Origin of the sequence: Micromonospora hortensis (genome assembly GCF_022230935.1) — a bacterium.
Lineage (GTDB): Bacteria > Actinomycetota > Actinomycetes > Mycobacteriales > Micromonosporaceae > Micromonospora > Micromonospora hortensis.
The window spans coordinates 1-56,123 of sequence record NZ_JAKKFE010000019.1 but is presented as its reverse complement, the minus strand read 5'-3'; the positions used below and the strand labels follow the sequence as shown (position 1 = coordinate 56,123).

Annotated in this window: 55 protein-coding genes, 2 tRNA genes and 1 other RNA gene (1 of these 58 running past the window's edge); 34 read left to right on the top strand and 24 right to left on the bottom strand. The window is 71.1% G+C overall.

The annotated features are described in order from the left end of the window. Positions 1-454: the 5' portion of a glycosyltransferase family 4 protein gene (locus NIE111_RS14430; RefSeq protein ID WP_238684877.1), read on the bottom strand. 725 nt of this gene lie to the left of the window's left edge; 454 of the gene's 1,179 nt are visible here — the first part of the coding sequence; its start codon is at positions 452-454; its stop codon lies beyond the left edge, outside the window. 109 nt (positions 455-563) lie between these two features. Continuing rightward, on the bottom strand, positions 564-1,829 hold the full coding sequence (locus tag NIE111_RS14425) for an acyltransferase family protein (RefSeq protein ID WP_238684867.1): 1,266 nt from the start codon (positions 1,827-1,829) through the stop codon (positions 564-566). A gap of 111 nt (positions 1,830-1,940) precedes the next feature. Between NIE111_RS14425 and pgfA the strand changes: the two genes are divergently transcribed. The 3 genes from pgfA to NIE111_RS14410 all read left to right on the top strand — a co-directional run bounded on the left by pgfA (position 1,941) and on the right by NIE111_RS14410 (position 5,730). Continuing rightward, positions 1,941-3,137, top strand: a complete 1,197-nt coding sequence (pgfA, locus tag NIE111_RS14420; protein WP_238684866.1) for a cell envelope lipid trafficking protein PgfA — start codon at positions 1,941-1,943, stop codon at positions 3,135-3,137. 395 nt (positions 3,138-3,532) lie between these two features. Further along, positions 3,533-4,156, top strand: coding sequence for a DUF6230 family protein (locus NIE111_RS14415; protein WP_112700053.1), 624 nt, complete (start codon positions 3,533-3,535; stop codon positions 4,154-4,156). A gap of 92 nt (positions 4,157-4,248) precedes the next feature. Further along, the gene (locus NIE111_RS14410; RefSeq protein ID WP_238684865.1) at positions 4,249-5,730 is read left to right on the top strand and encodes a DUF6114 domain-containing protein; all 1,482 of its coding nucleotides are present in this window, start codon (positions 4,249-4,251) and stop codon (positions 5,728-5,730) included. Between the two features lie 120 nt (positions 5,731-5,850). Here NIE111_RS14410 and NIE111_RS14405 read toward each other — a convergent pair whose 3' ends face one another. Next, positions 5,851-7,521: a DUF885 domain-containing protein gene (locus NIE111_RS14405; RefSeq protein ID WP_238684864.1), complete on the bottom strand. Its 1,671-nt coding sequence runs from the start codon at positions 7,519-7,521 to the stop codon at positions 5,851-5,853. A 130-nt stretch (positions 7,522-7,651) separates the two neighbouring features. Here NIE111_RS14405 and NIE111_RS14400 point away from each other — a divergent pair, with 130 nt between their 5' ends. Continuing rightward, entirely contained in the window at positions 7,652-8,632 is a 981-nt protein-coding gene (locus NIE111_RS14400) for a DMT family transporter (protein WP_238684863.1), read from the top strand. 30 nt (positions 8,633-8,662) lie between these two features. On the opposite strand, the gene NIE111_RS14395 is transcribed toward NIE111_RS14400, so the two are convergent. Continuing rightward, positions 8,663-9,736, bottom strand: coding sequence for a PHP domain-containing protein (locus tag NIE111_RS14395; RefSeq protein WP_238684862.1), 1,074 nt, complete (start codon positions 9,734-9,736; stop codon positions 8,663-8,665). A 1-nt stretch (position 9,737) separates the two neighbouring features. Continuing rightward, complete coding sequence (locus NIE111_RS14390; protein ID WP_238684861.1) at positions 9,738-10,499, bottom strand: M23 family metallopeptidase; 762 nt, start codon at positions 10,497-10,499, stop codon at positions 9,738-9,740. Between the two features lie 115 nt (positions 10,500-10,614). Between NIE111_RS14390 and NIE111_RS14385 the strand changes: the two genes are divergently transcribed. The 4 genes from NIE111_RS14385 to NIE111_RS14370 all read left to right on the top strand — a co-directional run bounded on the left by NIE111_RS14385 (position 10,615) and on the right by NIE111_RS14370 (position 12,466). After that, positions 10,615-10,953, top strand: coding sequence for a hypothetical protein (locus NIE111_RS14385; RefSeq protein ID WP_238684876.1), 339 nt, complete (start codon positions 10,615-10,617; stop codon positions 10,951-10,953). Positions 10,954-11,064: 111 nt separating this feature from the next. Continuing rightward, positions 11,065-11,232: a hypothetical protein gene (locus tag NIE111_RS14380; RefSeq protein ID WP_167362451.1), complete on the top strand. Its 168-nt coding sequence runs from the start codon at positions 11,065-11,067 to the stop codon at positions 11,230-11,232. A gap of 117 nt (positions 11,233-11,349) precedes the next feature. Further along, positions 11,350-11,877 carry a tRNA adenosine deaminase-associated protein gene (locus NIE111_RS14375; RefSeq protein WP_238684860.1) on the top strand — a complete coding sequence of 176 codons (528 nt, stop codon included), beginning with the start codon at positions 11,350-11,352 and terminating at the stop codon, positions 11,875-11,877. Between the two features lie 145 nt (positions 11,878-12,022). Then, entirely contained in the window at positions 12,023-12,466 is a 444-nt protein-coding gene (locus tag NIE111_RS14370) for a nucleoside deaminase (RefSeq protein WP_238684875.1), read from the top strand. A 14-nt stretch (positions 12,467-12,480) separates the two neighbouring features. On the opposite strand, the gene NIE111_RS14365 is transcribed toward NIE111_RS14370, so the two are convergent. Together NIE111_RS14365 and NIE111_RS14360 are read right to left on the bottom strand one after the other, a co-directional pair. Then, positions 12,481-13,635: a sensor histidine kinase gene (locus NIE111_RS14365; protein ID WP_238684859.1), complete on the bottom strand. Its 1,155-nt coding sequence runs from the start codon at positions 13,633-13,635 to the stop codon at positions 12,481-12,483. Further along, on the bottom strand, positions 13,632-14,288 hold the full coding sequence (locus NIE111_RS14360) for a response regulator transcription factor (protein WP_238684858.1): 657 nt from the start codon (positions 14,286-14,288) through the stop codon (positions 13,632-13,634). Before NIE111_RS14360 ends, NIE111_RS14365 begins: the two co-directional genes overlap by 4 nt. Before the next feature lie 141 nt (positions 14,289-14,429). Between NIE111_RS14360 and NIE111_RS14355 the strand changes: the two genes are divergently transcribed. Genes NIE111_RS14355 through NIE111_RS14340 form a run of 4 tightly spaced genes read left to right on the top strand, consistent with a single transcriptional unit; the run spans position 14,430 to position 17,921 of the window. Beyond that, complete coding sequence (locus tag NIE111_RS14355) at positions 14,430-14,942, top strand: hypothetical protein (RefSeq protein WP_238684857.1); 513 nt, start codon at positions 14,430-14,432, stop codon at positions 14,940-14,942. Beyond that, complete coding sequence (locus NIE111_RS14350; protein ID WP_238684856.1) at positions 14,939-16,030, top strand: peptidoglycan-binding protein; 1,092 nt, start codon at positions 14,939-14,941, stop codon at positions 16,028-16,030. The genes NIE111_RS14355 and NIE111_RS14350 overlap by 4 nt, the downstream gene beginning before the upstream one ends. Before the next feature lie 8 nt (positions 16,031-16,038). Beyond that, positions 16,039-16,722, top strand: a complete 684-nt coding sequence (locus NIE111_RS14345; protein ID WP_211326764.1) for an ABC transporter ATP-binding protein — start codon at positions 16,039-16,041, stop codon at positions 16,720-16,722. After that, a complete protein-coding gene (locus NIE111_RS14340) occupies positions 16,722-17,921 on the top strand; it encodes an ABC transporter permease (RefSeq protein ID WP_238684855.1) in 1,200 nt (399 codons plus the stop codon). Before NIE111_RS14345 ends, NIE111_RS14340 begins: the two co-directional genes overlap by 1 nt. Before the next feature lie 137 nt (positions 17,922-18,058). On the opposite strand, the gene deoD is transcribed toward NIE111_RS14340, so the two are convergent. Beyond that, positions 18,059-18,766 carry a purine-nucleoside phosphorylase gene (gene deoD, locus NIE111_RS14335; RefSeq protein ID WP_238684854.1) on the bottom strand — a complete coding sequence of 236 codons (708 nt, stop codon included), beginning with the start codon at positions 18,764-18,766 and terminating at the stop codon, positions 18,059-18,061. A gap of 75 nt (positions 18,767-18,841) precedes the next feature. On the opposite strand from deoD, the gene NIE111_RS14330 reads away from it, so the two are divergent. Further along, a tRNA-Ser gene (locus NIE111_RS14330) sits at positions 18,842-18,928 on the top strand. A gap of 56 nt (positions 18,929-18,984) precedes the next feature. On the opposite strand, the gene NIE111_RS14325 is transcribed toward NIE111_RS14330, so the two are convergent. Further along, positions 18,985-19,734: an SDR family oxidoreductase gene (locus NIE111_RS14325; protein ID WP_238684853.1), complete on the bottom strand. Its 750-nt coding sequence runs from the start codon at positions 19,732-19,734 to the stop codon at positions 18,985-18,987. A 167-nt stretch (positions 19,735-19,901) separates the two neighbouring features. On the opposite strand from NIE111_RS14325, the gene NIE111_RS14320 reads away from it, so the two are divergent. After that, complete coding sequence (locus NIE111_RS14320) at positions 19,902-20,534, top strand: TetR/AcrR family transcriptional regulator (protein WP_238684852.1); 633 nt, start codon at positions 19,902-19,904, stop codon at positions 20,532-20,534. Positions 20,535-20,538: 4 nt separating this feature from the next. On the opposite strand, the gene NIE111_RS14315 is transcribed toward NIE111_RS14320, so the two are convergent. Beyond that, positions 20,539-21,474 carry a TetR/AcrR family transcriptional regulator C-terminal domain-containing protein gene (locus tag NIE111_RS14315; protein ID WP_238684851.1) on the bottom strand — a complete coding sequence of 312 codons (936 nt, stop codon included), beginning with the start codon at positions 21,472-21,474 and terminating at the stop codon, positions 20,539-20,541. 172 nt (positions 21,475-21,646) lie between these two features. Here NIE111_RS14315 and NIE111_RS14310 point away from each other — a divergent pair, with 172 nt between their 5' ends. Beyond that, on the top strand, positions 21,647-23,260 hold the full coding sequence (locus NIE111_RS14310) for a carboxylesterase/lipase family protein (RefSeq protein WP_238684850.1): 1,614 nt from the start codon (positions 21,647-21,649) through the stop codon (positions 23,258-23,260). A 79-nt stretch (positions 23,261-23,339) separates the two neighbouring features. Here NIE111_RS14310 and NIE111_RS14305 read toward each other — a convergent pair whose 3' ends face one another. Both NIE111_RS14305 and NIE111_RS14300 read right to left on the bottom strand, forming a co-directional pair. Further along, positions 23,340-23,834 (bottom strand): thioredoxin domain-containing protein, encoded by a 495-nt coding sequence (locus NIE111_RS14305; RefSeq protein WP_238684849.1) that lies wholly within the window; start codon positions 23,832-23,834, stop codon positions 23,340-23,342. A gap of 92 nt (positions 23,835-23,926) precedes the next feature. Next, positions 23,927-24,481 carry a hypothetical protein gene (locus NIE111_RS14300; RefSeq protein WP_238684848.1) on the bottom strand — a complete coding sequence of 185 codons (555 nt, stop codon included), beginning with the start codon at positions 24,479-24,481 and terminating at the stop codon, positions 23,927-23,929. Between the two features lie 157 nt (positions 24,482-24,638). On the opposite strand from NIE111_RS14300, the gene NIE111_RS14295 reads away from it, so the two are divergent. Then, positions 24,639-25,286, top strand: coding sequence for a DUF1349 domain-containing protein (locus tag NIE111_RS14295; protein ID WP_238684847.1), 648 nt, complete (start codon positions 24,639-24,641; stop codon positions 25,284-25,286). 24 nt (positions 25,287-25,310) lie between these two features. Here NIE111_RS14295 and NIE111_RS14290 read toward each other — a convergent pair whose 3' ends face one another. Beyond that, a complete protein-coding gene (locus NIE111_RS14290; RefSeq protein ID WP_238684846.1) occupies positions 25,311-25,502 on the bottom strand; it encodes a DUF397 domain-containing protein in 192 nt (63 codons plus the stop codon). Then, complete coding sequence (locus tag NIE111_RS14285; RefSeq protein WP_238684845.1) at positions 25,493-26,260, bottom strand: helix-turn-helix domain-containing protein; 768 nt, start codon at positions 26,258-26,260, stop codon at positions 25,493-25,495. Before NIE111_RS14285 ends, NIE111_RS14290 begins: the two co-directional genes overlap by 10 nt. Before the next feature lie 197 nt (positions 26,261-26,457). Between NIE111_RS14285 and NIE111_RS14280 the strand changes: the two genes are divergently transcribed. Then, positions 26,458-26,700: a flavin reductase gene (locus tag NIE111_RS14280; RefSeq protein ID WP_238684844.1), complete on the top strand. Its 243-nt coding sequence runs from the start codon at positions 26,458-26,460 to the stop codon at positions 26,698-26,700. 153 nt (positions 26,701-26,853) lie between these two features. Here the strand turns inward: NIE111_RS14280 and NIE111_RS14275 are convergent. Next, positions 26,854-26,938: transfer RNA gene (locus NIE111_RS14275), tRNA-Ser, on the bottom strand. 82 nt (positions 26,939-27,020) lie between these two features. Between NIE111_RS14275 and ffs the strand changes: the two genes are divergently transcribed. Both ffs and NIE111_RS14265 read left to right on the top strand, forming a co-directional pair. After that, an RNA gene (ffs, locus tag NIE111_RS14270) (signal recognition particle sRNA small type) lies at positions 27,021-27,110 on the top strand. Between the two features lie 202 nt (positions 27,111-27,312). Then, positions 27,313-30,384 (top strand): DNA polymerase III subunit gamma and tau, encoded by a 3,072-nt coding sequence (locus NIE111_RS14265; RefSeq protein WP_238684843.1) that lies wholly within the window; start codon positions 27,313-27,315, stop codon positions 30,382-30,384. 58 nt (positions 30,385-30,442) lie between these two features. Here NIE111_RS14265 and NIE111_RS14260 read toward each other — a convergent pair whose 3' ends face one another. Beyond that, on the bottom strand, positions 30,443-31,114 hold the full coding sequence (locus tag NIE111_RS14260; RefSeq protein WP_238684842.1) for a DUF998 domain-containing protein: 672 nt from the start codon (positions 31,112-31,114) through the stop codon (positions 30,443-30,445). 201 nt (positions 31,115-31,315) lie between these two features. On the opposite strand from NIE111_RS14260, the gene NIE111_RS14255 reads away from it, so the two are divergent. From NIE111_RS14255 to NIE111_RS14225, 7 genes are all read left to right on the top strand, one after another. Then, positions 31,316-31,624, top strand: a complete 309-nt coding sequence (locus NIE111_RS14255; RefSeq protein ID WP_007466279.1) for a YbaB/EbfC family nucleoid-associated protein — start codon at positions 31,316-31,318, stop codon at positions 31,622-31,624. An 8-nt stretch (positions 31,625-31,632) separates the two neighbouring features. Continuing rightward, complete coding sequence (gene recR, locus NIE111_RS14250) at positions 31,633-32,226, top strand: recombination mediator RecR (RefSeq protein WP_238684841.1); 594 nt, start codon at positions 31,633-31,635, stop codon at positions 32,224-32,226. Between the two features lie 313 nt (positions 32,227-32,539). Then, positions 32,540-34,201, top strand: coding sequence for an ABC transporter substrate-binding protein (locus NIE111_RS14245; protein ID WP_238684840.1), 1,662 nt, complete (start codon positions 32,540-32,542; stop codon positions 34,199-34,201). 85 nt (positions 34,202-34,286) lie between these two features. After that, positions 34,287-35,291 (top strand): ABC transporter permease, encoded by a 1,005-nt coding sequence (locus tag NIE111_RS14240; RefSeq protein ID WP_238684839.1) that lies wholly within the window; start codon positions 34,287-34,289, stop codon positions 35,289-35,291. Then, positions 35,288-36,250 carry an ABC transporter permease gene (locus NIE111_RS14235; protein ID WP_238684838.1) on the top strand — a complete coding sequence of 321 codons (963 nt, stop codon included), beginning with the start codon at positions 35,288-35,290 and terminating at the stop codon, positions 36,248-36,250. The genes NIE111_RS14240 and NIE111_RS14235 overlap by 4 nt, the downstream gene beginning before the upstream one ends. A gap of 66 nt (positions 36,251-36,316) precedes the next feature. Continuing rightward, positions 36,317-37,330: an ABC transporter ATP-binding protein gene (locus NIE111_RS14230; protein WP_238684837.1), complete on the top strand. Its 1,014-nt coding sequence runs from the start codon at positions 36,317-36,319 to the stop codon at positions 37,328-37,330. Next, positions 37,327-38,430 (top strand): ABC transporter ATP-binding protein, encoded by a 1,104-nt coding sequence (locus tag NIE111_RS14225; RefSeq protein ID WP_238684836.1) that lies wholly within the window; start codon positions 37,327-37,329, stop codon positions 38,428-38,430. Before NIE111_RS14230 ends, NIE111_RS14225 begins: the two co-directional genes overlap by 4 nt. A 24-nt stretch (positions 38,431-38,454) precedes the next feature. Here the strand turns inward: NIE111_RS14225 and NIE111_RS14220 are convergent, their stop codons facing one another. Together NIE111_RS14220 and NIE111_RS14215 are read right to left on the bottom strand one after the other, a co-directional pair. Further along, positions 38,455-38,844: a hypothetical protein gene (locus NIE111_RS14220; RefSeq protein ID WP_238684874.1), complete on the bottom strand. Its 390-nt coding sequence runs from the start codon at positions 38,842-38,844 to the stop codon at positions 38,455-38,457. After that, positions 38,820-39,476 carry an HNH endonuclease family protein gene (locus NIE111_RS14215; RefSeq protein WP_210780751.1) on the bottom strand — a complete coding sequence of 219 codons (657 nt, stop codon included), beginning with the start codon at positions 39,474-39,476 and terminating at the stop codon, positions 38,820-38,822. Before NIE111_RS14215 ends, NIE111_RS14220 begins: the two co-directional genes overlap by 25 nt. Positions 39,477-39,583: 107 nt before the next feature. Here NIE111_RS14215 and NIE111_RS14210 point away from each other — a divergent pair, with 107 nt between their 5' ends. Further along, positions 39,584-41,077 carry an MFS transporter gene (locus NIE111_RS14210; protein ID WP_238684835.1) on the top strand — a complete coding sequence of 498 codons (1,494 nt, stop codon included), beginning with the start codon at positions 39,584-39,586 and terminating at the stop codon, positions 41,075-41,077. A gap of 29 nt (positions 41,078-41,106) precedes the next feature. Here the strand turns inward: NIE111_RS14210 and leuA are convergent, their stop codons facing one another. Next, a complete protein-coding gene (gene leuA, locus NIE111_RS14205; protein WP_238684834.1) occupies positions 41,107-42,858 on the bottom strand; it encodes a 2-isopropylmalate synthase in 1,752 nt (583 codons plus the stop codon). Between the two features lie 237 nt (positions 42,859-43,095). Then, positions 43,096-44,367 (bottom strand): MFS transporter, encoded by a 1,272-nt coding sequence (locus NIE111_RS14200; protein ID WP_238684833.1) that lies wholly within the window; start codon positions 44,365-44,367, stop codon positions 43,096-43,098. A 77-nt stretch (positions 44,368-44,444) separates the two neighbouring features. On the opposite strand from NIE111_RS14200, the gene NIE111_RS14195 reads away from it, so the two are divergent. Further along, a complete protein-coding gene (locus NIE111_RS14195; protein ID WP_238684832.1) occupies positions 44,445-45,431 on the top strand; it encodes an ArsR/SmtB family transcription factor in 987 nt (328 codons plus the stop codon). A gap of 13 nt (positions 45,432-45,444) precedes the next feature. Here NIE111_RS14195 and NIE111_RS14190 read toward each other — a convergent pair whose 3' ends face one another. After that, positions 45,445-45,975 (bottom strand): nitroreductase family protein, encoded by a 531-nt coding sequence (locus NIE111_RS14190; protein ID WP_238684831.1) that lies wholly within the window; start codon positions 45,973-45,975, stop codon positions 45,445-45,447. A gap of 84 nt (positions 45,976-46,059) precedes the next feature. Next, on the bottom strand, positions 46,060-46,848 hold the full coding sequence (locus tag NIE111_RS14185) for a hypothetical protein (protein ID WP_238684830.1): 789 nt from the start codon (positions 46,846-46,848) through the stop codon (positions 46,060-46,062). Positions 46,849-47,108: 260 nt separating this feature from the next. Here NIE111_RS14185 and NIE111_RS14180 point away from each other — a divergent pair, with 260 nt between their 5' ends. Together NIE111_RS14180 and NIE111_RS14175 are read left to right on the top strand one after the other, a co-directional pair. Next, positions 47,109-48,374 (top strand): aspartate kinase, encoded by a 1,266-nt coding sequence (locus tag NIE111_RS14180; protein WP_030489892.1) that lies wholly within the window; start codon positions 47,109-47,111, stop codon positions 48,372-48,374. A gap of 5 nt (positions 48,375-48,379) precedes the next feature. Continuing rightward, positions 48,380-49,441: an aspartate-semialdehyde dehydrogenase gene (locus NIE111_RS14175; protein ID WP_238684829.1), complete on the top strand. Its 1,062-nt coding sequence runs from the start codon at positions 48,380-48,382 to the stop codon at positions 49,439-49,441. A 235-nt stretch (positions 49,442-49,676) separates the two neighbouring features. On the opposite strand, the gene NIE111_RS14170 is transcribed toward NIE111_RS14175, so the two are convergent. Beyond that, on the bottom strand, positions 49,677-51,041 hold the full coding sequence (locus tag NIE111_RS14170; RefSeq protein ID WP_274531123.1) for a diguanylate cyclase: 1,365 nt from the start codon (positions 51,039-51,041) through the stop codon (positions 49,677-49,679). A 243-nt stretch (positions 51,042-51,284) separates the two neighbouring features. Between NIE111_RS14170 and NIE111_RS14165 the strand changes: the two genes are divergently transcribed. Continuing rightward, on the top strand, positions 51,285-52,064 hold the full coding sequence (locus tag NIE111_RS14165) for a phosphodiesterase (protein ID WP_238684827.1): 780 nt from the start codon (positions 51,285-51,287) through the stop codon (positions 52,062-52,064). Positions 52,065-52,073: 9 nt separating this feature from the next. Further along, positions 52,074-52,724: a histone deacetylase gene (locus NIE111_RS14160; RefSeq protein ID WP_238684826.1), complete on the top strand. Its 651-nt coding sequence runs from the start codon at positions 52,074-52,076 to the stop codon at positions 52,722-52,724. Between the two features lie 35 nt (positions 52,725-52,759). Here NIE111_RS14160 and NIE111_RS14155 read toward each other — a convergent pair whose 3' ends face one another. Then, entirely contained in the window at positions 52,760-53,557 is a 798-nt protein-coding gene (locus tag NIE111_RS14155; protein WP_238684825.1) for an alpha/beta fold hydrolase, read from the bottom strand. A 279-nt stretch (positions 53,558-53,836) separates the two neighbouring features. Between NIE111_RS14155 and NIE111_RS14150 the strand changes: the two genes are divergently transcribed. Together NIE111_RS14150 and NIE111_RS14145 are read left to right on the top strand one after the other, a co-directional pair. Further along, the gene (locus NIE111_RS14150) at positions 53,837-55,543 is read left to right on the top strand and encodes a bifunctional metallophosphatase/5'-nucleotidase (RefSeq protein ID WP_238684824.1); all 1,707 of its coding nucleotides are present in this window, start codon (positions 53,837-53,839) and stop codon (positions 55,541-55,543) included. A gap of 393 nt (positions 55,544-55,936) precedes the next feature. After that, the coding region (locus tag NIE111_RS14145; RefSeq protein WP_238684823.1) for a hypothetical protein at positions 55,937-56,123 on the top strand (187 nt) is incomplete at its 3' end.

Below are 56,123 nucleotides of genomic sequence, written 5' to 3'. Positions count from 1 at the left end.
GTATGGCGAGCGACGACTCGATCCACCAGCCGAACCGGGCAGCCCACTTCGGAAGCACCACCGGCCACTGCTCGCGGTGCACGTGGTGGATCAGCTTGACCACCGGGCGTCGTGACCACAGCGGGGCGAGGAACGGCAACCCGTTGCAGACGTCGACCAGGACGTCGGGCCGGCCGCCGCGGCGGGCTGCCAGTGGGCCGATGCCCAGCGCGCCGACGACGTAACAGAGTGCCGCCCAGAGGTAGACGCTGTGCCGGCCGCCGCGCCGCACCAGCCGTACGCCGGCTTCGTTGACCTCGTCGGCGGGTGCCTGACTGTGGGCGGCGCAGAAGAGAGTGGCGCGGAATCCGCGCGCCACCAGCTCGGCGGCGATCCGTTCGACGTAGACCTCGGAACCGCCGCCCTCGGGGTTGCGGGTGTCTCGCCAGTTGAGGAACAACACGTGTCCGGGCATGCCGAAGCGACGCTCCACGCGAACCCTACTCTCAAGTAATTTAGCGACCCGCGTCACATTAGGGGCTGGTGTGCCGGCCGGCAATGCCCCGATGGGCCAGCGCTGGGCGCTACCCGCCGACCGTTGGCACCGGAGTGCCGGCCGCGACGGTCGGCGGCGTGGTGGCCGGTACGGCCACGTCGGTGGCGGGGGGCCCGGACGTCCGCCCACGCCCGGTGGGTCGGCGCCGACCCTGCGACCCGAGCATTTGCAGGGGCCGCTCGACGCCGTAGTAGCTGACCGCGGCGTACACCAGACCGAAGGCCATGGTGAGGGCGAAGGTGTTGAGCAGCCCGCCGGTGAACAGCTGTCGGTCGTCGACCAGATAGATGAGTTCGATGACCATGGGGTGCCACAGGAACAGCCCGTACGAGACCGTGCCGAGCCACCGGGCGGACGAGCTGCCGAAGATCTCCTTGGCCCGGCTCGGCCCGCCGAAGGCCACCGGGATCAGGATCAGCGCCGCGATCACGAGGTAGAGGGCCAGCTTGACGCCGAACTCGGCGGCCGTCGGCTCGGTGAGGTCGCGGGGACCGGCGACGGGTGTCGTCGCGATCGCCATCAGGCCGACGGCGGCGGCCCAGCAGGTGACCGGCGCCGAGGCCAGGTCGTCCAGGACCCGGAAGGCCGCGGGTGCGGTCCCGGTGCGTAGGGCGACGTGCGCCGCCGCCAGTGCCATGCCGGTGCCGAACCAGGCGGCGTATGAGGGGAACCACATGGTGTGCAGGGCGGCGTCGAGCCAGCCGAGCCCCATCAGGGTGAGCCATCCCGCTGTCAGCAGCGCGCTTCCGCTGACGATCAGGATGGTCCGGACCGGACGCCAGGACCGGCCGACGGCGAGCACGGCGACCAACGGCAGGATCAGGTAGAACACGACCTCGGTGGCGAGACTCCAGGTCTGGCTGAGCCCGGCGCGCAACTGCCCGGGTTGGTAGATCTGGCTGAAGGTGAGGTGCCGGATCCAGTCGCCGACGGACGCCTGCCCGTTCTGCGGCAGGACGACCAGGCAGACCGCGACCGCCAACCAGTAGGCGGGCAGGATGCGCAGAGCCCGCCGCCACAGGTAGCGCTTGGCGCGGGGTCGAGCCCGGCCCGTCGCGGCGTTGAGCGCCCACGGCCTGAACAGCAGGAACCCGGACAGTACGAAGAAGATGGCGACGCCGACGTCCAGTCGAGCCAGCCAGCCGCCCCAGGTGGTGTTCATGGTGACGGCGGTCTGGAACCCGACGTGGTGACCGACGACCGCCACCGCGCCGATTGCTCGCAGCGCGTCGAGGGCGGGAAGTCGGCCGGTTACCGAAGGCTCCGAAACTGTTGGCGCGGCGGCTGTGGACATCTGGACATCCAGGGGGTCGCTTTGAAGGTGACCGGGGAGTAACCTCCCGCCATGTTAAGGATCGGGTGCCCCGGACAACAGGTCGTAGGGCGGCAGGTTACAGGAGGATGAGTGAAGCTTCGCGTGGGCGCCGCGCTCTTCGGGCTTGGCGTCTTATTGCTGGTCTTCGCGGCCGGGCTGCCGTTTTATGTGGCCCCCGCCGTGACCAAGCTCCCCTACGATCTTGAGCCAACGACGTCCGTCGCCGAGGCGAAGAACGCCAGGTTCCTGAAGATCACGGCCACCGGCAGCTCGGTGAGCATCGAGGTTCCGCAGGGCGATCTGGTGTCCAACGTGGAGGTCATCCCACAGCCCGACGACACCAAGGATCGCCTGCCCGAGGACCTCAAGGGCGACGCGGTGATCTGGGACGTCTACCAGACGGTCCGGCGCACCGACAACCAGGACGTGGTCAGCCAGTACAGCACCGAACTCGCTCTCTACCGGATCTCCGGTGCGGCCGCCTCGTGGAAGGACCAGTGGCTCAATGAGACCGGGGCGGACGGGACTCCGGTCGGCAACGTGAAGTACACCGGCCAGATCTACAAGTTCCCGTTCGGCACCGCCAAGCGCGACTACCAGGTCTTCGACCGTGACCTCAAGCGGGCCGTCCCGGCCAAGTTCGTCGGCACCGAGAAGATCAAGGGCATCGAGGCGTACCGCTTCGAGCAGCGGATCGAGAACGAGGTGCTGGCAACCCCGGAGAGCAGCCTCCAGACGCTGGTCGGCAAGTTCGCACCGGGCGCCACCAGCGGCCAGGTCGTCTACAGCAACATCCGTACGCTCTGGGTGGACCCGGTCACCGGCTCCTACGTGAACGTGCGGGAGCAGCAGCACAAGGAGTTGCGCCCCAACACCGGCACCCCCACTGTGCTGTTGGACGCGGACTTCAACTACACCGACGACACTGTCAGCCGCAGTGTCGAGACGGTGAAGGAAAACCGCTTCAAGATCGGCCTGATCAGTTTCTGGGGCCCGATCGTCGCTGGTGTCCTCGGTCTGATCGCTGTCGTCTTCGGTGTGTGGCTGGTGACCCGACCCGAGGGTGGAACGGCCCGGCACCGCGCCGAGCCGGCGGTCGACGACCCGACGCCGACCCGGGTGGACCAGGAGCCGGTGCGCGACACGGACACCGTCGAGCAGCCCAGGCCGCAGCCGGTCGGCGGGCCACTGTCCGACGAGATTCCGCCGGCTTCGACCAACTGGAAGTCGGAGGACCCGACCGTGCCGACCCAGCGGCCGGCTCCGGGCGAGGTGGAGCAGCGCTGACGCGCGTACGACCGGACGTACGACCGAGGGGTGGGCCGCGACGCGGTCCGCCCCTCGGTCATGTGGCAACCCGTACGACCTGCGTACTTTACATTTGTTATTCGATTGTAATTAGTCTATGTGGAGTCACGTTGCGTTGATCAAACCACCGTCGTGCACCCGACTTGTGAACATAGAGGGGGATTGCCGGGACGAATTCGTTCACTTTCCGTGATGTCTTGCCTCCATGTGGTCGCCCGACTGTTACCGCCCGGTAATCAGGGGGTTGTGACCTGCGCCGCAACGGGTGCACCATCAAGCCCGATGGTTACCAGCCGGTAACAGAACGCGGGCTCGCAGCGCCGACCGCCCGCTCAACACCGGCCACTCGCGCGCATCGACCCGAGGAGGAACCCGTGCAGGATCGGTTGGACAGTCAGGGTCGTACCCGATGGTGGCGCTTCGCCGCCATGATGGTGCCCGCCACGGCGGCTGCCGGCGCCATCCTCTTCGGAATGTCGACAGGCGCGATCGCGTCCGACATCACGGTCTCCGGGCAGACGTTCAAGATCGGCGCCGACCGCCTGGAGGGCGACGGCTTCAAGCAGTACGGGGGCATCGTCCGCGAGAAGGGCAAGGACGGGAAGTCCGGTCAGGTCCACCCGATCGCCCTCTCCGAGATCAGCAGCGCCGAGTTGTACAGCCTCTGCCAGTCCGTCCGCGCCGACCTGCCGGGCCTGCCGGTGGTGCTCACCATCAACGCCGGCGAGGGCAAGGAACCCGCCCGCGCCAAGGACCTGCTGATCGCGATGGACTCCTTGAACGGCAACGCGACCTTCACCAACATCAGGATCGGTCGGGACGCCACCGACCTGAACCCGACTGCCCAGGCCGGCTCGTTCGGCCAGAACTCCGACCACGTCACCATCACCAACCTGCAACAGGTGTCCCGCTACACCACGGCGGCCACGTTCAACCTGGTCGGCCTCCGACTCAAGGTCAACGTGGGTGACGACGCCAAGGGCAAGGAGTGTTTCTGAGCTGAGCCCAGGCCCGCGGTGGTCAGCACCGCGGGCCGGGCCCAGGCCCCCGTTCCCGCTCGGTCCCGTCCCCGCTCGGCCAGGAGGAGTACGTGACAACCGCGAACCCGTCCCACGCCCGGCCCGGTGGTCCGGCTCAGGCGTGGCGGCTCTTCCGCCGCTGGCAGCGCAGCCGGCCGTTCTGGGGCGGATTGCTCATCGCCCTGGCCGGGCTGGAGATGTTCGCCTCCACCCGGATGACCCTCAACGGTCTCAGCTTCCACAGCGGCGCGACCGGTCTGCTCTCGCTGCTCATCCCGATCATCCTGGTGACCTGTGGCCTGCTGCTCTGGATCACCCCGGCGCAGCGGCTGTTCTACTCGGTCGTCGCGGCGGTCACCGCTGTGTACTCGCTGATCGGGCTCAACCTGGGCGGCTTCTTCGTCGGTCTGCTGCTCGGCATCGTCGGCAGCGCGCTCGCCTTCGCCTGGACCCCGATCCACCCCACACCACCCACCCCGCAACAGGCCGAGATCGAGCAGAACGGCGACGACCAGGGCGGCGCCGGCCTGGCCGGCGTCGGCCTGGCTGATGGTGACGCCGACGGATCCGACAGTGGCGGCGCCGAGCAGGACGGTGCCGTACGGGCCGATCATCCGGGGGGCGGAGCGTCCGACGAGGGCGCGCCGCCCGAGTGGCCGGGACGTTCCGCTGATCCGCGAGCCTTCGCCATCGCTCTCGTGGTCCTCGGCCTGGCGGCCGTCGGCCTGGCCAGCCAGCCCCGAGCGGTGCAGGCAGCACCGAACCGACCGGCCTCGACCGGCTGCCCCACCCCGCCCCGGGCCGTCACCCCGTCGCCCAGTCGCAGCGCGCCGATGCCGACGCCCACCCCGAGCCCGGCGCGGGGCGGCAACGTGATCACCGACATCCTGGACGGGATCGGCGATCTGCTCGGCATTGGAGACCGAGCGGACCCCGCGCCCTCGGTACGTCCCACCGCCACGCCGACAGCCCGGCCGACCAGCACGGCGACGCCCCGCCCCGGCCCCACCGACTGCCCGTCGCAGCCCCCGGGCAAGCCGACCCCGGGTAAACCCGGCACACCGGCACCCGGGAGGCCGGACACGGTGCAGCCGGGCAAGCTCCTGCCGCGGATCGCCGCCGATCCGGGCCTGCCGACGGTGGCCCAGACGCCGTCGAAGCTCAGCGGGTCGTCGGTGCGGATGACCGGGCTGCGGTTCGACGGGGTCACGGACCTGCACACCGTGAAGGGCGACCTCAAGGTGCTGAAGTTCAGCATGCGGGAGGCGGTGACCGCCGACTTCCTGCTGCGGGCCGACGGCCCCGCAGGGCGCAACCAGAGGTACGCGACCAGCCAGTTGACAGTGCGGGGAGACGTGGCCTTCTACGCGACCCGGTTCGTCGGCCGACTGCTCGGCATCAAGATCACGCTGACCCCGGATCTGCCGCTACCGGACGGCCTTCCGATCACCTCGCCCATCCCGATCACGTTCACCGACCCCGCCATCGACCTGGCGTACGTCACCAGCGACACGCTGACCGCCCGCCCGGCGTTGGCACTCACCCTCGGCTGAGCGCACAGCCGCAGGGCGGCCTCGGGGTGCGGCGTTCGTGGCGCGAGCAGCCTCGGCGCGGGCGTGGCCGCGCGCGGCGACGGACTCGTCGTACCGTCGGCGCGCGCAGCCACCGCGCGGTCAGAGTCGGGCCAGCGCCCGGCGCAGCGGGTCGAGACCCAGCGCACCCAGGTCCAACGCCTGCCTGTGGAACTCCCGCAGGTCGAAATCGGCGCCCTTGCGGGCCTTCGCGTCCTCGCGGGCCTGCAGCCAGATCCGCTCACCTACCTTGTACGACGGCGCCTGCCCCGGCCAACCCAGGTAGCGGTTCAGCTCGAAGCGCAGGTTCTCGTCCGGGACCCGGCAGTGCGCCCGCATGAACTCCCAGCCCAGTTCGGGCGTCCACCGTTCGCCCGGGTGGAAACCGAACGGATTGTCCTTCGGGATCTCCAGCTCCAGGTGCATGCCGATGTCCACGATCACCCGTGCCGCGCGCATCGCCTGGCCGTCGAGCATGCCCAGCTTGTCGCCCGGATCCTCCAGGTAGCCCAGTTCGTCCATCAGCCGCTCCGAGTAGAGCGCCCAGCCCTCACCGTGCCCGGAGACCCAGCAGAGCAGCCGCTGCCAACGGTTGAGCAGGTCGGCCCGGACGGCGGTCTGCGCCACCTGGAGATGGTGACCCGGCACGCCCTCGTGGTAGACCGTTGTCACCTCTCGCCAGGTGGAGAAGTCGCTGATGCCCTGCGGCACCGCCCACCACATGCGACCAGGGCGGGAGAAATCCTCACTCGGGCCGGTGTAGTAGATGGCCCCGTCGCTGGTCGGCGCGAGGCAGCACTCGATACGGCGGACCTGCTCCGGGATGTCGAAGTGGGTGCCGTGCAGCTCGGTGATCGCCTTGTCGGCCAGCGCCTGCATCCAGTCCCGGAATGCCTCCTTGCCCTGGATGGTCCGGGCCGGGTCGGCGTCCAGCTTGGTCACGGCCTCGTCGACTGTGGCACCGGAGCCGGCGATGCGCCCCGCCACGACCCGCATCTCCGCCTCCAGGCGGGCCAGCTCCGCGAAGCCCCAGGCGTACGTCTCGTCCAGGTCGACCTTGGCACCGAGGAAGTACTGCGAGGCGAGTTCGTAGCGCTCCCGGCCGGCGGCCTGCTTGTCCCGCCCGTGCGGGGCCAGCTCGGTACGCAGGAACTGGCCGAACTCGGCGGTCGCCGCGGTCGCCGCCGCCGCACCCCTACGCAGTTCCGAGCCGAGCGTGCCATCCGCCCCGAGCCGCTCGACCAGCCCGTGGAAGAAGTTGTCACCGGTCGGGTCGACCCAGATGTCGCACTGCTTGGCCACCTCGACCAGCTGCACCTTCGAGCTGACCTCACCGGCGGCGAGCGCCTCACGCAGCGTGGTCTTGTAGCCCTCCAGGGCGGCGCCGAAGCCGTTGAGCCGGGCGGCGATGTTGGCCTGGTCGTCGCTGGTGGCGGTGGGCATCAGGTCGAACACCATGCGGATCTCGTGCAGCCCGCTGGTGATCACGCTGACCTCGCTGGTCACCTCGCCGGCGTCGTACCGGGCGAGGTCCAAGCCGAGTCGTTCCTGCATGGCCTCCTTGGCGGTCCGTTCCGATTCGGTCTCCGGCTCCGTCACCTCCAGTTCGGCGAGGGTCCGGCGGGTGAGGTCCGCGCGCGCCCCGTAGCCGTCGGGCGAGAGGTCGTCGAGCTGGTCGTCATGGCCGGCGATGCCGACGAAGGTGGCGCCGGTGGGGCTCAACGGCGCCCACTCGGCCACGTAGCGGTTGGCGAGTTCATCAATTCGTCCCACGCTGCGACCCTACGTGACCACCCCACCCCCGTGTCGCCGACGTTTGTCGTGTTGGAGCTGCGGTTTCAGGTGCGGCGTGACGGCCGAAAGGTGCGCGACTTTGTCGCACGGTTGCGGCAGAGTGTCAGGGGTGACCACCGATACCACTCCTGACAAGGCACCGGTCCGCGCCTGGCTGCCCGGCTTTGTCGCCCTCGCCGCGATCTGGGGTTCCAGCTTCCTCTTCATCAAGGTCGGGGTGGCCGAGCTGCACCCGGTCCAACTCACCCTCTACCGGGTCGTCGCCGGCGCGTTGACACTTCTCGTGGTCCTTGCCGTGCTGCGCGACCGGCTGCCCCGCGAGCCCCGGGTCTGGGCGCACCTGACGGTCGTCGCCGCCTTCGGTGTGGCAGTGCCGTTCACCCTCTTCGGCTACGGCGAGCAGCGGGTCGAGTCGATGCTGGCCGGCATCTGGAACGCCACCACGCCGTTGATCGTGCTGCCGCTGGCGGTGCTGGTCTTCCGCACCGAGCGGCTCACAGTGCGCCGCGCGGTCGGGCTCGGGCTGGGCTTCGTCGGGGTGCTGGTGGTGCTCGGAGTCTGGGAGGGCATCGGCGGGGCGCACTTCACCGGGCAGCTCATGTGCTTCGGTGCGGCGGCCTGCTACGGCGTGTCCATTCCGTACCAGAAGCGGTTCGTCGCCGGCAGCGCGTACTCGGGTCTGTCGCTCTCCACAGCGCAACTGCTGCTCGCCGCCGCGCAGCTGGCCATCGTCACCCCCTTCGTCGCCGGCCTGCCGCCGCTGCCCAGCGAACTGTCGGCGGGGGTAGTGGCAAGTGTGCTGGCCCTCGGCGCGCTCGGCACCGGGCTCGCGTTCGTGATCAACATGCGCAACATCCGGCTGGCCGGCGCGAGCACCGCGTCCACGGTCACGTACGTGATTCCGATCTTCGCGGTGCTGATCGGTGCTCTGGCGCTCGACGAACGCCTCAACTGGCACCAACCGGTCGGCGCGCTGATCGTGTTGCTCGGGGTCGCGGTCTCGCAGGGGATGTTCGGTCGCCGCCGGAGCAGCCCGGTCGTCGGTGTCGGCGCTTCGGCCACACTCGCCGCCGAACTCGCCCGCCGCTGACAGACCGCCGCTCGATCAGCGCCGGGCTGGTCACGTGCGGTTGTGCGTCCAGGCCACCAGTTGCTCTGCCGACCAGGTGTTGATCACGCGGTCGGCGGGGACGCCGCACAGGGCGGCGCGTTCACAGCCGAATCGTTGCCAGTCGAGCTGGCCGGGCGCGTGCGCGTCGGTGTTGATCGCGAAACGGCAGCCAGCCTCCAGGGCGCGGCGGATCAGGCGCTTCGGCGGGTCCTGCCGCTCCGGCCGAGAGTTGATCTCGACGGCGGTGTCGTGCTCGGCGCAGGCGGCGAAGACGGCGTCCGCGTCGAAGTCGCTCTCCGCCCGGGTACGCGCGCGGTGCCCCCGATCGCCCGGACCGGTCACCCCGGCCGGGCGGGACGACACCATCCGGCCGGTGACGTGACCGAGGATGTCCAGGTGCGGGTTGGCGACCGCCTTCAGCATGCGCCGGGTCATCTTCGACCGCTCGTCCTTCAGGCCGCTGTGCACCGACCCGACCACCACGTCGAGCCGCGCCAACAGGTCGTCGTCCTGGTCCAGGGAGCCGTCGGCGAGGATGTCCACCTCGATCCCGGTGAGGATCCGGAAACCCTCGGGCAGCGCCGCGTTGACCTGCGCCACGTGGTCGAGCTGCCGGCGCAGCCGCTCCGCGGTCAGCCCTCGGGCCACCGTCAGCCGAGGCGAGTGGTCGGTCAGTACCAGGTACTCGTGGCCCAACTCCACAGCGGCCAGCGCCATCTCCTCGATGGGTGAGCCGCCGTCGGACCAGTCCGAGTGGGTGTGACAGTCGCCGCGCAGGGCGGCGCGGAGCGCCGTGGCCTCGGCGTCCAGGTCGCTGCCCTCGGTCGCCACCAGCCGGCGGAGGTAGACCGGTTCCTCACCGGCGAGGGACTCCGCCACGCAGCGGGCCGTGACGTCACCGACACCGGCGAGTTCGGTGAGCGTGCCGTTGCCGGCCCGTTCGGTCAGCTCGGCCGCAGGCAGGCCGGCCAGCGCCTTCGCCGCCGACCGGAACGCGCGCACCCGGTAGGTGGCCTCGTTCGCCCGTTCCAACAGGAACGCGATCCGGCGCAGGTCGGCGATGGGATCTCTCGCGTGAGCCACGTCAGGGCGCCTTCGGGCAGCCGTGCCTGCGTTGCCACGCGGTGACCTCGGCGGCTGGCTCCCGGTTGCCGCCGCGCCGCCAGGAGTCCAGGTAACGCGCCGGCCAGATCACCCCACGCCGGATCCACCAGCCGTCCTTGCCCGCGCACGGCGGCGAAATGCCGAAGTGCACATGACACACGTTGTTCGCGTTGCCGGTGCGGCCCACCTTGCCGAGCTGCTGCCCGGCGCGGACCCGCACCCCGGCGTCGACTCCGCTGGTCACCACACTCAGGTGCGAGCCGTAGTAGCGCACCCCGTCGTCGCCGAGCAGTGCTACCGACAGGCCGCCGTTGTTCGGGCCCTGCGGTCCACGCTTGCGGTACCGGTCCACGCGGCTCACCTCCAACACCGTCCCGTCGGTGACCGCCACGAACGGCTCGCCGCAGTCGGCGAAGAGATCCGTCCCCGGGTACGCCCCGTGCGTCGGGTGGTAGTCGACGTTGTCGGCGCGTACCGGAAAGACGTGCTTCAGCCCGGTGCGGGGTGCCGTCGCCGACGGCCTGGCCGACGACGGCGCCGGAGGGCTCGGGTCGGTCGCCGTCGGAGTGGGAGGCTGCGACGCCGGCTGGTCGGCGGTCGCCCAGACCGACGGTGGCGTCGGCGCGGCGCCGTCGGGCACCCCCGGCCGGGTGGTCGCACAGCCGGCGGCCAGCACCGGGGCGAGCAGCAGCAGGATCGGGTACACCGGACGAGCGCGGCGGCTGATCGTCGGCGAGGACATCCGGTCATCCTGGCAGAGCCGGTACCGTGGGCACGAGCGGCACGCGTGAAGGAGGGCAGCGACGGTGACCATTGCCCGACCCGACAGTGGCCCGGATTTCGGTGCCGTCCGCCCGATGCCGCGTACCCCGTCGGGTCTCTTCCCCTCCGGGCCGCCGACGCGGCCCACCTACCGCGAGCCGCACCCGGTCACCGGCGGTGGTGTCGCCACCGGTGGCGGCGCGGCGGCCGGTTGGCTGCTGCTGTTTGGCCTGCTCGGCACCGACGTGGCCAGCTACGCGCGGTGGACGGTGTTCGCCGGCCTGCTGGCCTGGGCCACCGCCCTGGTGCTGGTCCGCTTTGGCGACCGAGGGGTGGCCACCGGGGTCGCCATCGTCACGGCGGGTGGGTGGAGCATCGCCGCCGCCGTGGTGGCGGTCCGCTGGGCCACCAGTGGTGACTGGCCGCTGTGGTGACCGGCACGGACGGGCCCCGAAACGGCGCTCGGTGAATGCACCGTGTGCCCGGTTGGCTGCGTAGCGAACGTCGTCTTGACGTGGCCGTCGAGACTCGGCACGCTCGGGACCATGGCCTGGACCACTCCCCGGCAGGATCCCGATCGCAATCGCCGTCGACTGCAGTTGCTGGCCGAGTTGGCGGGCGCCCGGGCGGTCCGCCAGCGCAGCCGACCGCAGCGGCAGCGCACCGAGCGTCTGCGCCAGCTCATCGCCACCCGCCGTCGAGTCGTCGGCTGATCCGACTTTGTCAGGAATGACCCGCCCTTCGGGGCGTTGACGGGTCGCCTGCCGACCCGACCGGCTAACGTGCACGCGTAACGAGTCGACGCTGTGTCGAGGGCTATTGGGGGGACCGTGTCGTACTTCGCTGCGGCCGTGGTGCGCGACGACAGTGGCTGGACCGCCGCCGAGGTCAGCCTGCGTGGCGCCACCGACATCGACGAGGTTGCCGACCGGCTGCGTGACGTCGACCAGGAGGCCGACGTGTCGCTGCTCTTCGTCGAGGCCGATGACGCGTACCTGGTGATCCTGCGCCTCGACGAGGGCGAGGACCTGCGGGTGTTCGGTTCGGACTCCGCGTACGCCGAGGAGTCGCAGCTCGGGTCGCTGCTGGTCGGTGACCTGAAGACCTCGGTCACCGGGCTCGACGGTGACGACGAGCCACGCCCGGTGAGCACCGGCGACGAGGAGAGCGAGCAGCCCGTCGTCGACCCGGAGGCAGACCCGGTCGGTGACGCCGACCTGCTGGCCAACCTGGGCATCTCCGCGCAGAAGCTGCTGACCCTCTGCACCCACGAGGGGATGATGCCGGCGGACGTCACAGTCGAGATCTGCCAGGTGCTCGGCTGCGCCGACGAGGTCGAGGAGCTGCGTGAGGTCTGAGCCGGCCGACGCCACCGATCCGTCGCTGGAGTCGATCCGACCAGGCCAGCCGACCCCCGGAGCAGTGGGCCGCGCCGGGCCCGGCGCCCACGAGGGCCTGGCCGACCTGGGCGAGGTCGGCCGACGACAGCGGCACGAGCTGTGGATGCGCCGCGCCCTGGAGATCGCCGTCGCCGGTCCACAGGTCGACACGATCGGCACCGACGTCGACGACGTGCCGGTGGGTGCGGTGCTCTACGGGCCGGACGGCACCGAGTTGGCCACCGGACGCAACGAGCGGGAGCTGACCGGCGACCCCACCGCCCACGCCGAGGTGCTGGCCCTGCGCCGAGGTGCGGAGCGCACCGGCCGGTGGCGACTGGACGGCTGCACCCTGGTGGTCACCCTCGAACCGTGCACCATGTGCGCCGGGGCGCTGGTGCTGGCCCGGGTCTCCACAGTCGTGTTCGGCGCGTGGGAGCCCAAGACCGGCGCGGCCGGATCGCTCTGGGACGTGCTGCGGGACCGTCGGCTCAACCACCGCCCCGAGGTCTACGGCGGGGTGCTGGAGGCCGAGACCGCCACCGTCCTGCGCGCGTTCTTCCGCTGAGACCGGGCGGCCGGTCAGGCCGGCGGCACTGTGACGGTGACGATCAGACCGCCGTCCGGGCGGGGCTGCGCCTCGGCGGTGCCGCCGTGGGCCCGGGCCACCGCGCGGACGATGGACAACCCCAGCCCGAAGCCCCGCGCGCCGACGACCCGCTCCCGCGACAGCCGTCGGAAGGGCTGGAACATCGTCTCGACGTCGTAGCCGGGGATGACCGGGCCGGTGTTTGTCACGGTGAGGGTGGGCCGGCCGTCGACCAGCCCGGTGCGCACCTCCACCCAACCGTCGGCGGGCAGGTTGTGGCGCAACGCGTTCTCCACCAGGTTGAACGTGAGCCGCTCCAACAGCACCGGGTCGCCGCTGGTCGGCGCCGGAGCCAGGGCCCGCCGAACCCGCACGTCGGGCGCCTGCTTCCCGGCCTGGTCGGTCGTGTGCGCGCAGACTTCGGCCAGGTCGACAGGCGTACGCTCGGTCAGCTCGTTCTCCGAGTCGGCCAGGGTCAGTAGACCGTCGATCAGCCGCTCGTGGCGTTCGTTCACCGCCAGAAGCGACTCGCCCAGTCGCCGGGTCTCCTCCGAAGCGTCCGGGCGGGTGATCGCCAGCTCCACCAGGGCGCGGTTGAGCGCCAGCGGCGTACGCAGCTCGTGCGAGGCGTTCGCCACGAACCGGCGCTGCCCGTCGAAGGAACGGTCCAGCCGTTCCAGCATCTCGTCGAAGGTGTCGGCGAGTTCGCGTACCTCGTCGGGAGGGCCGGTGAGCGCGATCCGCTCGTGCAGACCACGACCGGCGGTGTCCGCGCCGGCGATCCGGCGGGCCGTGCCGGTGATCTGGAGCAGTGGCTGCAACGCCCGACCGGCGAGCAACCAGCCGAACGCGATCGCCACCGTCGACACCACGATCAACGCGATGCCGCCCTGGGTGAGCAGCGACTCCAACGCGTTGCGCTTCGCCTCGTCCTGCACCTCCTGCAACAGGGCGCGCAGGTTGTCGACGTTCTGCCCGCTGGGCGTCGTGGGGGCGGTCTTCGGCAGGTCGCGTAGTTTCACCCCGAACGGCTGCGCCATCCGCTGATCTACTAGCACGTACGTGACGGCGAGCAGGACCACGCCGGCCAACAGGAAGAGCCCACCGTAGATGAGGGTGAGCCGAGCGCGGATCGTGAGGCGTTTCATCGGATCTGGTACCCCGCACCGGGAACCGTCTCGATCACCGGTGGGTCGCCGAGTTTGCGGCGCAGCTTCATCACTGTCACCCGGACCACGTTGGTGAACGGGTCGATGTGCTCGTCCCAGGCGCGTTCCAGCAGGTCCTCGGCGGAGACCACAGCGCCGTCGGCGAGCAACAGCTCGGCCAGCACCGCGAACTCCTTGCGGGACAGCGCCACGTGCCGGTCGTCCCGGCGTACCTCGTGTCGGGCCGGGTCGAGCTGGATGCCGGCGCGACGCAGCGTCGGAGGCGCCGCCGGGCGGGACCGGCGGGTCAGCGCGTGCACCCGGGCCGACAGCTCGACCAGGGCGAACGGCTTGGTCAGGTAGTCGTCGGCACCGAGCGCCAACCCCGCCACCCGCTCCCGGACCGCCGCCGACGCTGTCAACATCAGCACCCGGGTCTCCCCGCCCGCGTCCACGATCGCCCGGCACACGTCGTCGCCGTGCACCACGGGCAGGTCCCGGTCCAGGACCACCACCGCGTACTCGTTGACGCCGAGCCGTTCCAACGCGGCGTCCCCGTCGTAGGCCACGTCGACGGCGAACGACTCCCGGCGCAGCCACTCGGCGATGGCGTCCGCCAGCACGTTCTCGTCCTCGACCACCAGCACTCTCACCCCTCCATGGTGCTCGGGGTGCGGTAACGCCGGCATAACCGCCGACGGTAACGCCGGGGATACGTCCACTGCCGTGCACTGGGTGTCACGTTCGGCGAACCGCGCCGGACCTGAGCGGAAGCGGACACCATGCGACGACAGATGCTTGCGATCCCCGTCCTGCTCGCCCTGGCGCTGTCCGGGTGCGGCGCGGGAGGTGACGGCGGCGGCGGGGTCGCGACCGCCGGTGGGGCGAAGGCCGAGGCCACGGCGAGCGGCACGCCGGTCAGCGACTCGGAGCGGCAACTCGCCTTCGCCCGGTGCATGCGGGAGAACGGGGTGGACATGCCCGACCCGGAGCCGGGTGGCCGTCCCGGCTTCCGGTTCGGTGCGGACGTGGATCAGCAGAAGGTCCAGGCGGCCATGGAGAAGTGCCAGGACAAGCTGCCCAACGGCGGACACGGGCCGCAGCTCGACCCCGAGCAGGCCGAGCAGATGCGGACGCTGGCCAAGTGCATGCGGGAGAACGGGGTGCCGGACTTCCCGGACCCGGACGCCGACGGGCGGGTCCGCATCGGGACGGGCGGCAACGCGATCAACATCGGCGACCCGGCCATGAAGGCCGCGCTGGAGAAGTGCCGGCAGCACGCGCCGCAGTTCGGGGCTGGCCGGTGACCGGCACCATCCGACGCTCGCGGCTGCGCGCCGCCGTCACCGGCGGCGTCGTCCTGCTTGTCGCCGCCGTGGGCGTGGTCGCCGCTGTGGGCTTCGGCGGCGGCGCTGACGGGGGCCGCGCCCAGGCCGGCAGCGCACCACCCGCCACCGCCACTGTCACCCGGCAGACCCTCGCCGACTCGGAGACCGCGGACGGCGAGCTGGGGTACGGCGCGACGCGTACCGCCACGGCGAAGCTCAACGGCACCGTCACCGCGCTGGTGGCCACCGGTTCGACGGTACGGCGGGGTAAGGCGCTCTACCTGGTCGACAACGAGGAGGTGGTGCTGCTCTACGGCGGGTTGCCCGCGTACCGGACCCTGGCCCCCGGGGTGGAGGGGCCGGACGTCGCGCAGTTCGAGCGGAACCTCGAGGCGCTGGGCTACACCGGCTTCACTGTCGACGACGAGTACACCGGCGCGACAGCGGACGCCGTGCGGGACTGGCAGGAGGACCTGGGCCTGACCGAGACCGGTCGGGTCGAGCCGGGGCGGGTCGTGTACGCGGATCGGGAGGTCCGGGTGGAGGGCCACCAGGTCGACGTCGGCGATCTCACCCAGCCTGGGCAGGCCGTGCTGACGTACACCGGCACCAGCCGGGTCGTCACCGTCGAGTTGGACGTGGACGACCAGCGGTTGGCCAAGCGCGACGCGAAGGTCACCGTGCGGTTGCCGGACGGCCGGTCGGTGGCGGGCACGATCAGCGCTGTCGAGACTGTCGTCCAGGCCGGTGCGACCGGCGCCAACGGGCAGGCCGGCGACGCCGAGACGAAGATCGAGGTGACAGTCGCGGTGACCGACCCGAAGGCCCTGACCGGCTTCGACAAGGCCAGCGCGGACGTCACGTTCACCGTCTCGGAGCGCCGCGACGTGCTCACCGTGCCGGTGGCGGCCCTGTTGGCGCTGGCCGAGGGCGGCTACGGCGTCCAGGTCGCCGAGGGCGACGCGAGCCGAGTCCTCGCGGTGACCACCGGGTTGTTCGCGGACGGTCGGGTGGAGGTCACCGGTACGGGCCTCACCGAGGGCACGACGGTGGTGGTGCCGACGTGAGCGGCGAGGTGATCGTGCTCGACCGGGTCAGCAAGCGGTACGCCGGCGGCGTCGTCGCGTTGGACGACGTGTCGCTGCGGATCGGTCACGGCGAGTTGGTCGCTATCGTCGGCCCATCCGGATCGGGTAAGTCGACGATGCTGCACCTGATCGGCACCCTGGACCGGCCGTCGTCGGGCAGCGTGCTCATCGACGGGTACGACGCGGCGAAGCTGACCGACCGGGAGCTGTCCGCGCTGCGGGCCACCCGGATCGGCTTCGTCTTCCAGCAGTTCCACCTCGCTCCGGGCGTCCCGGTAGTGGACAACGTGGCCGACGGCTTGCTCTACTCCGGCGTACCGCTGCGGCGGCGACGCGAACGGGCGGAGGCCGCGTTGGTCCGGGTCGGCCTGGGCCACCGGTTGGGGCACCGGCCGCACGAGCTGTCCGGCGGGGAACGGCAGCGGGTGGCCGTGGCCCGCGCGGTGGTCGGCGAGCCGGCGGTGCTGCTCGCCGACGAGCCGACCGGCAACCTGGACTCGCACTCCGGTGCCGGGGTGTTGGAGTTGCTGCACGATCTGCACCGGGCCGGAACCACGGTCGTGGTGATCACTCATGACCGGGAGATCGCGGGAAGCCTGCCCCGGCAGGTGCGGATGCGCGACGGCGCGGTGCGACACGACTCGGCCCTCGCGTCGGGCGGGGTCGGCTGATGGCGACGCTGACCCCGGCCCGACTGCGGCCGGCGGACGTCGTACGCGTCGGTGGGGTGGGGCTGCGGACCCGTCCGCTGCGGGCGTTCCTCTCCGCGTTGGGCATCGCGATCGGCATCGCCGCGATGATCGCGGTGGTCGGCATCTCGTCGTCGTCCCGGGCCGAGCTGGACCGGGCGCTCGACGCGCTCGGCACCAACCTGCTCACCGTCGCGCCGGGCAGCACCCTGTTCGGCGCCGACGCGCAACTGCCCGAGGAGTCGATCGCGATGATCGGGCGGATCGGCCCGGTGACCGAGGTGTCCGCGACCGGGCAGGTGCCCGACGCCAAGGTGTACCGCTCGGACCGGATCCCGGCGGCGGAGACCGGTGGCATCGCCACTCGGGCGGCCCGGCTGGACCTGCTCGGCACCGTGGGGGCGGAGGTGGCCACCGGCACCTGGCTCAACGAGGCGACCGCTCGCTACCCGGCGGTCGTGCTCGGCGCCACCGCCGCGCAGCGGCTCGGGATCACCTCGGCGGACCCGCAGGTGCAGGTGTGGTTGGGTGGGCGGCCGTTCACTGTGGTCGGCACCCTCGCCGCGGCACCGCTCGCTCCGGAGCTGGACACGTCGGCGCTTGTCGGCTGGGTGGCGGCGGCCGAATACCTGGGCTTCGACGGTCACCCGACCACCGTCTACACCCGGGCGCAGGAGTCGCAGGTCGAGGCGGTCCGGTCGGTGTTGGGCGCGACCACCAACCCGGAGGCGCCGAACGAGGTCGAGGTGTCCCGGCCCTCGGACGCGCTGGCCGCCGCCGAGGCCACCGACGACGCCTTCACCGGGCTGTTGCTGGGCCTGGGCGCGGTCGCCCTGCTGGTCGGTGGTGTCGGCGTGGCGAACACCATGGTGATCTCGGTGCTGGAACGCCGAGCCGAGATCGGTCTGCGCCGTTCGCTTGGCGCCACCCGCGGTCAGGTACGGGCCCAGTTCCTCACCGAGTCGCTGCTGCTCTCCGCGCTCGGCGGGATCGGTGGGGTGGTGTTGGGCATCCTGGTCACAGCGGGCTACGCGCTGTCGCAGGACTGGCCGACGGTGGTGCCGGCCTGGGCGATGCTCGGCGGGGTGGGCGCGACGCTGGTCATCGGCGGCTTCGCCGGCCTCTACCCGGCGGTGCGCGCCGCCCGACTCGCGCCGACGGAGGCGCTGGCCGCCGTGTGACCGGCGTGGCGCGGGCCGGTTGGCGTGGCTCGGTTGGGCCGGCGGGGGACGGCGTGATGCGAAAGAGCGTGATGACTGTGCGGCATATTGATGTCTCACAGTCATCACGCTCGTCGCGGTGACGCCGCCCGGACGGGTCAGGCGATGATCGTGTCGAGGGCGATCTCGACCATCTGGCTGAAGGTCTGCTCGCGCTCCTCCGAGGTGGTCTTCTCACCCGTCTTGATGTGGTCGCTGACTGTCAACACAGTCAGCGCGCGGGCCTTGAACCGAGCGGCGATCGTGTAGAGCGCCGCCGACTCCATCTCCACCGCCAGCACGCCGTAGTCGGCGAGGGTGTCGTACAGGTCCGGCCGGTCGGTGTAGAAGGCGTCCGCCGCCAGGATCGGCCCGACGTGCATGGTGATGCCGCGTCGCTCGGCCACCTCGACCGACGTACGCAGCAGCCCGAAGTCGGCCACCGGGGCGTAGTCGATCAGCCCGTCGAAGCGCATCCGGTTCATGTTCGAGTCGGTGGACGACCCGATCGCGGCCAGCACGTCCCGCAGTTGCAGGTCGGTGCTGAGGGCGCCACAGGAGCCGACCCGAATCAGCGTCTTCACGCCGTACTCGTTGATCAACTCGTGGGCGTAGATGGAGGCCGACGGCATGCCCATGCCGGAGCCCTGGACGGAAACCTCGACGCCGTTCCAGCGGCCGGTGAAGCCCAGCATGCCCCGAACCGTCGAGTAGCAGGTGGCGCCCTCGAGGTAGGTCTCCGCGATCCACTTGGCCCGCAGGGGGTCACCCGGCATCAGGACCCGCTCGGCGATCTCGCCCGGCTTCGCGCCGATGTGCGTACTCATGGCAAAGATCCTGCCAGGCCGGCCCGGGCGATACCGGTTCGGCGTCGGAACCGGCGGTCCTGTACCCTCGTCGGCGGTGGCGTGTCCGAGCGGCCTAAGGAGCACGCCTCGAAAGCGTGTGAGGGTTAACGCCCTCCGAGGGTTCAAATCCCTCCGCCACCGCTCTGTAGTGCAGAAACGCCCGGTCGATCCGCGAGGATCGACCGGGCGTTTTCGCGTCAGAGCTGCTGCTCGCCGCCGTCGACGAACAACTCGCCGCCGGTCATGAAGCTGCTCTGGTCGGAGGCGAGGAAGAGCGCGGCGTTGGCGATCTCGTCCGGGTGTGCCATGCGCTGCATGGGCACGCCCGAGGCGATGGTCTTCAGCAACCCGGGTGCTTCGGCGGCGCTGGGCGCGAGGCCGGCGAGCCCGGGGGTCTCGGTCGAGCCGGGGACCAGGGTGTTGACCCGGATCTTCCGGCCGATCAGCTCGGCGGCCCAGGTGCGGCCGAACGAGCGGATGGCCGCCTTGGACGCGGCGTAGACGCTGAACGCCGGGGTGCCGTTGCTGGCGGCTGTCGAGCCGGTGAGCACGATCGACGCGCCCTCGTTGAGCAGGGGTAGGGCCTTCTGCACCGTGAAGATGGTGCCGTAGATGTTGGTGTCGAAGGTGTTGGCCACGTGCTCGACCGTGATCGAGTCGAGCGAACGGAACTCGCCACCGCCGGCGTTGGCGAACACCACGTCCAGCCCAGCGCCCCGCTCCTCGATCGCCCGCATCACCCGGTCCAGGTCGTCGAGCTTGCTGACATCGCTGGCGATGCCTGTGACGTTCGCGCCGATGCTGGCGACGGCCTCGTCCACCGGGCCCTTGCGGCGGCCGGTGACGAAGACGTACGCGCCTTCGGCGGCGAAGCGGCGGGCGGCGGCCAGGCCGATGCCCGTGGTGCCCCCGGTGACGAGGGCGGTCTTGCCGTCGAGCTGTCCCACGATGGATCTCCTCTGTCGGGGTGGTCGTGTGCGGCCGGCCGGGCCTCAAGCAGGTTCTGTACCGAGCGGTACGTATCCGACCGTAGCAACCGCCGACCGGGTCCGCAAATTTCTGTACCGATCGGTTTTCGCTGTCGGTAGGATGGGTGGAGAAGGGGTGATGGGCTGTGCCGCAGCGAGGTCGACCACGGGGCTTCGACGCCGACGAGGCGCTGGAGCGCGCTGTGGAGGTGTTCTGGCGTCAGGGGTACGAAGGCGCCTCGGTGAACGACCTCGCCGAGGCCATGGGGATCAACAAGCCCAGCCTCTACGCCGCCTTCGGCGGCAAGGAGGAGTTGTTCCGCAAGGCCGTGGCCCGCTACGCCGAAAAGGACATGGAGTACGCGAGGGACGCCTTCGCCCAACCCACCGCGTACGAGGTGGTCGCCACCCTGCTGCGCGAGAACACGATCGCCGTGACCCGCGCCGACCGACCGGCCGGTTGCCTGTCGATCCAGGGCGGCACCAGTTGCTCTACCGAGAACGCGTCCATCGCCGGGTTCCTCGCCACCAGCCGCCTGGGCGGTGAGGGTGCCCTCGCCGACCGGCTCGCCAGTGCCGTCGCCGACGGCGACCTACCCGCGCACGCCGATCCGGTAGCGCTCGCCCGCTTCGTCATGATCGTTACTGAGGGGCAGGCGGTGCATGCCGCCGCCGGAGTCAGCCGGGAAGACCTGCGACAGGCCGCGGAGATCGCGCTCGCCGGTTTCGTGGCCGCGTCCGGGGCGCGCCTGCCCGAGCAGGCCACCGAGCCGGTCTGAGCGGTCACCGTTCGAGCAGCGCCGCCATCCCGTCGAGCAGTCGTTGCAGGCCGAAGTCGAAGAGGCTCTCGGCGTCGAGGTCGACCGCTGTCCGGCTGAGTCGGGCCAGATGGGGAAACTCGCCCGCCGCGAGCAATCCACCGAACACGTCGGCCTGGGCCTCCATCCACTCGTCGTCGGTCAGGCCGGTGTCCTGCTCCGCTTCAACTCCTCGCTCCAGGTTGATGGCGGTACCTCGAACGTGGTTGGCCAGTGCGGCCACCAGATGGAGCTGGGTGTGCTGGTCCAGGCCCTGCCGGGCGAGGGCGCGCAGCGCCCACTCGGTGTGCGCGACGGCGTTCGGTGCCATCAGCGGGCGGGTCAGCGAGACGACCTGGGCCAGCCAGGGATGCCGCCGGTAGATCGACCACTGAAGTCGGCTGAGCAACTCCAGTTGGGCTCGCCAACCGGGCGGAAACGTGCGCGGCAGCCGATTCGAGGCGAAGGCCGCGTCCGCCATCAGCACGAGAAGCTGCTCCTTGCCCCGAACCTGCCGGTACAGCGACATGGTGGGGACGTCCAACTCCGTCGCGATGCGCCGCATGCTCAGCGCCGGTAACCCCTCGGCGTCGGCGATCGTCATCGCGGTCCGCACCACCTGGTCGCGGGTCAACCCCTGGACGGGCAGCCGCCGACCTGCGGACGGGGCACCCCGGCTCGGCGTGGTCGGCGCCGCGCCGGTCACCACCATGCCCACGCCCGGCACCGCCCGGACCAGGTTCTCCTGGCGAAGCGCGGTGAGCGCCCGGCTGGCGGTGGCCATGGCGACGCCCCACTCCCGGACGATCTGCCGGGTCGACGGCACCCGGTCGCCGGGGCCCAACTCGCCTGCCGCGATGCGCCGTCGCAACTCCCCGACGATGCGCAGATAAGGGGGAGCGGTCTCGTCGAACTCCGTCACGATCGCCTCCCGCCGGCCTCGCGGTGACCGTAGCGCACTAGAGCACCGGCAGGCGTCCCCGTCCTTCCTGCCACGGCCGTACTAGAGCTCCCTGGCCCGACGGTCGCCAGCTCGACATGCTCGGCGCAGCCCGGTGCGTACGCCGTACCGGCGTCGACTGAATGGGGAGAGCATGAGACGAGTTTCGTACCCCCGATGGGCCGTCATGGTGGGCGCTGTCGTCCTCGTCGGCCCGGCGATGGCCGTCGGTCCGGCCGCGGCCAACGACGAGCGCCGGAGCGCGGCCGTCGTCCGGACCGACCAGGGCGCGGTGCGGGGGACCGTCGCGGCAGACCACCGCTCGTTCCAGGGCATTCCGTACGCGAGCCCGCCGCTGGGCGCGCTGCGCTGGGCCCCGCCGCAGCCCGGTCCGACCTGGACCGGAGTACGCGACGCGAGCCGGCCCGGTGCCGCCTGCGCGCAACTGCAAGGGCTGCCGATGGACACACCCTCCGAATCCGAGGACTGCCTCTACCTGAATGTCACCACCCCGCGTTCGGCCGCACGAACGCCTCTACCGGTGATGGTCTGGTTGCACGGCGGGGACTTCCGGTTCGGCAGCGGCGACGGGTACGGCGGGCAGCGGCTGGCCGCCGGAGGTGACGTCGTCGTCGTCACTGTGAACTACCGGCTCGGCGCGCTCGGCTTCCTGGCGCATCCGGCGCTGGCCGGTCGGGACGGGAGCATCGGCAACTTCGGGTTGCGGGACCAGCAGGCCGCGCTGCGCTGGGTGCGGCGCAACGCGGCGGCCTTCGGCGGCGACCCGGGCAACGTCACGGTGTTCGGCCAGTCCGCCGGGGCGACCAGCGTCTGCGCGCAGCTCGCCGCGCCGGGCTCCGCTGGTCTGTTCCACCGGGCGATCATGCAGAGCAACTCGTGCGCCAACCCGGTCCAGACCCGGGCCGAGGCGGTCGGGGCGGCCCAGGAGTTCGCGCGGAGGATCGGCTGCGCCGACCCGGCTGTGGTCGCCGCCTGCCTGCGCGGACGTTCCCCCGCCCGGCTGGTCGAGACGGTCGGCTATCCCGGCGCGGGTGTCGACCTGGGCCCGGTCGTCGACGGCCGCACGCTACCGGTGGACCCGGCGGACGCGCTGACCACCGGGAGGCTGCATCCGGTGCCGGTGTTGACCGGAATGAACCGGGACGAATCCCGGCTCGTGGTGTGGGGGATGGAACGGTTGGGACTCAACTGCCCGGAGCCGCCGAAGCCGGACCAGGAGCCGGAGTCGTGCCCGCTCACCGACGACCAGTACCGCGACCAGGTGCGCGCCATGTTCGGTGACCACGCGGGGGAGGTGCTGGCCCGCTATCCGCGCGACCCCGCACAACCCGCCAGCGCGACGTTGGGCGCCGTGCTGACCGATCACGACTACGCCGAGCCGATCTACTCCGCCGCGTTGGCATTCGCGCGGCGGGTGCCGACGTTCGCGTACGAGTTCGCCGACGAGGACGCGCCGTTCTTCACCGAGGGACCCGAACCGACGTTCGCCATCGGCGCGTACCACTGCGCCGAGCTGCCGTACCTGTTCGCTGTCGACTACGCCGAGGCGCTCACGCCGACCCAGCGGCGGCTCTCCGACGAGATGGTCAGCACCTGGAGCGACTTCGCCCGGACGGGTCGGGCTGGCTGGCCTCGACTGCGCCCTGAGGCCCCGTACGTGCGGATGTTCGCCGGTGGCGGCGGATCGGGCAGGACGGACTTCGCGGCGGCCCACTCGTACGACTTCTGGCTGTCGCTTCGCCGCTGAACGACGACTGACCCGTCGGGCCGGGCCGATCCATCGTGGAGCGAACCGGGCCCGACAGGTCAGTCGGTACGTTGTCGGGTCAGCACGGGCCCGCACCCTCGTCGAAGAGGCGGCGGGCCCAGTCCGCGTACCCGGCGATGGTTTTTCGGACAGTGCGCCCGTCGTGCAGGAACAGGTACGCGCGGTCGCCGCTGCGGGCGAGCAACCCGTCGAGCCGGTGTGTCCCCTGTGGAGCCCGTAGCCGGCTGACCTCCGGGTAGCGGTCCCAGACCTCGCCGACGGGCGAGCCCGCCGTTATGCCCTCCGGTGTCCGCATCGGGTCGCCTACCCAGAGCAGCACGAGTTTGTCCTCCACGAAGACCGGGCTGACCGTGTCGTGGCCGGCGAGCATCGGCCCACAGGCGTCCAGGCTGGTACGCAGGATGCCGCGTCGGGTCAGCTCGTCCTCGGTGGCACCGAACTCGATGTTGCGCAGGCCGTTCAGGTCGATGATCTCCACGTTGCCGGCGGGCCGGCCGTTCGGAATCGACCCGGTAGGCGGTACGCCGCTGCCCGCGATCGAGGCAGCCGTCATCAGCGTGGCGATAAACGCAAATTGTCGCAATTTCATGGAATCCCCCAGTCCCCAACGGAACGGGAGCGTTCAGGTTGCTGCCGCACGCCGGATTACTGGTTTTCCCACTGTTCGACCAGCTCGTCCCAGTAGTCGGCGCTGAGTCGACGCCGGCCGTGCGCCAGCCAACCCTCGGTGTTCCGCTCCAGGTGCAACCCCACTTCGGCGAACCTGTCGATCCAGGTGCCGGGCTCCACGCCGAGCTGACTCAGCGCACAGTTGATCGGCCACTGCTCGCGCGGCGCGTCGAACTCGTCGTCGAAGCACGGCCCCCAGGACAGCGCCCCGCCCAACCACACCGCTGCCGACTGGTGGCCGACGCCACCACCGAACTCCGCCTCCACATAGGCCACCGGCCCCGACTGTGACCAGCGGGTCAGCACCTCGACCAGCGCCGTCGACAACACCAGGCCGAACGGGCGCGCGGCACTCCGGTCGTCAGTGGCGAAATCCGGCAACGACCCGGTCAGCTCGATCACCAACTGCGGGGTGACCGGCAGCAAGGCGAAGTCCTGGCGCAGCTCGCCGAGGACCGCGTGATCCAGCTCGGCGGTCTGCTCGCGGAGCAGTTCGACGTCCGCGACCACCGCGCTGAGCTGGTAAGCCATCGAGCCCTCCGCCGTCCACAGCCTGTGGATAGAACATGTGTACGACGGATTCCCCGCCTTTCGTGCCTGCGACGGTACCGGCCGGAGGGTGGACGTGCCGGGCCCTGCTCGATGAGTGGGCATCGGCGGGCGGGGCGACGGTTGTACGGTCCTGGCCATGGCCAATCAACTGAGCGTTCCCGGTGTGCCGTTCCCGCTCGCGCCCTCGTCCGCCGAGCTGTGGCGGGTCGACGAGGCGGCCGGCACCGTGGCGGTCGAGGCGCAGCCGCACACTGACATCTTCATCGACCCCAGCACCGGCTCCGCCGAGGCGGCCGGGACCACCACTGTCAGTGCCGGGTCGACACTCAACGCGGCGACGCTGCTCGGGGATCTGCCGACGGGGGACTTCCAGTTCAGCGCCCGGGTCACGGTGGGCTTCGCCGCCACCTTCGACGCCGGGGTGCTCCTGCTGTGGCTCGACGAGCGGCGCTGGGCCAAGCTGTGCTTCGAGTTCTCCCCAGCAGGCGACCCGATGATCGTGTCGGTCATCTGCCGAGGCGTCGCCGACGACGCGAACGCCTTCGTCGTACCCGACCGGTCGGTGTGGTTGCGGGTCTCCCGGGTCGACGGGGTCTACGCCTACCACGCCTCGGTCGACGGTGAGACCTGGCAGTTGATCCGCGTCTTCCTCCTCGACCCCGCCACGTCTCGCGACCGGATCGGCTTTGCTGGCCAGTCCCCTACCGGTGCGGGGTGCGGTGTGACGTTCGACGAGATCACGTTCCGGGCGGAACGTCTGGGCGATCTCCGTGACGGCTCCTGACCTGCCGGTGTGACCGAGCGCCGGTCAGGTGCGCCGGGAAAGCTGGGTGACGAACGCGCGCCAGGCCGTGGGCGCGAAGGCGAGCGCCGGGCCGGTCGGGTCCTTTGAATCCCGTACGCCGATGACGCCGGGCAGGTTGTCGGCGACCTCGACGCAGGCTCCACCGTTGCCGCTGCTGCGGCTGCTCTTGCGCCACCGGGCGCCGTTCAGCTCCATGACTCCGCCACTTCCTGAATGAGTGCGACCGACTGCCAGTGGGACAACGCCTCGCCGCGCACGTTCTCCCATGCCGCCATCATGGCCGCGATGTCCTCGGGGTCGCTAGCGACTTGTCCCTGAAGTTGGTTGTCGAGGTAGCCGGCGACCCGGTGGTCGTGGCTGTGCGCGATCACGAAAGGTCCGTTGAGGCCGGCATAGGCGCCGACTGCGCTGGGCACGACGTGCACCCGGATGTGCGGCTCGACGCACGCCGCCGCCACGGCCAACAGTTGCTCGCGCATCGTCGACCGGCCGCCCACCGGACGGCGGATGACCGCCTCGTCCACGACCGCCGTGAACTGCGGTGGGTCGTCCCGCCTGAGGATGCCCTGCCGGCCGAGTCGGACCGTGAGATGCCGCTCGATCTCACCCCGGGGGATCAGGCCCGCGTCGCCCAGCACCGCGCGGGCGTACGCCTCGGTCTGGAGCAACCCCGGCAGAACTGTCGACTCGAACCAGCGAAGCGACACCGCCTCGCGCTCGATCTCCTGCCACGGACGAAACCAGATGGGGTCACGACGTCTTGAAGTGTCCGGCCAGATGTCCGACACGTCCTTGTGAAGCGCCTCCGCTGCCGCCAGCCGGTGGCGCGGATGCGGGATGCGGTCCTCCGTCAACCAGCGCCCCACGGTCTTCGGGTCGACGCCGACGGTCTCGGCGAGGGATTCGGTCGTGTGCCCGGTGTCGCTGAGCGCCACCCGAAGCGCGTCGTTCACGGCTCCTCCATCGGATGTCCTAGATATCTGAGAACCATATAGCTACGCGGTGTATCTGTCTCGTAACTCTCCCGAGGGTGGTCCACAGAAGACGGCGTGGCCGGTGGAGGCGCAGGAGCCCGGCGGTCGGCGTCAGTCCGGGGTCGCTCCGACGGGGAGGCGGGGCGGCCCCCGCCCACCGCGAAGGAGATCCGCCCATGCCCCGCCGCCGCTACCGGAACCACCTGCCGACCCGACCGACCTGGCGCTGCGCCGCGTGCGGCATCGCCTGGCCCTGCTCGGCGGCGAAGCTGCGGCTGCTCGGCGAATACCGGCACGACCGGCTCGCGTTGACCGTCTACCTGGCGACGCTGCAGACAGAGGCCGGCGAGCACCTCACCGACGTCGACCCGGCCCGGCTGACCGACCGCTTCCTCTCCTGGGCCCGCGTCCGCGCCTGACCAGCCTCGATTCGAGGGGGGCCAACCTCGGCGACGCCAACCTGACCAACGCCGAGTTGCAGCACGTCCAGGTGGTGGGCGGATGCCGCCGTGCAGACGACTCAGGGCCGGTCCCCGTGGGGCCGGCCCTGTCGTTGGTGCTGCTCAGGTGAGCGGAGGATACGAGATTCGAACTCGTGAGGGTGTAAACCCAACACGCTTTCCAAGCGTGCGCCCTAGGCCTCTAGGCGAATCCTCCGCGAGCCAGGATACAGGCCCGTCCCGGCCGGGCCACCCCACCACCCCCTGAAGATCGACCGGCGGTCGGGTAGGCTGGGCGGCACCTCCCGTGCGGCGGTATCTCGTGAACCTCCCCAGGGCCGGAAGGCAGCAAGGATAAGCGAGCTCTGCCGGGTGCACGGGAGGCCTTTTTGTCTGTGGGCCGGTTGATCCACTCGGCATCCCTGATGTCGCGGTGTCCCGGCCACGCGGACACCGCGGTTTCCAGGAAGCCGAGTCGATCAAGCCCGGCGGCGCGGTGGATCAAGCACGGCATCCGCGGTGCCCGGGGTGGTGGGTGGTCACCCGCGCCCGACCGGCGCAGAATGGCTCGGTCGAGAGGAGGCGGGACGAGTGACGCTGGCGCTCTACCGCAAGTACCGGCCGCGTACCTTCGCTGAGGTCATCGGCCAGGAGCACGTGACCGAACCGCTGTCGCAGGCGCTGCGCAGCGGACGGCTCAACCACGCCTACCTCTTCTCCGGCCCCCGTGGCTGCGGCAAGACCACCAGCGCCCGGATCATGGCCCGCTCGCTCAACTGTGAGCAGGGCCCCACTCCCGAGCCGTGCGGCAAGTGTGACTCCTGCCGCTCGCTGGCCGCCGACGGCGCCGGCTCGATCGACGTGATCGAGATCGACGCGGCCAGCCACGGCGGTGTCGACGACGCCCGCGAGCTGCGCGAGCGCGCCTTCTTCGCGCCGGCCAGCAGCCGCTTCAAGATCTACATCATCGACGAGGCGCACATGGTCTCGACCCAGGGCTTCAACGCCCTGCTCAAGCTGGTCGAGGAGCCCCCGGAGTACGTCAAGTTCATCTTCGCCACCACCGAGCCGGAAAAGGTCCTCGGCACGATCCGCTCGCGGACCCACCACTACCCGTTCCGGCTGTTCCCGCCGAAGGTGGTCCGCCCGTACCTGGAGCAGCTCACCCAGGCCGAGGGCGTCGCCGTCGAGCCGGCGGTCTTTCCGCTGGTGGTCCGCGCCGGTGGCGGCAGCATGCGGGACAGCCTCTCGGTGCTCGACCAGCTCATCGCCGGCGCCGGCGCGGAAGGGGTCAGCTACGCGCGGGCCGTCGCGCTGCTCGGGGTCACCGACTCGGCGCTGATCGACGAAATGTGCGACGCGCTCGCCGCCGGTGACGGCGCGGCCGCGTACGCCACCGTCGACCGGGTCGCCGAGGCCGGGCACGACATGCGCCGGTTCGCCTCCGACCTGCTGGAACGGCTACGCGACCTGATCGTCATCCAGCAGGTGCCGGACGCCGCCGCGAAGGGCCTGATCGACGCCCCGGCCGACCAGATCGAGCGGATGGCAGCCCAGGCTTCGCAGCTCGGCTCGGCAACGCTGTCCCGCTGCGCCGACATCGTGCACGACGGCCTGGTGGAGATGCGCGGCACCACAGCGCCCCGCCTGCTGCTGGAGCTGATCTGCGCCCGGATGCTGCTGCCCGGCGTGGACGACTCCACCGGCGGCCTGCTCCAGCGCCTGGAGCGGATGGAACGCCGGCTCACAGTGGGCGGCACCGACGCGCCGTCGGCCGCCGCCGGCTCCGCGCCAACCAACCACCAAGGGGTACGCCCACAGCAAGCCACCCCGGTCCCGGCTGCCGCCACCCCGACACCAGTGAACGCCCCGACCTCCGCACCGCCGTGGGCTGTCGACCCGGCGGCGTCCCCGGCCCAGGGCGCTCACGCCCCGGCTGCTTCGGTCACCGGGGCACACGCTCCGACCTCCGGTGCGCCAGCCTCGTACGCCTCGGCGGCCGACTCGCCGATCCCGGCCTCCCCCGGCGCGTCGACCGGGTCGGCAACCGCTGACCAGGCCGTACCCGTCTCGCCCGCCGGGCCGGCCCCCCGTCGCGTGGTGCCACCGTCGGCGGTGCTTCCCGACCCGGCCACGCCCGCGCCGCCCCGACCCGGAGCACCGGCCGCCGCACTGGACGCGGTGGCGGTCCGCCGCGTCTGGCCCGACGTGATCGGCAAGGTCAACCGGACCAACAAGCGGATCGCCGCCCTGATGCGCGACGCGGTCGTCCGCGAACTCGACGGCGACATGCTGGTGCTGACTGTGAAGTCCACGGTGTTGGCCAAGATGATGGCCGACCATGCGGCCGTGCTCACCGACGCGCTCTACGAGGAGTTGGGCGGGCGCTGGCAGATCCGGTGCGAAGTGGCCGGCGAGCGCGGTGGCGTGTCGCTGTCCGGCGCACCGCGCGCGCAGCAGACCGCACCGGCCCGACCCGCCGCCCCGCCAGTCACGTCGGACACGCCCGCCGCCGCGACGAACGCCGCGACCCCGACTGCCGCCGCCCCGACGAGCGCACCGCCAGCCGTGCCTGGCTCGAACCTCGCGCCTGGCTCGAACGGTGCGCCTGGCACGAACCTCGCGCCTGGCTCGAACTCGGCGTCTGGCACGAACCCCGCGCCTGGCTCGAACCCCGCCCAGGGGCCGAACGGCGGGCCTGGCTCCAACCCCGCGCAGGGCTCGAACGGTGCGCCCGGTTCGAACGCGTCTGGCTCGAACGCGCCTGGCTCGAACGCTGCGCCTGGCTCGAACGGTGCGCCACGTGCGAACTCCGCCGGGCCGGGGACTGTGGGACCCAACGCCCCGGCCGCCGCCGGTCCGACGAACGCCTCGCCGACCGCCGGGAACCTGAGCGGCGCTGCCGGCTCGGCTTTGCGCGACGGTGCCGGTGCGGGTTCCGCTGGTCACGGTGCTGGTGGGCGGGGCGCAGCGCCGTCCACCCCAGCGGCGGACGACGACGGCGACTGGCCGGAGGCGGCCCGCCCCGGCGGCGGCGCCCTCGCCGCCGAGGCTACGGATGACGAGGACTGGCCGGAGGCCGCCCGACCTGGCGGCGCGTCGGCCGGAAACGAGTCGAGCCCGTACTCCACCCCGGCGTCGACAGGCCCGAACGGCAGCACCGGGAACGGGAACGCCGGGAACGGCAGCGGCGCGAACGGCAGCGGCACCAACGGTGGTGGCGCGAACGGCACCGGGCCAGGGGGTTCGGGAGGTCCCGGGTCAGCGGCCGGTGGCGGTAAGCCAGGCGGGCGGGGTAACCCGACACCGGCGGCCCGGCAGCCGGCGGCAGCCGGTGGTGCGCCGGTGAGCAGCGCCATCGCCGCGGCTCGCGCGGCGGCGGCGGGGCGCGGTGCGCGTACCGGAGCGGCAGCCCGGCCCGTCGCGGACGCCGAATGGGCGGGTGAGCCGCCCTACGACCCGGACTTCGACGGCCCGGCGCGGGCCGGCCGACCCGGCGGCGCGGCGCCGGCCCCGGCCCTTGAGGGGTTCGACCCGGGCGACGAGCCGTTGGACGAGATCATCGACGAGAAGACCGCACGGGAGTCCAGCGAGGAGCAGGCGGTACGGCTGCTCCGGGAAACCTTCGGCGCCGAGAAGATCAACGAGATCGACGCCCGCTAACAAGCCCTCCGGCCCGGCGATCTTGCAGTTTCGGTCGTCGTCTTGCGCCAAATGCCCCTTATGTCGCAGCAGGAAGTGCAAGATCGCGCAGGGGTGGGGTCTCGGCTAGGAGGACAGCCAGGGCGCAGGCCCAGAGGGGGAACGGTAGGACTGCTACTCGTTCCATGCCGCCCACCCCGATGGCGAGGCCCTGTTGGGCGGCGAACAGTGTCGTTCCGGCCAGCGCGATCAGCCCGGCCGTGAGGGTGAGTCGTCGCCACCGGCCGAGCGTCGTGGTGCGTGGGGCGAAGCCGGCCAGGAGCAGGCCGATGTTGCCCATCCCCATGATCAGGACTGCGCCGAGGACGTGCAGGTTCTCGTCGATGTCGGCCGGGTAGAGGGCCGCGAGGGCGTAACCGCCGGTGGCCAGCAGCAGGAGTGTCTGGGCGGTGCGCACCACCGGGCCGCGGCCGAGGATTCGCCAGGTCAGCAGCAGTCCGGCGGCGAGCAGGACCGCGGTGGTCAGTGTCGCGGTGTTCATCAGTGGGTGCCACGGTGAGCAGACGTAGCGGGGGCGGGTGGTGTCCCAGACGCCGCAGTGGGCGTTGCCGAGGTCGCTGATGTTGTGGGTGGCCCAACTGTAGGCCGGCTCACGCCACCGCAGCCCGGTGATCAGGCTGGCGACGAGGAAGATGGGCGCGGCCGCGAGCCAGCACAGTGCGCCGACCCGGCCGGTGCGGTTGAGGTTCATGCCACGAGCAGACCAGTTTGACGGCTATGGGCGCACTACCAGCAGATGGCCGGTTCGGGGTAGGGGTAGCCGTACCCGGAGGCACGGCGTGGGCGGACGCACCGGGCGGGGCGAGGTCGGTCCCAGCGGATAGGCTGAGCGGCGGTCGAGCAGACGAGTGCGAGAAGGAGCCATCCCGTGCGCCCAGGTGGACAGCCGAACATGCAGCAGATGCTGAAGCAGGCGCAGAAGATGCAGCAGCAGATCGCCGCCGCCCAGGCCGAGCTGGCCGAGGCCGAGCTGACCGGCACCGCCGGCGGCGGGCTGGTCACCGCTACCGTCTCCGGTTCCGGTGAGCTCAAGGCCATCAAGATCGACCCGAAGGCCGTCGACCCGGACGACGTGGAGACGCTCGAGGATCTGGTCGTCGCGGCAGTGCACAACGCCGCCGAGGCGGCCCGGGAGCTGACCGAGCGCAAGATGGGCCCGGTCGCCGGCGGCATGGGCGGCCTCGGCCTGCCCGGTTTCTGAGCCGGCAGATGTACGAAGGTGCCATCCAGGATCTGATCGACGAGCTGGGTCGGCTGCCGGGCGTGGGTCCGAAGAGCGCTCAGCGGATCGCGTTCCACGTCCTCTCGGCGGATCCGGCCGACGTCAACCGGCTGGCCGGCGCGCTGCGCAAGGTCAAGGAGCTGGTGCGGTTCTGCACCACCTGCTACAACGTGGCCGAGTCCGAGCAGTGCCGGATCTGCCGCGACCAGCGTCGCACCGACGAGGTGCTGTGCGTGGTCGAGGAGCCCAAGGACGTGGTGGCCGTCGAGCGGACGGGTGAGTTCCGCGGTCGCTACCACGTGCTGGGTGGCGCGATCAATCCGCTGGAGGGGATCGGTCCGGACAATCTCCGCATCCGGGAGCTGATGATCCGGCTCGGTGGCGGCGGGGTGCGGGAGTTGATCCTCGCCACGGATCCGAACACCGAGGGCGAGGCGACCGCCACCTACCTGGCGTTGATGGTGAAGCCGATGGGCATCTCGGTGACCCGGCTGGCCAGCGGGCTGCCGGTCGGCGGCGATCTGGAGTACGCCGACGAGATCACTCTTGGTCGGGCCTTCGAGGGGCGCCGCGCGGTCTGATCCCCTGACGTACGGCCGGTGGCCGGCACCCGTGTGGGTGCCGGCCACCGCTGCGTCTGTGCCCGGAAATGATCTGACACCTGTGCCCTCATCGGGGCTGTTCGACGTAACAGTTTGGCATCGCGGGTGCTGATTGATCGGTTTTTCCCGCTGTTTGCCTAAGAATCGAATGTCAAGCGGCGGTTGAGGCACGATCCGATACCAACCGTCCACTCAGCGGTTTCCGGGTGGACGCATCGGGAGCTATGGTCACCGCCATCGGTGACCCCTGTCACCACGTTGTCCGTACCCCCAAGGACGAGGTGAAGCACACATGCGTGCACCCAGGCCGAAGGCCGCGATCGCGGCCATCGCGGTCGCGGCCCTCGCGGTAGCAGGCTGCGCCGAGAGCAACCGCGACGACAAATCCGGCGGTAGCAAGAAGGACACCCTCGTCTTCGGCGTCGCCGGAGACCCGAAGGTGCTCGACCCGAGCTTCGCCAGCGACGGTGAGTCGCTGCGCGTGGCGCGTCAGGTCTTCGAGACCCTGGTCCGACCGGAGGAGGGTGGCACGAAGGTCACCCCCGGCCTGGCCGAGTCCTGGACCCCGGACGCCGCCGGCACCACCTGGACCTTCAAGCTCCGCTCGGGCGTGAAGTTCCACGACGGCACCGACTTCAACGCCGAGGCCGTCTGCGTCAACTTCAACCGCTGGTACAACGCCAAGGGCCTCATGCAGAGCCCGGACGTGACCGCGTACTGGCAGGACGTCATGGGCGGCTTCGCCAAGAACGAGAACGCGGATCTCCCGCCGAGTCTCTTCAAGTCCTGCACCGCCAAGGACGCCACCACTGTGGACCTGGCCTTCACCCGGGTCTCCAGCAAGGTCCCGGCCGCGCTGATGCTCCCCTCGTTCTCCATCCACAGCCCGAAGGCGCTGCAGGAGTTCGACGCGAGCAACGTCGCGGGCACCGCCGAGGACATCAAGTACCCGTCGTACGCGACGGAGCACCCGACCGGCACCGGCCCGTTCAAGTTCAAGACCTGGGACGTGGCGAACAAGACGCTGACCCTGGAGCGCAACGAGGACTACTCGGGCGCCAAGGCCAAGCTGAAGACCCTCATCTTCAAGACGATCTCGGATGAGAACGCCCGCAAGCAGGCGCTGCGCTCCGGTGACATCCAGGGTTACGACCTGGTTGGCCCGGCCGACGTCGAGCCGCTGAAGAGCGAGGGCTTCAACATGCTCACGCGCCCGGCGTTCAACGTGCTCTACCTGGCGATGAACCAGAAGGGCAACCCGAAGCTCGCCGACATCCGCGTCCGGCAGGCCATCGCGTACGCCCTGAACCGTCAGCAGCTGGTCACCTCCAAGCTGCCGCCGGGTGCCAAGGTCGCCGACAACTTCATGCCGGACACCGTCGAGGGCTGGAACGGTGACGTCACCAAGTACACCTACGACCCGGCCAAGGCGAAGGCGCTGCTGGCCGAGGCCGGCGCGTCGAACCTGACGCTGAAGTTCCACTACCCGACCGAGGTCACCCGGCCGTACATGCCGAACCCGAAGGACATCTTCGAGTTGCTCTCGGCGGACCTGAAGGCCGTTGGCATCACCGTCGAGGCGATCCCGCTGAAGTGGAGCCCGGACTACCTGAACGCCACCACCTCGGGTAGCAAGCACGACATCCACTTCCTGGGCTGGACCGGCGACTACGGCGACGCCTACAACTTCATCGGCACCTTCTTCGACCGGCCGAAGGACGAGTGGGGCTTCAACAACAAGGCCCTGTTCGACCAGTTCAAGGACGCGGACGGCACCGCCGACATCGCGGCCCGGACCGAGAAGTACAAGGCCCTGAACAAGTCCGTGATGGAGTTCCTGCCCGGTGTGCCGATCTCGCACTCGCCGCCGGCGATCGTGTTCGGCAAGGACGTGACCGGCGTCAAGGCGAGCCCGCTCACCGACGAGCGGTACGCGACCGCCGAGTTCAAGTAAGTCCTGATCTGACGCAGCAAGGAACGCGGGCGGGCGCTGTCGCACAGCGCCCGCCCGCAACCCTCCGCACCCCTTCGAGGCCGCCGTGTTCCGGTTCATCGTCAGGCGCCTGCTTCAGCTGATACCCACGCTGTTCGGGCTCTCCCTCCTGCTCTTCATCTGGCTCCGCCGACTCCCCGGCGGCCCCGAGACCGCCATCCTCGGCGAGCGCGGCACCCCCGAGATGCGGGCCGCGATCCGCCGCAACATGGGGCTCGACGAGCCCATCCTGGTGCAGTACGGCCGTTTCGTACGGCGGATGATCAAGCTCGACCTGGGCACCTCGACCTCCACCAAGCGGGCGGTCACCACGGAGTTCATCGAGCGCTTCCCCGGCACCGTCGAGCTGACCGTCACCGCGATGATCATCGCGATCGGCGTCGGCATCCCGCTGGGCTACCTGGCCGCCCGTCGTCGCGGCCGTTTCCTGGACCACGCGTCAGTGGGCGGCTCGCTGATCGGCATCTGCATCCCGGTCTTCTTCCTGGGCTACGTGCTCAAAGCGATCTTCTCGGAGAACCTGCACTGGTTCCCGTCCAGCGGCCGGCAGGACCCGACACTCGGGGCGACCCGGGTCACCAACTTCTTCGTCCTCGACGGGTTGATGACCCGTGAGTGGGACGCCGCCGCCGACGCCCTCTGGCATCTGGTGTTGCCCAGCATCGCGTTGGCCAGCATCCCGCTGGCGATCATCGTCCGGATCACCCGGGCGAGTGTGCTGGAGGTGCTGAACGAGGACTTCGTACGGACCGCCGAGGCGAAGGGCCTGACCGAGCAGACGGTTCGTCGTCGGCACGTCCTGCGCAACGCCATGCTGCCGGTCGCCACCTCGATCGGTCTGCTCGCGGGCGGTCTGCTTTCCGGCGCGGTGCTGACCGAGACCGTCTTCGCCTTCAGCGGCATCGGAGCGTTCGTCGCCGAGGCCATCGGCCAACGCGACTATCCGGTGCTGATGGGCTTCATCCTGATCATCGCGGTGGTGTACGTGCTGGTGAACCTCCTGGTCGATCTCTCCTACAGCTTCATCGACCCGAGGGTGAGGGTGCGATGACACTCAGCCCAGGCAAGAAGCGCGAAAAGATCGACAGGCTCTCCGAGTTGGCTGCCCGCGACGACGAGCGGGGCGTCAGCCTCTGGCAGGAGGCGTTCCGCCGGCTGCGCGGTAACCCCGCCGCGATCGTCGGCGCGGTCATCCTGGCGCTCTTCGTGCTGGTCGCTGTGGTCGGCCCGTTCCTCGTGCCGTACGCGGCGACGGACACGATCGGCATCCGGGAGGGGCTGATCAAGCCGGGTGTCATTCCCGGCCCGACCAGCGAGCACTGGTTCGGTTACGACCACCAGGGCCGCGACGAGTTCAGCCGGATGATCGTGGGCGCCCGCCAGACCCTGCTGGTCGGTGTGGTCTCCACCCTGATCGGTCTGGCGGTCGGCGCGCTGATCGGTGGCGTCTCCGGTGCCGCGGCCGGCCTCGGTGGCCGGTGGGGGCGGTGGATCGACACCACCCTGATGCGCTTCATCGACATGCTGCTGGCGATGCCGAGCCTGCTGCTGGCGGTGAGCATCGCCGCTCTGCTCGGGGCCAGCCTGACCACTGTGATGATCGCAGTCGGCGTGGTCTCGGTGCCGGTGTTCGCCCGGCTGCTGCGCGGTTCGATGATCTCCCAGGCCAACAGCGACTACGTGCTGGCGGCGACCTCGCTCGGCGTCAAGAAGTCGAAGATCGCGCTGACCCACGTGGTGCCGAACTCCCTCGCCCCGGTGATCGTGCAGGCCACGCTGACCCTGGCCACCGCGATCATCGAGGCCGCGGCGCTCTCCTTCCTCGGCCTCGGCAACCCGGACACCGCCGTACCGGAGTGGGGGGTCATGCTCGCCGACGCGCAGCAGTACCTCGGCATCCGGCCGTCACTGGCGATCTACCCGGCCGTCGCGATCATCATCACCGCGCTCGGCTTCACCCTGCTGGGTGAGGCGATGCGTGAGGCCCTCGACCCGAAGCTGCGGAAGTAGGCCCGGCATGTGTGAAGCGCGAGGAGTGAGCTTGCGAGCCCCGCAGGCGCGAACGGAGGGCCAGTAATGGCACTGCTCGAAGTTGAAGATCTCTCCGTCACGTTCGCCCGCCGCGGTCAACGGGCCGTGCACGCTGTCGACGGGGTGTCCTTCTCGGTCGACGCCGGTGAGGTGGTCGGCCTGGTCGGTGAGTCCGGCTGTGGCAAGAGCGTCACCTCGCTGGCGATCATGGGCCTGTTGCCCAAGCAGCCCGGCCTGCGGGTCGGCGGCAAGGCCGTCTTCGACGGCACCGACCTGCTCCAGCTCGACGACAGGTCGCGGCGGGACATCCGGGGCCGGGACATCGCGATGATCTTCCAGGACCCGCTCTCCTCGTTGAACCCGGTGATTCCGATCGGCTTGCAGGTGACCGAGGTGCTCACCCGGCACCGGGGGATGAAGGGCGAGGCCGCGGCGAAGGAGGCGGCGGCGCTGCTGGACCGGGTCGGCATCCCCGACCCGAAGCGGCGGCTCAAGGAGTACCCGCACCAGCTCTCCGGTGGGATGCGCCAGCGTGCGCTCATCGCGATGGCGGTGGCCTGCCAGCCTCGGCTGCTGATCGCCGACGAGCCGACCACAGCGCTGGACGTCACCATCCAGGCCCAGATCCTCGAGCTGCTCAAGGAACTGGTCCGGGACTCCGGCACCGCACTGTTGATGATCACGCACGATCTGGGCGTGGTGGCCGGCATGTGCGACACCGTCAACGTGCTCTACGGCGGCCGGGTGGTGGAGACGGCCCGCCGTCGTCCGCTGTTCCGCCAGCCGCGTCACCCGTACACGGTGGGTCTGCTCGGCTCGGTGCCGCGCCTGGACGCCGGGCGGGGCGAGAAGCTCAACCCGATTCCCGGTTCGGTCCGCGACCTGCTGCCCTGGCCGGACGGATGCGCCTTCGCCCCGCGCTGCGCCCGCCGGATCGACGAGTGTGTGGGCGAGCCGCCGGAGCTGGTGCACGCGCACGACGGACGGAGCTACCGGTGCGTCAACCCGGAGCCGCTGCCGGGCATGGTGCCCGCCCCGCGCGAGGAGGAACCAGCGTGAGTGAGAACGACATCCTCGTCGAGGTGCGTGACCTGAAGGTGCACTTCCCGATCAAACGGGGGGTGCTCTTCGACCGGGTGGTCGGCCAGGTGAAGGCCGTCGACGGGGTCGACCTGAGCATCGCGCGCGGCAAGACGTACGGCCTGGTGGGTGAGTCCGGCTGCGGCAAGTCCACGTTGGGCCGGGCGCTGCTCCAACTCACCCCGCCGACCGCCGGTGAGGTCAGCTTCGACGGTGTCGAGCTGACGACGCTGCCGTCCGGCAAGCTGCGCAGCATGCGTCGCCGGATGCAGATGATCTTCCAGGACCCGATGTCCAGCCTCGACCCCCGGCAGAACGTCGAGTCGATCCTGACCGAGGGCCTCCAGACCCACGGGATCGGCGCCGACCGCACCGACCGTCGACGGATCATCGGCGAGACCCTGGACGCGGTCGGGCTGCCGCGCTGGGCGCTGTCCCGCTACCCGCACGAGTTCTCCGGCGGGCAGCGGCAGCGCATCGGCATCGCCCGCGCGCTGGTGCTCGGGCCGGAGCTGATCGTCGCCGACGAGCCGGTCTCGGCGCTCGACGTGTCGATCCAGGCCCAGGTGGTCAACCTGCTGGACGAGCTCCAGGACAGCCTGGGGCTGACCTACCTGGTGATCGCGCACGACCTCGCTGTGGTCCGGCACATCTCCGACACCGTCGGCGTCATGTACCTGGGCGCGCTGGTCGAGGAGGCGCCGAGCGACCGGCTCTACACCGAGCCGCTGCACCCGTACACCCGGGCGCTGATGTCGGCGGTGCCGGTGCCGGACCCGGACGTGGAGGACCGCCGGGAGCGGATCCTGCTCGCCGGTGACCTGCCGTCGCCGGCCAACCCGCCGTCCGGCTGCCGCTTCCACACCCGCTGCCCGTGGGCGCAGCCCACCCGCTGCGCCGACGAGCGACCGGTGCTGCGCGACATCGGCGCCAGCCGGGTGGCCTGCCACTGGGCCGAACAGATCGCCAGCGGCGAACTGCGCCCGCACGGGGTCAGCGCGCAGATCGTCCGACCCGAGGGTGAGGGGGACGCGCCGGGCGTCGTCTCCGCGCCCACCGAGCCGGGCTCGTACGTCTGAGACTGGACGCGGTGCCGGCGCTCGTCAGCCCTCGGGGCGGTTCAGCAGCCCCACGGCGACGCCGTGCACCGCGTCCAGCCCGGCCGGGTCGGCCAGCGTGACCGACGTGCCGGTCACCACGTACCACTCGTCGGCGTCCTTGTACTGCACCCGCACCGTGACAGTGCCGTCCGCGTACTCGGTGCGCAGCGTCAGGTCGCCGGTGACGACGCCGACCTCGTCGGTCATCACGCCGCCGGGGCCGGGCACGATGTCGGTGGTGCGGGCCTGCGGGCCGGCCGCCCCGCCCGAATCCGCGACCATGCCGGCACCCGGCACGGCGGCGGGAGTCTCGGCGGTGCCGTCCGCTGTCATGCCGGCGGCGGACGGGCCGCTCTCCCCGGCGGCGGTCACGAATCGCTCCCCACTGAACAGCCCTCCAGCATGTCGGTCAGGGCGGCCTTCTCGGCGCTGGTCACCGTCAGCTTCCAGTAGTGCTTGACAGTCACCCAGTCCTGGGCGTATTTGCACCAGTAGGACCGGCTTGCCGGTTTCCACTGGGACGGGTCCTGGTCACCCTTTGCCCGGTTCGACGAGGCGGAAACCGCGAAAAGCTGCGGACGGGTGGTGTCGTTCGCGAAATCGCCGCGCTTCGCGTTGTCCCACTCGTCGGCACCCGAGCGCCACGCGTTCGCCAACGGCACCATGTGGTCGATGTCCACGTCGGAGGGATCCGAGAAGCTGCGACCGTCGTACACGCTCTCCCAGCGCCCACCGACCACGTTGCAGCCGGAGAGCTTCACGTCCTTGCCGTCGCGCTGGAGGATGCTGTCCCGGACATCGCAGTTCTTGCCGGTGTCCCGCCAGTGCGGGAAACGCTCCCGGCTGTAGCCCTTCATCGAGCCGGCGGTGGCGACGGTGAGCTGGCTCAACTGCTCCGCGGCGTTGCCGCCGTCGCTCGACGGCGGTGTGGTCGGCTCATCCTGCGGGACGCAACCGGCCACGCCGAGCGCCAGCGCCGCGGTGAGCGCGGCCACCGCCGCTCGCGGTCCTGATCTGGTACGCACAGACGACACCTCTCCAGCTTGGGGGCTCCCGGCGATTGCGCACAGTACCCGGGCACGGTTTCGGCGTTTCGTGGCGTCTCCCACATGATGCAAGGCAGATTGGTGGGATGACCGCACCTGTACCGGCGACCGCCCTCCGAATGGGCACCACCGCCGGCCGGGGCACGCTGCTCGCCGCCGTACTCGCCTCTGGAATGGTCTTCCTCGACAGCACCGTCGTCAACGTGGCGCTGCCGAAGCTCGGGCAGGATCTCGGCGCGAACGTGGCCGATCTCCAGTGGACCATCAACGGCTATCTGCTGATGCTGGCGGCGTTCGTGCTGCTCGGCGGCGCGCTCGGCGACCGCTTCGGCCGGCGTCGCATCTTCCTCATCGGCGTGGTCTGGTTCACCGCCGCCTCCGTGCTCTGCGGGCTGGCCCAGGACACCGGCATGCTGATCGCGGCCCGGTTCCTCCAGGGCGCCGGTGGCGCGCTGCTCACGCCCGGGTCGCTGTCGGTGCTCCAGGCGAGCTTCCATCCCGACGACCGGGGCCGGGCGATCGGTGCCTGGGCCGGGCTGTCCGGGGTGTCCACAGCGCTGGGGCCGTTCATCGGAGGCTGGCTGATCGACGCGCTCTCCTGGCGCTGGATCTTCTTCCTCAACCTGCCGATCGCCGTGCTGGTGCTGCTGGCCGCCCTGCGCTGGGTGCCGGAGAGCCGGGACGAGAGCGCCTCCCGCACCGAGGGACGGGGTCGGGCCCGACGGCGGTTCGACGTCGCCGGAGCCCTGCTCGGAGCGCTCGCGCTCGCCGGCGTCACCTACGCCCTGATCGACGCGCCGGCCCGCGGGTTCGACTCCGCCGAGGTGCTGATCGCCGCAGCGGTCGGGGTGCTCTCCGCGGTGGCCTTCGTCCTGCTGGAACGACGGCGTGGTGACGCCGCGATGCTGCCCACCGGGCTGTTCAGCAGCCGACTCTTCTCGGTGCTGAACATCTTCACAGTCGTCGTCTACGCGGCGCTCGGCGGCTTCACCTTCTTCTTCGCCGTCTACCTGCAGAACGTGGTCGGCTGGTCGGCCTTCCGCACCGGCATCGCGTTGCTGCCGATGACCCTGCTGCTGTTGGTCGGCTCCGCGCGCGCCGGTGCGCTGTCCGCCCGGATCGGCCCACGGCTGCCGCTGGCCATCGGACCGGTGGTCGCCGCGGTCGGTCTGCTGCTGCTGCGCGGCGTGGGACCGGGCGCGTCGTACTGGCGGGACGTGCTGCCCGGGGTGCTGCTCTTCGGCATCGGGTTGACCCTGGTGGTGGCACCGCTGACCGCGTCGGTGCTGGCCGCCGTGCAGGACCGGTTCTCCGGGGTGGCCAGCGGGTTCAACAACGCCGCGTCCCGCGCCGGCGGCCTGCTCGCGGTGGCGGCGCTGCCGCTGCTGGTCGGGCTCTCCGGCGGCGGGTACGAGCAGAAGGCCGAGCTGACCGAGGCGTTCCGGGGCGCGATGGAGTGGTGTGCCGGGCTACTCGTCGCCGGCGCGCTGCTGGCCCTCGTGCTGGTCCACCGACCGCCCCGGGAAGCCCCGCCGTCCCAGCCCTGCCCTTCACTGCCCGCCGCGACACCCCCGAAGTAGGAAGCCACCTCGGGGGTGTCGCGCCCAGGTCAGCGGCGGGCGCGGTTGACGGCGCTGGTGACCGCCTTGATCGACGCGGTGACGATGTTGGCGTCGGTGCCGACACCCCAGACCGTCCTGCCGTCCACCTCACACTCCACGTACGCGGCGGCCTGCGCGTCACCACCGGAGGAGAGCGCGTGCTCGTGGTAGTCGAGCACCCGTACGCCCACCCCGACCGACTGGAGCGCGTTGACGTACGCGTCGATCGGGCCGTTGCCGACTGCGGCGAGCGAGCGCTGCTCGCCGCCCACACCGACCTGGGCCTCGATCTCGACCTTGCCGTCCACAGTGCCGATCGTGTAGCCGGCCAGCCGGACCGTCGGGTCGGGCTGGTGGTCGAGCAGGTAGTGCGTCGCGAAGATCTCCCACATGGCGGCCGGGTCGACCTCGCCGCCGTCGTGATCGGTGACCTGCTGCACCACACCGGAGAACTCGATCTGGAGCCGGCGCGGCAGGTCCAGTTGGTGCTCGCTCTTCATGATGTACGCGACGCCGCCCTTGCCGGACTGCGAGTTGACCCGGATGACCGCCTCGTAGGTGCGGCCCAGGTCCTTCGGGTCGATCGGCAGGTACGGCACCGCCCAGGTGTGCTCGTCCATCGGTACGCCGGCCGCCTTCGCGTCGGCGGCGAGGGCGTCGAAGCCCTTCTTGATCGCGTCCTGGTGGGAGCCGGAGAAGGCGGTGTAGACCAGGTCGCCCGCGTACGGGTGGCGCTCGTGCACAGGCAGCTGGTTGCAGTACTCGACGGCTCGCCGGATCTCGTCGATGTTCGAGAAGTCGATCATCGGGTCGATGCCCTGGGAGAAGATGTTGAGCCCCAGGGTCACCAGGTCGACGTTGCCGGTGCGCTCACCATTGCCGAACAGGCAGCCCTCGATGCGGTCCGCGCCGGCGAGCAGGCCCAGCTCGGCGGCGGCCACGCCGGTGCCCCGGTCGTTGTGCGGGTGCAGGCTCAGCACCACGCTGTCCCGGCGCGGCAGGTGCCTGTGCATCCACTCGATCGAGTCGGCGTACACGTTGGGGGTGGCCATCTCGACGGTGGCCGGCAGGTTGATGATCAGCGGACGGTCCGGGGTCGGGTCGATCACGTCGATCACCCGGGAGCAGACCTCCAGCGCGTACTCCAGCTCGGTGCCCGTGTACGACTCCGGCGAGTACTCGTAGAAGATCTCCGTGTCCGGGGTGTGGATCTCGGCGTACTTCTGGCAGAGCCGCGCCCCGGTGGTGGCGATGGCGGCGATGCCGTCCCGATCCAGGCCGAAGACCACCCGCCGCTGGAGGGTGGAGGTCGAGTTGTAGAAGTGCACGATGGCCCGCTTCGCGCCGCGCAGCGACTCGAACGTCCGGTCGATCAGGTGCTCCCGGCACTGCGTGAGCACCTGGATGGTGACGTCGTCCGGGATCATGTCGTCGTCGATGAGCTGCCGGACGAAGTCGAAGTCGGTCTGGCTGGCCGACGGGAAGCCGACCTCGATCTCCTTGTAGCCCATCTGGACCAGCAGCTGGAACATCCGGCGCTTGCGCTCGGGCGACATCGGGTCGATCAGGGCCTGGTTGCCGTCGCGGAGATCCACGGCACACCAGCGGGGGGCGGCCTCGACGGTGCGGGTGGGCCAGGTGCGGTCCGGCAGTTCGACCCGGAACTGCTCCCGGTACGGCTGGTAGCGGTGGTACGGCATCCGGCTCGGGCGTTGCCGGGCGATCGGATCGGTTTCGGCGTCGGTGACAGGTTGAGCCATCTCAGAGTGCTCCCTGGAACATGTGGCGTCAGCAGATCGGAAGGTGTCGGCGAGATGCCGGGCGACGGTGCGCGGCGGTGCCGAGAAGAAACTCGGATGTGCTGGACGGCGCGATGCGACTCCGCGACGAGGTGCCGGCCGGTCAGGCCTCGTCGCGGCGGCTAAGGAGGAGCAGCGCCTGCCACATGACCAGGTCACCCTACGTGATGGAACCGGGGGTGGAAAGACAGGTCCGGACTATGGGACCGGGGTCATGGCCGGCTTCGCGGCCTCGGCACCCAGCCTCGGCGTCCGTTGCGCCCAGGCCACAGCCGGCACGATCGCCACCGCTACCAGCACGAAGATCGCTGCCGTCGGTAACCAACCCCACCCGCCGGTGGTCACCCCGAGCGCGGTCAGCCCCGCCGGCGCGATCAGGTACTGGACCTGCACGCCGAGTCCGAGCGCCCCCACGTACGCACCGCGCTGGTCGGCCGGCGGGAGGGTGGCGGTGAGCCCCCAACTGCCCGCCGACTCGATCAGCTCGGCCAGGATCAGCAGCAACGCGGCGGCTACCAGCACCACCACTGTGAGCGCGCCCCGAGTGACGCCGGAAATCGGCAGGACCAGACAGAACAGGGCGATCAGCAGTCCACCCCGACGGGAGGCCCGGGCCGCTCCCGCCGCGGTGTCCGCGCCCCGGCTGACACGTACCTGGAGCAGCACGATCAGGATCGTGTTGAGCAGCACCAGCCCGGCGATCACCGTCTTCGGGGCGTCGGTGTGGGTGAGGATCCACAGCGGCAGGACCGTCAGGTAGAGCACCCCGTGCGCGGTGAGCAACCCGGACAGCACTGACACCGCCATGAACGGCCGGTCCCGGAGCACGGCGAGCCGACTCATCGGCTCCGCCGGTCGGGCCACCTGCGGCAGCCGGGGCAGTCGCCGCACGAAGAGGGCCGTCACGAGGAAGACCGTCGAGATGAACCAGACCATCCCCCGGTACGCCGTGATCGTGTCCACCGCCAGCACCAGGCCGCTGATCACCGCGCCGAGCCCGAAGCCGACGTTCAGCGACGAGCGCTGGTACGCCATCGCCGTGACCCGTTCGGCAGGCGGAAGCGCGTTGATCGAGTAGACCTGCCGGGCCACGCCGACAGCGGCGTCCACTGCGGCCAGCGCCACCACGACGGCGAGGAACCCCGCGAAGCCACCAACGAACGGGTAGGTCGCGAACAGCGCCGCGTTCAGCACCAGCCCCACCACCCAGACCCGCTGCGGCCCGTACCGGTCGGTGAGCCCACCCAGCGGCACCGTGCCCAGCAGCGACACCCCTGCCGCGACGGACAGCCCCAACCCGACCTGCGCGGCGCTGAGCCCGAGCGCCCGGGTGAAGAAGACGGCGCTGCCGGCGTGGAACAGGCCGCTGCCGACGGCGTAGACCATGGCCTGCACGGCCAGGGCGCGGGTCAGCCCGGCCGGCGGTACGACGTCTCGAACGGCGGTGCGGATGGTTTCTCTGGTCCCCATGTTCGGGGAGTGAATCGGTTCCCCATGACCCCGGTCGAGTCTTTTAGGCTGGATCGAATCCTGCTCCAGGGGGGCGTGTGTCCGAGTTGCGGTTCAGCCTGGCCGACGTGGCGGGAGTGCGTCTCGCCGTGTCACCGGCCAACGAGACGGTCATGAGCATGTGGGCGCTGGCCAACCCGGTGCGCTACGCGGTGCACCTGCCCTGGATCGACCGGGCCCGGGTGACGTTGCGTCGTCCCGAGGTGGCCGACCGGGTTCGACCTCTGGTGGGGTTGGTCGTGCCGGGTCGCTGGCTGCCCGACTTCCTGACCCCGGCGGCCCGACCGAACGTGGAGATGGCCGAGCAGCTCGACCAGATCGCCGCGACACCGCCGGCCGTCGTGGTCCAGGACCTGCTGGCGACCACCTGGCAAAAACCGTTGAGCCCGTTCGGGCGGGCGCTGCTCGCCGACCCCGGCGGGCTGCTGCCGCAGGTCGTCGACGCGGTGCGGGTCTGGCACGACGAGGCGATCGCCCCGGACTGGCAGCGGATGCGGGCGCTGCTCGACGCCGACGTGGCGTACCGGGCCGCCCAGCTCGCCGAGAGCGGCGCCGGGCAGTTCTTCGAGCAGCTCCACCCGAGCCTGCGCTGGCACAGCGACCGGGTGATCAGCGACGACACGTTCGAGCGGGACTTCGACCTCCGCGGTCGTGGACTGGCGCTGAACCCCACTGTGTTCACCGAGCAGCACGTGCTGTGGAACCTGCTGGAGGATTCGCTGCCGGTCGGCGCGTACCCGGTCCGTGCCGTCGGGACGCTCTGGGAGGCGACCACGCCGCCCCGCGGCGACCCACTGGCACGGGTGATCGGGCCGGGCCGGACCGCGCTGCTGCATCTGCTCGAGACTGCGCTGACCACCACCGACCTGGCCCGACTCACCGGGATGTCCGCCGGAAACGTCTCCCAGCACCTGGCCGCGCTGCACGGCGCCGGCCTGGTGTCGCGGTCCCGCGAGGGTCGGCACGTCCGCTACCGCAACACCGATGCGGCGGCGGTCCTCCTCCGGGCCAGCCGGGGCGGGTGACCCCGGCGTTCGATCAGCGCAGCAGCAGCTCGGCGACCGGGCGGCGGTGCCGCAGGCCGGTCTCCCGGGCGTGCAGGTCGGCGGGGAGGGCGAACGGGTCCCCGAGCCGGCCGACGGCGGCGACCACCAACGGGCGGACACCGCCGGGCAGGTCGAGTTCGGTGGTGAGTCCGGCCCGGTCGAACCGGGTGAGCTGGTGCACGTGCAGGCCGAGCGCTGTGGCCTGCACTGTCAGGTGAGCGATCGCCTGCCCCAGGTCGTACGCGGCCCGCTCGGTGTCGAGGCCGGTGTGGGCGCCGACCACCAGTGTCGCGGCGTGCCGGATCCAGATCTGGTCGTCGACCGGGAGGCTGATCAGGATCCGTTTCCAGGTCTCGTCGTCGCGGTGGCCGAGGGCGAACCGCCAGGGCTGCCCGTTCTCCGCCGACGGGGCCCAGCGCGCGGCCTCGAGCAGCGAGGCGGACTCCTCCGGGGTCAGCTCGGCGCTCGGGTCGAAGGCTCGTGGGCTCCAGCGGTAGGCGAGCAGCGGGGTGAGGTCGGCCATACACCGGATCGTCCTGTATGGGTGATTCGCCCCTCAGGATGGGGTAGCCGAATGTGGGCAAGAGCACCCGTAACGGGACGAAGATCAGGGCGTTCCCGCGCCCGGGCTCTCCGACGGGTCCGGGGTCGGCGGCGCCGCGATGTCGAGCGGCTCCCGGTCGATCACCACCGGACCGGCCAGCTGCACGGTGGCCGGCGCCGGGCCGGGTGCGGCGGCCAGCCGGAGCGTCCCGGCCCCGGTCCGGACGCCGGTCGGCGTGCCGTCCTTGTCGTAGCAGTAGATGCCCACATCCAGCGGGGCGTTGAGCGACGCCGAGGTGGAATCCACCGAGTAGCAGGTGCCGGTGAGGCCCTCGGGCGCGTTGGCCGGAGCGACCGCCAACGGCGCGCGTCGGTCGGTGAGGACGTCCAGCCAGTCGGTGAGCAGGTGCTGGACCCGGGGGTCGGACCGGCGCGGGATCGCGTCGTCGCGATCACCCAGGCGTACGCAACTCGCCGACTCGGTGTGACCGGCCGACGGCAGGGCGCACTGGAACAACCCGTCGGCGGTGCTGGCCATCGAGACATCGGCGGTGCCACCCAGGGCGCCCCCCGGCACGTCCACCCGCCAGCTCCCGTCATTCGCGCTGGTGAACACGATGGTGCGATCCGGTTGGCCCGCCTGGCCGTAGACATATTGGGCCACCAGGTGACGGTCCTGAGCCGCCGCGGCCAGCGCCGCCAGCTCATCCCGTGCGGCGTCCACCTCGACCGGCCCCGGGTCGGCGGGCGGCGGAGTCGGAGGCTGCTCACTGGTGCAGGCGACCAGGAGGGCTGGCAGGGCGAGGACGAGCGGCCCGAGCACACGGCCGGCCGAGCGGATGAGGACGGGCACCGGCCCATTCTGGTGGGTGCGGGCGGTTGGCGGGTGCCGGCGCGTACCGGGCTCGTCTCGGCGTGTCGGGTGGGGTGTCCCGGCGTACCCCGTTCGACCTGGTGGGACCGGTCTCGCCGGTCCCGGCCGGGCCGGATGGTGGGATCACCTGACCCGGCTTCGTTATCCGCCGGATACCCTCATGAGGTCTGACACGCGCCGCCGGCCCCGGTTCCGGCGGCGTCGGCACGCTCAGGGTCGCTGGGAGGGAGTGCACCGTCGTGGCACTCGTGGTGCAGAAGTACGGCGGGTCCTCCGTCGCCAACGCCGAGCGGATCAAGCGGGTGGCCGAGCGCATCGTCGCCGCCCGCAAGGCCGGCGACGACGTGGTGGTGGTGGTCTCCGCGATGGGCGACACCACCGACGAGCTGCTCGACCTGGCCAACCAGGTCAGCCCGCTGCCGCCGGGCCGCGAGCTGGATATGCTGCTCACCGCCGGGGAGCGGATCTCCATGGCCCTCCTGGCCATGGCCATCCACAACCTGGGGTACGAAGCCCGCTCGTTCACCGGCTCGCAGGCTGGCGTGATCACCACCTCCGTGCACGGCCGCGCCCGAATCATCGACGTCACCCCCGGGCGGCTCAAGGGCGCGCTCGACGAGGGCTCGGTGGTCATCGTGGCCGGCTTCCAGGGCGTCTCGCAGGACACCAAGGACGTCACCACGCTGGGCCGCGGTGGTTCGGACACCACCGCCGTGGCGCTCGCCGCAGCCCTGCACGCGGACGTCTGCGAGATCTACACCGACGTGGACGGCATCTTCACCGCCGACCCGCGGATCGTGCCCAACGCCCGTCACATCCAGCACATCACCTACGAGGAGATGCTGGAGCTGGCCGCCTGCGGCGCGAAGGTGCTGCACCTGCGTAGCGTGGAGTACGCCCGGCGGGCGGGGTTGCCGATCCACGTCCGTTCGTCATACTCGACCAACACCGGCACGATGGTCACCGGATCGATGGAGGACCTTTCCGTGGAGCAGGCACTGATCACCGGGGTCGCGCACGACCGCAGCGAGGCCAAGATCACGATCGTCGGGGTGCCCGACGAGCCGGGTGCCGCCGCGCGGATCTTCGACACCGTCGCCGGCGCCGAGATCAACATCGACATGATCGTGCAGAACGTCTCCACCGAGGGCACCGGCCGGACGGACATCTCGTTCACCCTGCCCAAGGCCGACGGCCCCACCGCGATGGCGGCGCTCAGCAAGATCCAGGAGCCGGTCAAGTTCAAGGGCCTGCTCTACGACGACCACGTCGGCAAGGTCTCACTGATCGGCGCGGGCATGCGCTCGCACCCCGGGGTGGCTGCCGGCTTCTTCGCCGCGCTCGGCGCCGCCGGGGTCAACATCGAGATGATCTCCACCTCCGAGATCCGGGTCTCCGTGGTCTGCCGGGACACCGACCTCGACGCCGCCGTCCGCGCCATCCACGACGCGTTCGAGCTGGGCGGCGACACCGAAGCCGTGGTCTACGCGGGGACGGGTAGGTAGCGCCGATGACGGCGCTGCCCACCCTCGCCGTGGTCGGAGCGACAGGTGCCGTCGGCACCGTGATGTGTGAGCTGCTCACCGGGCGACGCAACGTCTGGGGTGAGATCCGGCTGCTCGCCTCCGAGCGCTCCGTCGGGCGCCGGGTGCGCTGCCGGGGCGAGGAAGTCGTCGTCCAGGCGCTGACCCCCGAGGCGTTCGACGGGGTCCAGGTGGCCATGTTCGACGTGCCCGACGAGGTCTCCGCCGAGTGGGCGCCGATCGCCGTCGCCCGAGGCGCGATCGCCGTCGACAACTCCGGCGCGTTCCGGATGGACCGCGACGTCCCACTGGTCGTTCCGGAGATCAACCCCGAGCAGGTGCGCAACCGGCCCCGGGGCATCATCGCCAACGCCAACTGCACCACCCTCGCGATGATCGTCGCCGTCGCGCCGCTGCACCGCGAGTACGGCCTACGAGAGTTGGTGCTCGCCTCCTACCAGGCGGTCTCCGGCGCCGGCCAGGCCGGCGTCGACATCCTGCACGATCAGCTCACCAAGGTCGCCGGCGATCGGGCGCTCGGCTCGCGCACCGGCGACGTACGCCAGGCTGTCGGCGACGACCTGGGGCCGTTCCCGGCACCCATGGCACTCAACGTGGTCCCCTGGGCGGGTTCCCCGGCGGACAGCGGCTGGTCATCGGAAGAGATGAAGATCCGCAACGAGTCGCGGAAGATCCTCGGCCTCCCCGACCTCAAAGTCTCCGCCACCTGCGTCCGGGTGCCGGTGGTCACCGCCCACTCGGTCGCCGTGCACGCGGTCTTCGCCACCGAGGTCGACGCCGAGGGCGCCCGCGAGGCACTGCGCAACGCACCAGGGGTGATCCTGGTCGACGACCCCGCAGCCGGGGAGTTCCCGATGCCGATCGACGCCGTCGGCACCGACCCGTCCTGGGTCGGCCGGATTCGCCGCGCCCTGGACGACCCCCGCGCCCTCGACTTCTTCGTCACCGGCGACAACCTCCGCAAGGGCGCGGCCCTCAACACCGCCCAGATCGCCGAACTCCTAGCCAAAGAACTCCGCACCACCTAACCCCCGCCCCCGGCCCCCCGCCCTCCCGCCCCCGGGCCCCGCCCCCGGCCCCGCCCCCGGGCTGCCGGCGATCTTGCAGTTTCTGTGGCGACATAAGGGACTAGAGCGACAAAACGACAACCGTAAGTGCAAGATCGGCGGGGCGCGGGGCGCGGGGCGCGGGGCGCGGGGCGTGGGGCGTGGGGCGTGGAGGCGTGGGGCGTGGGGGCGTGGTGCGCGGGGCGTGAGGGGTGGGTTACGCGGCGGAGAGCAGGACGCCGTCTCGGCCTTGGCGTTTTACCGCGTACAGGGCCTGGTCAGCTCTCTTGAGGGTGCGGTCGGGGGTTTCGCCGGGGCGCGGTAGCGCCACGCCGACGCTGATCGTGCGGCCGATGCGTCGGGCCGCCTCGGTGAGCCGTTCGGCGATCCGAACCGCCTCCTCCGGGCGGCTCACCTCGATCACGGCGACGAACTCGTCGCCGCCGATCCGGTACAACTCGTCGCCGTGCCGGAGCGCCCCTTCCAGTGCCCGGGCCAACCCGACCAACACCCGGTCGCCGGCCTGGTGACCGTACGTGTCGTTGACGGTCTTGAAGCCGTCCACGTCGATCGCCAGCAGAGCCGTACGCCCGGGGGTGGCCGCAGCGATCCGCTGCCCGAACGGGCCGGTGTGCCGCAACCCGGTCAGCGGGTCGGAGCTGGCCTGCTCCCGCAGCCGGGCCAGCGTGCGCAGCCGGTCCACGCTCGTCCAGGCCTGCCCGGCGAGCAACTCCATCAGGCTGACAGTGGTCGGGTCCGGGCGCAGCGCGCGTTCGTCGGCGACCAGCAGCACCCCCGCGGCGTCCGTGGGGCCGACCGGCACGGCGACCAGCGTGCGTACCCCAGCCCGGGTCAACGGGCGGTAGTCCTCGGTCGGGGGATGCCCGGCCTCGCCCAGCGTGTACCCGGCGCCGTACCGGTGCGCCCGCTCGACCATCCGGTCCAGGGCGGCCGGACCGGCGGCGGCCAGTTCGGCGCGGATCCGGGTCTCCAAATCGCTCGACGTCGCCGGGGAGGGGCCGAGCTGGCCGCCGATCAGCAGTAGTGCGGTGGAGAGGGTGGAGACCTCCCGGGCGGCGCGGGCGGCTGCCCCCATCACCTCTCCCTCGGTCGGCGCGGAGGAGAGCGCGGCCGCGTGCCGGAGCAGCTTCTCGCTGCGGCTCTCCGCCGGCGGGCCACCGAGGGCGGCGATCCGCGCACCGAGCCCGTCGGCCAGCCGCTGCGCGGTCTCCCGCCACGGCTCCAGGTCGGTCGGCTCACTCCACTGCAGGTCGAGTACGCCGATCGCCCGGCCCGTCGGGTCCAGCACCGGTACGCACAGCTCGGCTGTCACATCCGGGCGCACCGGCAGGTAGTCCGGGTCGACTGTGACGTCCGGGACGACGGCGGGAGCGCCGGTGGCGTACACCCGGCCGACGATGCCGGTCCGCGCCGGCACTGTGGCGAAGACCTGCCAGGCCCCGGTCGCGGCGACGCAGCGCAGGCGGTCGTGGACCGCGAGCAGCACGGAGATGGTCGCCGGGGTGTGGCGGGACAGCGCGGTGACCGTCCACCGACACGCCTCCGGCGTGCTCGACGCCATCGGCAGGCGGACGGTGACGTCACGGATGACTCGCTGATGATCCACTCGCACGTCGTTCCAGGTAGGGGAGGGGCCCGGCCGACGCCGAACCGCTCGATCAAGCGTACTCACGGTGGCTGGGACCGACCGGGCTTCGTACACACGTGCTATCCACAGGCTGTGGACGCAGCCTGTGGACGGATATCCCCGGGATGCCGCGACTGGCGATAGCGTGGAGCATCCCCGCGCCGAGGAGGCGAGCCCATGCTCATCGCCCAGCTCAGTGACCCGCACCTGACCACCGGCCTGCTCGCCGCCGAACCGGCCGCCGGGTTGCACCGAGCGCTCGGCCGGGTGCTGGCGTTGCGACCCCGACCCGACTGCGTGGTAATCACCGGCGACCTGGCCGACCACGGCCAGCCCGACGAGTACGCGGCGCTGCGCGAGGTGATCGGCCACTTCCCGCTGCCGGTGCACCTGACCACCGGCAACCACGACGACCGAGAGTCCCTGCTCGACGCGTTCGGCGGCACACCGTGGCTCGGCGGCGGCTTCTCGGCCTACTACCACGTCGACCACGAGGCGGCGTCCGTCGTGGTGCTCGACTCGCTCGTCCCCGGCAGCGACGGCGGCCAACTCGGCGAGGAACAACTCGGCTGGCTCGACGGGGTGCTGGCCGGGCGGCCCGAGGTGCCCGCCGTGATCTTTCTGCACCACCCGCCGGTCGCCGTCGGCATCCCCGTGGCGGACTCCATCCGACTGGCCGACGGCGACGCGCTCGCCGAGGTGATCGGCCGGCACCGGCACGTGGTGCGGGTCGCCGCCGGTCACCTGCACCGCCCGGTCACCACCGCGTACGCGGGCACTGTCCTCACAGTGGCGCCCAGCACGTGGAAGCAGAGCACGCTCACCATGAGCGCCGACGAGCAGATCGGTTGGGTCAACGAGCCCACCGCCTTCCTGCTGCACTCGGTCGAGGCAGGTGGCTGCGTGACCCACACCGTGCAGGTGAGCCACTCCGCCGGGCAGACCTGCGGCTTCTGAGGGGTGGTCATGCTGGCCTGGTACGTCTCGTACGGCTCGAACATGCACGCCGCCCGGCTGGGCTGGTACATCGGTGGTGGCTGCCCACCCGGCGGAAAGCGGACGTACCCGGGCTGCCGTGACCGGCGTCCACCCAGCCGGTCCACGCCCGTGTCGCTGCCCGGCGGCATCTACTTCGCCGGCGAGTCCGGTGCCTGGACCGGCGGCATGGCCTTCTACGACCCGCACCTGCCGGGCGAGGCCGCGGCCCGCGCCTACCTGGTCACCCTGGAGCAGTTCACCGACATCGCGGCCCAGGAGATGTACCGCCCGCCGGGCGACACGACCGAGCTGATCCCGGCGACCGGCGCGGCCATCGACGCCGCCGTCGCCAACGGACGGGCCACGCTCGGCCCGGGACGGTACGAGACGCTGATCTGCCCGGGCAGCCGCGACGGTGTTCCGATGCTCACCTTCACCGCCCCCGAGGGGGCGTCAGCCGTGCCGTGCCGACCTCCCGCGCCGATCTACCTCGGCATGATCGCCCGAGGGCTGCGCGAGTCGCACGGCTGGCCCGCCGAGCGGATCGCCGCCTACCTGGCGGCCCGGCCCGGCGTGGCGGGCGCCTGGCCACCGGACGCCGTCGCTGACCTGGTCGACAAGGCGCTGACCGACGACTGACCGGCCGGCATGCGCCTCGTCGGCCGCTGGTGCTGTCAAACGAGCAGGAACTCACGCAGCGCGGGGGCCAGCGTCGCCGGCGGCACGTCGTGGTAACCGCCGTCGAGGCTCACGGACCGGCCGCCCGGAACGGCCTCGGCCGCCGCCCGACTCGCGTCCCGCAACCACTGTGGACTGCCGGTGCTGTCCACCCCGAGGGTGGGCGCGGTGATGGCCGCCAGCCGCTCGGCGGGGAATCGCCCCCCGGCGGTGACGATCGCGTCGTACACCAGGGTGTGCGCGACCGCCGTCAGCCCACCCCACATCGGCTGCGACCGCATCCCGGTGATCTGCTCGGCCGGCAGCCCCACCGACGCGCTGAGGAAGGTCCCCACCGCGCCGTCCCGGTCGTCGGCGGCGATCAGCTCGATGAGCTGCGGGGTGATGTCCCTGCGGACGCCCACGTGCGGGCCGACCTGGAACGGTGGCTCGAACATGACCAACCTGGTCACCGGCAGGCCCTGTGCGGTGGCGAGGGCGGCCAGGACGGCCCCGGAGGAGATGCCGTAGACGGCGGCGGAACCACCCGCCGCCGCGATCAGGGCAGCCAGGTCGTCGATCTCGCGGCCGACCTCGTACGGTGCGGTGTCGCCGCTGTAGCCCCGACCGCGACGGTCATAGCTGAAGGTGGTGAAATCCGGTGCCAGTGCCGCACCCAGGTCGCGGGTCGCGTTGCGATCGCTGAACGCGCCGCCGACGAGGACGACCGCCGGCCCGGCACCGGACCGCTCGAACGCGATGGGCGTGCCGTCGACCGATCGCACCTGCTCCGCCACGGGTGTCGTTCCGCTCACGATGCCGCCCCCATTCCTCGTAGGCTGTCCCGTCCTTTCTAGACCCTGGGTCCGACGTTGTCCGGCAGACCGCGTTAAACGATGATCGATAGCGGTCTCGGCGTACGCGCTGCTCCGACGCGCTGCCCGGGTCGACCGGTGGGCGTTCGGATGAGAGGCTGTCGGGGCGGGGGCCATGCGCAACCATCGTCATCCGCGACCCTTTCGACGGCGTCCGTCGGCGGCCCCGGTCGACCCAGAGGCCGGGCACCGTACGCGCCGATTCTCACGAGGAGATCCATGTTCATACCCGGGATGCGTCGGGCCGCTGTCGGCCTGACCGCGCTCGCGGTGGCCGCTTTCGGCGCGGTCGCCACCAACCCTGAGCAGGCCGACGCCGGGCCGAAGCCGGTCGACGTCACCCTGCTCGCCCTCAACGACTTCCACGGCAACCTCGAACCGCCGAGCGGGTCCAGCGGCACCATCGCCGGGCAGACCGCGGGTGGCGTCGAGTTCCTGGCCACCCACCTTGCCGAGCTGCGCGCCGCAGCCAAGAAGAAGAACACCATCACCGTCGCCGCCGGTGATCTGATCGGTGCGTCCCCGCTGCTCTCGGCCGCGTTCCACGACGAGCCGACAATCGAGGCGCTGAGCATGGCCGGCCTGGACTACGCCAGCGTCGGCAACCACGAGTTCGACGAAGGCGCCGCCGAGCTGCTGCGAATCCAGAACGGCGGCTGCCACCCGGTGGACGGCTGCATCGACGGCACCCCGTACCGGGGGGCCGGCTTCCAGTACCTGTCCGCGAACGCCTTCAAGACCGCCACCGGCAAGCCGCTGATGGTGCCGTACGCGATCCACAAGGTGCAGGGCGTCAAGGTCGGCTTCATCGGCATGACCCTCGAAGGCACCCCGCAGATCGTCAGCCAGCAGGGCGTCGCCGGCCTCACCTTCGCCGACGAGGCGGACACCGCCAACCGGTACGCGCGCGAGCTGCGCCGCAAGGGCGTACAGGCGATCGTCGTCCTGCTGCACGAGGGTGGCACCCAGGCCGCGACCGGCGGGATCAACGACTGCGTCGGCATGACCGGCCCCATCGTGGACATCACCAACCGGATGGACCCGTCGATCGACGTGGTGGTCAGCGGGCACACCCACCAGGCGTACAACTGCGACATCAACGGCAAGCTGGTCACCAGCGCCAGCTCGTTCGGTCGCCTGGTCACCGACATCGACCTCAAGATCGACCGCCGGAGCGGGGACGTCATGTCCGCCGCCGCGAACAACGTCGTCGTCACCCGCGACGTCGCCAAGGACCCGAGGCAGACCGCGCTGATCAACCGGTACAAGACAGTGCTCGGCCCGGTCGCCGGACGCCAGGTCGGCGTGACCAACGAGGCGATCACGCGGAGCCAGGAAACCCTCTTCGGTACGAGTCTGGGCGAATCGCCACTGGGTAACCTGATCGCCGACGCGCAACTCGCCGCCACCGACGACGAACAGAACGCCGTCGCCGCCTTCATGAACCCCGGCGGGGTCCGGGCCGACCTCGACGCCGGCCCGGTCACCTACGAAGAGGCGTTCACTGTCCAGCCGTTCGCCAACAACCTGGTGACGCTGGACCTGACCGGCGCGCAGCTCTACTGCGTCCTGGAGCAGCAGTTCATCACCAATCGGACCCTGTACCCGTCGGCCACAGTGGGCTACGTGGTCGACCCGAACGGCACCACCGGCACGGTCGCCGACCCGTGCGCCGGCACCCGCGTGGTCCGGGGCAGCCTCACCCTCGGCGGCACCACCGTCGACACCGCCGCCACCTACCGGGTGACTGTGAACAACTTCCTGGCCGGCGGAGGCGACGGCTTCAGTGCCCTCACCGGCGGCACGAACCCGGTCACCGGCCAGATCGACCTGGACGCCTTCGTGGCGTACCTGACCGCCCAGTCGCCGGTCTCCGCGCCGACGCTGGACCGGATCCGCACCACCGCCGAGGTCCCCGCCGCCTGACGGCCGACCCCTGCGACATCGGGCCCCGGAGCGCCAGCTCCGGGGCCCGACCCGTCCCCAGACCCCGGGCGTTGCCCGCGCCCGTGCCTGCCCGTGCCCGTGCCGCTCGCGCCTGTGGCTGCCCGTGTCTGTGCCTGCCCGCGCCCGCGCCTGCGCCTGCCCGCGCCGCTTGCGCCTGGCCGCCCGTGCCTGCCTGCCGTGCCTGCCTGCCGTGCCCGCCCGTGCCTGCCCGTGCCTGCGCCTGCCCGCGACTGCCCGCGCCGGGCAGCCCGTGCCTGCCTGCCGGCGCCGCCCGCGCCGCCCGCGCCGCCCGCGCACGCCCCACCGGGCAAGATCGCGCTCGAACATGGATGTAGTGGCATCGGTGCGCGGGGGATGCCACTACATCCAGGATTGAGCGCGATCTTGGTCCGCCGCAAGATCAATGGCGAGGTCATGGGGCAGATCCGCAACTTCCCGGATGTTGCTGTCTCCCCGGGCGCCCAAGGCGCCAACATCCGGGAAGTTGCCCGGATCTTGGCGCGGGGCGCGGGGCGCGGGGCGCGGGTCGCGGGGCGCGGGTCGCGGGGCGCGGGCGCGG

What these genes read in the sequence shown, in the direction of transcription:
- NIE111_RS14355 (WP_238684857.1), top strand. Translation starts at nt 14,430, where the DNA reads ATGCTTGCGATCCCCGTCCTGCTCGCCCTGGCGCTGTCCGGGTGCGGC.
- NIE111_RS14385 (WP_238684876.1), top strand. Translation starts at nt 10,615, where the DNA reads ATGCCGCGTACCCCGTCGGGTCTCTTCCCCTCCGGGCCGCCGACGCGG.
- NIE111_RS14295 (WP_238684847.1), top strand. Translation starts at nt 24,639, where the DNA reads ATGGCCAATCAACTGAGCGTTCCCGGTGTGCCGTTCCCGCTCGCGCCC.
- NIE111_RS14305 (WP_238684849.1), bottom strand. Translation starts at nt 23,834, where the DNA reads ATGACGGCTGCCTCGATCGCGGGCAGCGGCGTACCGCCTACCGGGTCG.
- NIE111_RS14340 (WP_238684855.1), top strand. Translation starts at nt 16,722, where the DNA reads ATGGCGACGCTGACCCCGGCCCGACTGCGGCCGGCGGACGTCGTACGC.
- NIE111_RS14300 (WP_238684848.1), bottom strand. Translation starts at nt 24,481, where the DNA reads ATGGCTTACCAGCTCAGCGCGGTGGTCGCGGACGTCGAACTGCTCCGC.
- NIE111_RS14235 (WP_238684838.1), top strand. Translation starts at nt 35,288, where the DNA reads ATGACACTCAGCCCAGGCAAGAAGCGCGAAAAGATCGACAGGCTCTCC.
- NIE111_RS14230 (WP_238684837.1), top strand. Translation starts at nt 36,317, where the DNA reads ATGGCACTGCTCGAAGTTGAAGATCTCTCCGTCACGTTCGCCCGCCGC.
- NIE111_RS14170 (WP_274531123.1), bottom strand. Translation starts at nt 51,041, where the DNA reads ATGGCGTCGAGCACGCCGGAGGCGTGTCGGTGGACGGTCACCGCGCTG.
- NIE111_RS14150 (WP_238684824.1), top strand. Translation starts at nt 53,837, where the DNA reads ATGTTCATACCCGGGATGCGTCGGGCCGCTGTCGGCCTGACCGCGCTC.
- NIE111_RS14190 (WP_238684831.1), bottom strand. Translation starts at nt 45,975, where the DNA reads ATGGCCGACCTCACCCCGCTGCTCGCCTACCGCTGGAGCCCACGAGCC.
- NIE111_RS14245 (WP_238684840.1), top strand. Translation starts at nt 32,540, where the DNA reads ATGCGTGCACCCAGGCCGAAGGCCGCGATCGCGGCCATCGCGGTCGCG.
- NIE111_RS14255 (WP_007466279.1), top strand. Translation starts at nt 31,316, where the DNA reads ATGCAGCAGATGCTGAAGCAGGCGCAGAAGATGCAGCAGCAGATCGCC.
- NIE111_RS14200 (WP_238684833.1), bottom strand. Translation starts at nt 44,367, where the DNA reads ATGGGGACCAGAGAAACCATCCGCACCGCCGTTCGAGACGTCGTACCG.
- deoD (WP_238684854.1), bottom strand. Translation starts at nt 18,766, where the DNA reads ATGAGTACGCACATCGGCGCGAAGCCGGGCGAGATCGCCGAGCGGGTC.
- NIE111_RS14175 (WP_238684829.1), top strand. Translation starts at nt 48,380, where the DNA reads ATGACGGCGCTGCCCACCCTCGCCGTGGTCGGAGCGACAGGTGCCGTC.
- NIE111_RS14365 (WP_238684859.1), bottom strand. Translation starts at nt 13,635, where the DNA reads ATGAAACGCCTCACGATCCGCGCTCGGCTCACCCTCATCTACGGTGGG.
- NIE111_RS14390 (WP_238684861.1), bottom strand. Translation starts at nt 10,499, where the DNA reads ATGTCCTCGCCGACGATCAGCCGCCGCGCTCGTCCGGTGTACCCGATC.
- NIE111_RS14280 (WP_238684844.1), top strand. Translation starts at nt 26,458, where the DNA reads ATGCCCCGCCGCCGCTACCGGAACCACCTGCCGACCCGACCGACCTGG.
- NIE111_RS14210 (WP_238684835.1), top strand. Translation starts at nt 39,584, where the DNA reads ATGACCGCACCTGTACCGGCGACCGCCCTCCGAATGGGCACCACCGCC.
- NIE111_RS14290 (WP_238684846.1), bottom strand. Translation starts at nt 25,502, where the DNA reads ATGGAGCTGAACGGCGCCCGGTGGCGCAAGAGCAGCCGCAGCAGCGGC.
- leuA (WP_238684834.1), bottom strand. Translation starts at nt 42,858, where the DNA reads ATGGCTCAACCTGTCACCGACGCCGAAACCGATCCGATCGCCCGGCAA.
- NIE111_RS14425 (WP_238684867.1), bottom strand. Translation starts at nt 1,829, where the DNA reads ATGTCCACAGCCGCCGCGCCAACAGTTTCGGAGCCTTCGGTAACCGGC.
- NIE111_RS14165 (WP_238684827.1), top strand. Translation starts at nt 51,285, where the DNA reads ATGCTCATCGCCCAGCTCAGTGACCCGCACCTGACCACCGGCCTGCTC.
- NIE111_RS14370 (WP_238684875.1), top strand. Translation starts at nt 12,023, where the DNA reads ATGCGCCGCGCCCTGGAGATCGCCGTCGCCGGTCCACAGGTCGACACG.
- NIE111_RS14260 (WP_238684842.1), bottom strand. Translation starts at nt 31,114, where the DNA reads ATGAACCTCAACCGCACCGGCCGGGTCGGCGCACTGTGCTGGCTCGCG.
- recR (WP_238684841.1), top strand. Translation starts at nt 31,633, where the DNA reads ATGTACGAAGGTGCCATCCAGGATCTGATCGACGAGCTGGGTCGGCTG.
- NIE111_RS14380 (WP_167362451.1), top strand. Translation starts at nt 11,065, where the DNA reads ATGGCCTGGACCACTCCCCGGCAGGATCCCGATCGCAATCGCCGTCGA.
- NIE111_RS14310 (WP_238684850.1), top strand. Translation starts at nt 21,647, where the DNA reads ATGAGACGAGTTTCGTACCCCCGATGGGCCGTCATGGTGGGCGCTGTC.
- NIE111_RS14160 (WP_238684826.1), top strand. Translation starts at nt 52,074, where the DNA reads ATGCTGGCCTGGTACGTCTCGTACGGCTCGAACATGCACGCCGCCCGG.